At 67.0% G+C, this 57,085-nt stretch carries 53 protein-coding genes and 2 pseudogenes (1 of these 55 only partly in view); 29 read left to right on the top strand and 26 right to left on the bottom strand.

Annotated features, from left to right (window positions below; all coding sequences use genetic code 11):
• Positions 1-539: the 5' portion of a crotonase/enoyl-CoA hydratase family protein gene (locus tag BN4332_RS28575; protein WP_066902999.1), read on the bottom strand. The gene continues 223 nt to the left of window position 1, outside the view; 539 of the gene's 762 nt are visible here — the first part of the coding sequence; it begins with the start codon at positions 537-539; the stop codon falls past the left edge of the window.
• Positions 540-817: 278 nt separating this feature from the next.
• Between BN4332_RS28575 and BN4332_RS28580 the strand changes: the two genes are divergently transcribed.
• From BN4332_RS28580 to BN4332_RS28605, 6 genes are all read left to right on the top strand, one after another.
• A complete protein-coding gene (locus tag BN4332_RS28580) occupies positions 818-1,543 on the top strand; it encodes a TetR/AcrR family transcriptional regulator (RefSeq protein ID WP_066903001.1) in 726 nt (241 codons plus the stop codon).
• Between the two features lie 182 nt (positions 1,544-1,725).
• Complete coding sequence (locus tag BN4332_RS28585; protein ID WP_066903002.1) at positions 1,726-2,718, top strand: alpha/beta hydrolase; 993 nt, start codon at positions 1,726-1,728, stop codon at positions 2,716-2,718.
• Positions 2,718-3,575, top strand: a complete 858-nt coding sequence (locus BN4332_RS28590) for an SDR family NAD(P)-dependent oxidoreductase (RefSeq protein ID WP_096867177.1) — start codon at positions 2,718-2,720, stop codon at positions 3,573-3,575. Before BN4332_RS28585 ends, BN4332_RS28590 begins: the two co-directional genes overlap by 1 nt.
• Before the next feature lie 50 nt (positions 3,576-3,625).
• Positions 3,626-4,546, top strand: a complete 921-nt coding sequence (locus BN4332_RS28595) for a reductase (RefSeq protein WP_066903004.1) — start codon at positions 3,626-3,628, stop codon at positions 4,544-4,546.
• Between the two features lie 17 nt (positions 4,547-4,563).
• Positions 4,564-6,057 (top strand): flavin-containing monooxygenase, encoded by a 1,494-nt coding sequence (locus BN4332_RS28600; protein WP_066903005.1) that lies wholly within the window; start codon positions 4,564-4,566, stop codon positions 6,055-6,057.
• Between the two features lie 9 nt (positions 6,058-6,066).
• On the top strand, positions 6,067-6,891 hold the full coding sequence (locus tag BN4332_RS28605) for a MerR family transcriptional regulator (RefSeq protein WP_066903007.1): 825 nt from the start codon (positions 6,067-6,069) through the stop codon (positions 6,889-6,891).
• Here BN4332_RS28605 and BN4332_RS28610 read toward each other — a convergent pair.
• The 3 genes from BN4332_RS28610 to BN4332_RS28620 are packed head-to-tail and all read right to left on the bottom strand — an operon-like array spanning position 6,888 to position 9,775.
• Positions 6,888-8,069, bottom strand: a complete 1,182-nt coding sequence (locus BN4332_RS28610) for a thiolase family protein (RefSeq protein ID WP_066903009.1) — start codon at positions 8,067-8,069, stop codon at positions 6,888-6,890. The two genes, BN4332_RS28605 and BN4332_RS28610, sit on opposite strands and share 4 nt — an antisense overlap.
• Positions 8,070-8,121: 52 nt before the next feature.
• Positions 8,122-9,024, bottom strand: coding sequence for an enoyl-CoA hydratase/isomerase family protein (locus BN4332_RS28615; protein WP_066903011.1), 903 nt, complete (start codon positions 9,022-9,024; stop codon positions 8,122-8,124).
• A complete protein-coding gene (locus tag BN4332_RS28620; protein ID WP_066903013.1) occupies positions 9,014-9,775 on the bottom strand; it encodes a FadR/GntR family transcriptional regulator in 762 nt (253 codons plus the stop codon). Before BN4332_RS28620 ends, BN4332_RS28615 begins: the two co-directional genes overlap by 11 nt.
• A gap of 65 nt (positions 9,776-9,840) precedes the next feature.
• Between BN4332_RS28620 and BN4332_RS28625 the strand changes: the two genes are divergently transcribed.
• From BN4332_RS28625 to BN4332_RS28655, 7 genes are all read left to right on the top strand, one after another.
• Positions 9,841-10,659, top strand: a complete 819-nt coding sequence (locus BN4332_RS28625; protein WP_066903015.1) for an enoyl-CoA hydratase/isomerase family protein — start codon at positions 9,841-9,843, stop codon at positions 10,657-10,659.
• 9 nt (positions 10,660-10,668) lie between these two features.
• Positions 10,669-11,469 (top strand): enoyl-CoA hydratase/isomerase family protein, encoded by an 801-nt coding sequence (locus BN4332_RS28630; protein ID WP_066903017.1) that lies wholly within the window; start codon positions 10,669-10,671, stop codon positions 11,467-11,469.
• A gap of 7 nt (positions 11,470-11,476) precedes the next feature.
• A complete protein-coding gene (locus tag BN4332_RS28635) occupies positions 11,477-12,250 on the top strand; it encodes an enoyl-CoA hydratase/isomerase family protein (RefSeq protein ID WP_066903019.1) in 774 nt (257 codons plus the stop codon).
• Positions 12,250-13,695: a class I adenylate-forming enzyme family protein gene (locus BN4332_RS28640; RefSeq protein ID WP_066903021.1), complete on the top strand. Its 1,446-nt coding sequence runs from the start codon at positions 12,250-12,252 to the stop codon at positions 13,693-13,695. Before BN4332_RS28635 ends, BN4332_RS28640 begins: the two co-directional genes overlap by 1 nt.
• On the top strand, positions 13,688-15,145 hold the full coding sequence (locus BN4332_RS28645) for a class I adenylate-forming enzyme family protein (RefSeq protein ID WP_066903023.1): 1,458 nt from the start codon (positions 13,688-13,690) through the stop codon (positions 15,143-15,145). Before BN4332_RS28640 ends, BN4332_RS28645 begins: the two co-directional genes overlap by 8 nt.
• Complete coding sequence (locus BN4332_RS28650) at positions 15,138-16,640, top strand: class I adenylate-forming enzyme family protein (protein WP_066903025.1); 1,503 nt, start codon at positions 15,138-15,140, stop codon at positions 16,638-16,640. Before BN4332_RS28645 ends, BN4332_RS28650 begins: the two co-directional genes overlap by 8 nt.
• 61 nt (positions 16,641-16,701) lie before the next feature.
• A complete protein-coding gene (locus BN4332_RS28655; protein ID WP_066903027.1) occupies positions 16,702-17,529 on the top strand; it encodes a TIGR03619 family F420-dependent LLM class oxidoreductase in 828 nt (275 codons plus the stop codon).
• A gap of 80 nt (positions 17,530-17,609) precedes the next feature.
• On the opposite strand, the gene BN4332_RS28660 is transcribed toward BN4332_RS28655, so the two are convergent.
• The 5 genes and pseudogenes from BN4332_RS28660 to BN4332_RS28680 form a co-directional block, all read right to left on the bottom strand.
• A complete protein-coding gene (locus BN4332_RS28660) occupies positions 17,610-18,797 on the bottom strand; it encodes a CaiB/BaiF CoA transferase family protein (RefSeq protein WP_066903029.1) in 1,188 nt (395 codons plus the stop codon).
• 23 nt (positions 18,798-18,820) lie between these two features.
• Complete coding sequence (locus tag BN4332_RS28665; protein WP_066903031.1) at positions 18,821-19,489, bottom strand: GntR family transcriptional regulator; 669 nt, start codon at positions 19,487-19,489, stop codon at positions 18,821-18,823.
• A 3-nt stretch (positions 19,490-19,492) separates the two neighbouring features.
• A complete protein-coding gene (locus tag BN4332_RS28670; RefSeq protein WP_066903033.1) occupies positions 19,493-20,686 on the bottom strand; it encodes an acyl-CoA dehydrogenase family protein in 1,194 nt (397 codons plus the stop codon).
• Entirely contained in the window at positions 20,683-21,903 is a 1,221-nt protein-coding gene (locus BN4332_RS28675) for an acetyl-CoA C-acetyltransferase (RefSeq protein WP_066903035.1), read from the bottom strand. Before BN4332_RS28675 ends, BN4332_RS28670 begins: the two co-directional genes overlap by 4 nt.
• Positions 21,900-22,337 (bottom strand): annotated as a pseudogene (locus BN4332_RS28680) (SDR family oxidoreductase); the annotation flags it as partial. The gene BN4332_RS28675 and the pseudogene BN4332_RS28680, both read right to left, overlap by 4 nt.
• Between BN4332_RS28680 and BN4332_RS28685 the strand changes: the two are divergent.
• Positions 22,330-22,779, top strand: a pseudogene (locus BN4332_RS28685) (acyl-CoA dehydrogenase family protein); the annotation flags it as partial. The pseudogenes BN4332_RS28680 and BN4332_RS28685 sit on opposite strands and share 8 nt — an antisense overlap.
• A gap of 26 nt (positions 22,780-22,805) precedes the next feature.
• Positions 22,806-23,627: a mycofactocin-coupled SDR family oxidoreductase gene (locus tag BN4332_RS28690; RefSeq protein WP_066903037.1), complete on the top strand. Its 822-nt coding sequence runs from the start codon at positions 22,806-22,808 to the stop codon at positions 23,625-23,627.
• A gap of 114 nt (positions 23,628-23,741) precedes the next feature.
• Here BN4332_RS28690 and BN4332_RS28695 read toward each other — a convergent pair whose 3' ends face one another.
• The 4 genes from BN4332_RS28695 to purU all read right to left on the bottom strand — a co-directional run bounded on the left by BN4332_RS28695 (position 23,742) and on the right by purU (position 27,489).
• Positions 23,742-24,656 (bottom strand): alpha/beta hydrolase, encoded by a 915-nt coding sequence (locus BN4332_RS28695; RefSeq protein WP_066903039.1) that lies wholly within the window; start codon positions 24,654-24,656, stop codon positions 23,742-23,744.
• Positions 24,653-26,008, bottom strand: a complete 1,356-nt coding sequence (locus BN4332_RS28700; protein ID WP_066903162.1) for a flavin-containing monooxygenase — start codon at positions 26,006-26,008, stop codon at positions 24,653-24,655. The genes BN4332_RS28695 and BN4332_RS28700 overlap by 4 nt, the downstream gene beginning before the upstream one ends.
• Positions 26,009-26,123: 115 nt before the next feature.
• A complete protein-coding gene (locus tag BN4332_RS28705; protein ID WP_066903041.1) occupies positions 26,124-26,576 on the bottom strand; it encodes a MaoC family dehydratase in 453 nt (150 codons plus the stop codon).
• Positions 26,577-26,598: 22 nt separating this feature from the next.
• Positions 26,599-27,489, bottom strand: coding sequence for a formyltetrahydrofolate deformylase (gene purU, locus BN4332_RS28710; protein ID WP_066903164.1), 891 nt, complete (start codon positions 27,487-27,489; stop codon positions 26,599-26,601).
• A gap of 458 nt (positions 27,490-27,947) precedes the next feature.
• On the opposite strand from purU, the gene BN4332_RS28715 reads away from it, so the two are divergent.
• The 3 genes from BN4332_RS28715 (at position 27,948) to BN4332_RS28725 (ending at position 32,760) form a co-directional block, all read left to right on the top strand.
• Positions 27,948-28,703 (top strand): hypothetical protein, encoded by a 756-nt coding sequence (locus BN4332_RS28715; protein WP_066903043.1) that lies wholly within the window; start codon positions 27,948-27,950, stop codon positions 28,701-28,703.
• On the top strand, positions 28,700-30,880 hold the full coding sequence (locus BN4332_RS28720; protein WP_066903045.1) for an Rv1355c family protein: 2,181 nt from the start codon (positions 28,700-28,702) through the stop codon (positions 30,878-30,880). The genes BN4332_RS28715 and BN4332_RS28720 overlap by 4 nt, the downstream gene beginning before the upstream one ends.
• An 80-nt stretch (positions 30,881-30,960) precedes the next feature.
• Positions 30,961-32,760 carry a putative bifunctional diguanylate cyclase/phosphodiesterase gene (locus BN4332_RS28725; protein WP_066903166.1) on the top strand — a complete coding sequence of 600 codons (1,800 nt, stop codon included), beginning with the start codon at positions 30,961-30,963 and terminating at the stop codon, positions 32,758-32,760.
• Here the strand turns inward: BN4332_RS28725 and BN4332_RS28730 are convergent.
• Positions 32,707-33,351 carry a hypothetical protein gene (locus BN4332_RS28730; protein WP_066903047.1) on the bottom strand — a complete coding sequence of 215 codons (645 nt, stop codon included), beginning with the start codon at positions 33,349-33,351 and terminating at the stop codon, positions 32,707-32,709. The genes BN4332_RS28725 and BN4332_RS28730 overlap by 54 nt on opposite strands.
• Positions 33,352-33,833: 482 nt before the next feature.
• On the opposite strand from BN4332_RS28730, the gene BN4332_RS28735 reads away from it, so the two are divergent.
• Together BN4332_RS28735 and BN4332_RS28740 are read left to right on the top strand one after the other, a co-directional pair.
• Positions 33,834-34,541 carry a TetR family transcriptional regulator gene (locus BN4332_RS28735; protein ID WP_066903049.1) on the top strand — a complete coding sequence of 236 codons (708 nt, stop codon included), beginning with the start codon at positions 33,834-33,836 and terminating at the stop codon, positions 34,539-34,541.
• 1 nt (position 34,542) lies between these two features.
• Positions 34,543-35,196, top strand: a complete 654-nt coding sequence (locus tag BN4332_RS28740) for a ScbR family autoregulator-binding transcription factor (protein ID WP_066903053.1) — start codon at positions 34,543-34,545, stop codon at positions 35,194-35,196.
• A gap of 2 nt (positions 35,197-35,198) precedes the next feature.
• On the opposite strand, the gene BN4332_RS28745 is transcribed toward BN4332_RS28740, so the two are convergent.
• On the bottom strand, positions 35,199-35,561 hold the full coding sequence (locus tag BN4332_RS28745; RefSeq protein WP_200820469.1) for a PAS domain S-box protein: 363 nt from the start codon (positions 35,559-35,561) through the stop codon (positions 35,199-35,201).
• A gap of 200 nt (positions 35,562-35,761) precedes the next feature.
• On the opposite strand from BN4332_RS28745, the gene BN4332_RS28750 reads away from it, so the two are divergent.
• The 3 genes from BN4332_RS28750 to BN4332_RS28760 all read left to right on the top strand — a co-directional run bounded on the left by BN4332_RS28750 (position 35,762) and on the right by BN4332_RS28760 (position 39,110).
• Positions 35,762-36,994 (top strand): acyl-CoA dehydrogenase family protein, encoded by a 1,233-nt coding sequence (locus BN4332_RS28750; RefSeq protein ID WP_066903057.1) that lies wholly within the window; start codon positions 35,762-35,764, stop codon positions 36,992-36,994.
• Positions 36,995-38,137 (top strand): acyl-CoA dehydrogenase family protein, encoded by a 1,143-nt coding sequence (locus BN4332_RS28755; RefSeq protein ID WP_066903059.1) that lies wholly within the window; start codon positions 36,995-36,997, stop codon positions 38,135-38,137.
• A gap of 73 nt (positions 38,138-38,210) precedes the next feature.
• The gene (locus BN4332_RS28760) at positions 38,211-39,110 is read left to right on the top strand and encodes a DMT family transporter (protein WP_066903168.1); all 900 of its coding nucleotides are present in this window, start codon (positions 38,211-38,213) and stop codon (positions 39,108-39,110) included.
• Here the strand turns inward: BN4332_RS28760 and BN4332_RS28765 are convergent.
• Positions 39,088-40,686 carry an FAD-dependent oxidoreductase gene (locus tag BN4332_RS28765; protein WP_066903061.1) on the bottom strand — a complete coding sequence of 533 codons (1,599 nt, stop codon included), beginning with the start codon at positions 40,684-40,686 and terminating at the stop codon, positions 39,088-39,090. The genes BN4332_RS28760 and BN4332_RS28765 overlap by 23 nt on opposite strands.
• 181 nt (positions 40,687-40,867) lie before the next feature.
• On the opposite strand from BN4332_RS28765, the gene BN4332_RS28770 reads away from it, so the two are divergent.
• A complete protein-coding gene (locus BN4332_RS28770; RefSeq protein WP_066903063.1) occupies positions 40,868-41,446 on the top strand; it encodes a TetR/AcrR family transcriptional regulator in 579 nt (192 codons plus the stop codon).
• Between the two features lie 20 nt (positions 41,447-41,466).
• Here BN4332_RS28770 and BN4332_RS28775 read toward each other — a convergent pair whose 3' ends face one another.
• The 8 genes from BN4332_RS28775 to BN4332_RS28810 all read right to left on the bottom strand — a co-directional run bounded on the left by BN4332_RS28775 (position 41,467) and on the right by BN4332_RS28810 (position 49,718).
• Positions 41,467-41,889, bottom strand: a complete 423-nt coding sequence (locus tag BN4332_RS28775) for a PIN domain-containing protein (RefSeq protein WP_066903064.1) — start codon at positions 41,887-41,889, stop codon at positions 41,467-41,469.
• Positions 41,880-42,086 carry a hypothetical protein gene (locus BN4332_RS28780; protein WP_066903066.1) on the bottom strand — a complete coding sequence of 69 codons (207 nt, stop codon included), beginning with the start codon at positions 42,084-42,086 and terminating at the stop codon, positions 41,880-41,882. Before BN4332_RS28780 ends, BN4332_RS28775 begins: the two co-directional genes overlap by 10 nt.
• A 20-nt stretch (positions 42,087-42,106) precedes the next feature.
• Positions 42,107-43,093: a hypothetical protein gene (locus BN4332_RS34735; RefSeq protein WP_235654322.1), complete on the bottom strand. Its 987-nt coding sequence runs from the start codon at positions 43,091-43,093 to the stop codon at positions 42,107-42,109.
• A 108-nt stretch (positions 43,094-43,201) separates the two neighbouring features.
• The gene (atzF, locus tag BN4332_RS28790) at positions 43,202-44,863 is read right to left on the bottom strand and encodes an allophanate hydrolase (RefSeq protein WP_066903068.1); all 1,662 of its coding nucleotides are present in this window, start codon (positions 44,861-44,863) and stop codon (positions 43,202-43,204) included.
• The gene (locus tag BN4332_RS28795) at positions 44,860-46,710 is read right to left on the bottom strand and encodes a 5-oxoprolinase/urea amidolyase family protein (RefSeq protein ID WP_066903071.1); all 1,851 of its coding nucleotides are present in this window, start codon (positions 46,708-46,710) and stop codon (positions 44,860-44,862) included. The genes atzF and BN4332_RS28795 overlap by 4 nt, the downstream gene beginning before the upstream one ends.
• Positions 46,707-47,327, bottom strand: a complete 621-nt coding sequence (locus BN4332_RS28800) for an urea amidolyase associated protein UAAP2 (RefSeq protein ID WP_066903073.1) — start codon at positions 47,325-47,327, stop codon at positions 46,707-46,709. Before BN4332_RS28800 ends, BN4332_RS28795 begins: the two co-directional genes overlap by 4 nt.
• The gene (locus BN4332_RS28805) at positions 47,324-48,175 is read right to left on the bottom strand and encodes an urea amidolyase associated protein UAAP1 (protein ID WP_066903076.1); all 852 of its coding nucleotides are present in this window, start codon (positions 48,173-48,175) and stop codon (positions 47,324-47,326) included. Before BN4332_RS28805 ends, BN4332_RS28800 begins: the two co-directional genes overlap by 4 nt.
• A 1-nt stretch (position 48,176) precedes the next feature.
• Positions 48,177-49,718 carry an amino acid permease gene (locus BN4332_RS28810; RefSeq protein WP_066903077.1) on the bottom strand — a complete coding sequence of 514 codons (1,542 nt, stop codon included), beginning with the start codon at positions 49,716-49,718 and terminating at the stop codon, positions 48,177-48,179.
• Positions 49,719-49,889: 171 nt separating this feature from the next.
• On the opposite strand from BN4332_RS28810, the gene BN4332_RS28815 reads away from it, so the two are divergent.
• The 4 genes from BN4332_RS28815 to BN4332_RS28830 all read left to right on the top strand — a co-directional run bounded on the left by BN4332_RS28815 (position 49,890) and on the right by BN4332_RS28830 (position 54,479).
• On the top strand, positions 49,890-50,912 hold the full coding sequence (locus BN4332_RS28815; protein WP_074133218.1) for a putative nucleotidyltransferase substrate binding domain-containing protein: 1,023 nt from the start codon (positions 49,890-49,892) through the stop codon (positions 50,910-50,912).
• Positions 50,906-51,778, top strand: coding sequence for a Fic family protein (locus tag BN4332_RS28820; protein WP_066903080.1), 873 nt, complete (start codon positions 50,906-50,908; stop codon positions 51,776-51,778). Before BN4332_RS28815 ends, BN4332_RS28820 begins: the two co-directional genes overlap by 7 nt.
• A 151-nt stretch (positions 51,779-51,929) precedes the next feature.
• Positions 51,930-53,090, top strand: coding sequence for an LLM class flavin-dependent oxidoreductase (locus BN4332_RS28825; RefSeq protein ID WP_066903082.1), 1,161 nt, complete (start codon positions 51,930-51,932; stop codon positions 53,088-53,090).
• 12 nt (positions 53,091-53,102) lie between these two features.
• Complete coding sequence (locus BN4332_RS28830) at positions 53,103-54,479, top strand: NtaA/DmoA family FMN-dependent monooxygenase (protein ID WP_066903084.1); 1,377 nt, start codon at positions 53,103-53,105, stop codon at positions 54,477-54,479.
• Between the two features lie 4 nt (positions 54,480-54,483).
• On the opposite strand, the gene BN4332_RS28835 is transcribed toward BN4332_RS28830, so the two are convergent.
• Both BN4332_RS28835 and BN4332_RS28840 read right to left on the bottom strand, forming a co-directional pair.
• Positions 54,484-54,783 carry a hypothetical protein gene (locus BN4332_RS28835; RefSeq protein ID WP_066903086.1) on the bottom strand — a complete coding sequence of 100 codons (300 nt, stop codon included), beginning with the start codon at positions 54,781-54,783 and terminating at the stop codon, positions 54,484-54,486.
• A gap of 10 nt (positions 54,784-54,793) precedes the next feature.
• The gene (locus BN4332_RS28840) at positions 54,794-55,486 is read right to left on the bottom strand and encodes a potassium channel family protein (RefSeq protein WP_066903088.1); all 693 of its coding nucleotides are present in this window, start codon (positions 55,484-55,486) and stop codon (positions 54,794-54,796) included.
• Between the two features lie 79 nt (positions 55,487-55,565).
• On the opposite strand from BN4332_RS28840, the gene BN4332_RS28845 reads away from it, so the two are divergent.
• Positions 55,566-57,062: a potassium/proton antiporter gene (locus BN4332_RS28845; protein ID WP_066903090.1), complete on the top strand. Its 1,497-nt coding sequence runs from the start codon at positions 55,566-55,568 to the stop codon at positions 57,060-57,062.
• Positions 57,063-57,085 lie beyond the last annotated feature (23 nt).

The following is a 57,085-nucleotide window of genomic DNA, read 5'->3' on the forward strand; positions in this document are numbered from 1 at the left end:
CCGCCCGGCTCGGTCAGCTTGTTGACGAAACCCCACGCGGCGGCTTCCTCGGCGGTGAAGCTGTCACCGGTGAGGGCCAGTTCCATCGCCTTCTGGTAGGGGATGCGCTGATGCAGGCGCAGCAGGCCACCACCGCCGGCGACCAGTCCCCGCTTGACCTCGGGGATACCGAACTTGGCGACCTTGGAGGCCACGACGAGGTCGGTGGCGAGGACGAGCTCGGTGCCACCGGCCAGCGCGAACCCCTCGACCGCGGCGATCAACGGCTTGCGCGGCGGGCGCTCGGTGAAACCGGCACCCCGACCGGGAACGTAGGGCAGCTCGCCGGCAGCGAACGCCTTGAGGTCCATGCCCGCGCAGAAGTTGCCGCCCGCACCCGTCAAGACGGCCACCGACAGCTCGGGGGTGTCGTCGAGTTCGTCCATGGCATCGGCGAGCCCTCGGACCACCGCAAGGTTGAACGCGTTGCGCGCTTCCGGGCGGTTGATCGTGACGACCAGCGTTCGGCCTCGTCGCTCGGTGAGAACTTCGTCCGACATCCATACCCCTTTGCTCGCGGCCCCAGTAACCCCGAAAAGCCTACTATAGTGATTACAGTACAAGGGTGAGGGGCCCGCGTTCCCCGGCCGAGCGACGCGTGCGCACCGACCGCGCGAGGTACGCACAGAAAGGCTACCGGTAAGGTTGACAGCGACAAGGCCCCGCGACACGCCCGCATAGGCGCAGTTCAGGTGGCAGCCGGCGGTAAATTCACCTGCGATTGACCCGCGGCGCAGGGACGGCTTGAGCAGAATCGATTTCGACGGAGGTGCCCGTAGTGGCAAAGCAACCGACCGCTGAGAAGCGTCAACGGCGCGAACGCGGGTCCATCAATCCCGAGGACATCATCAAAGGCGCATTCGAACTCGCCGAGCAGGTGTCGATCGACAATCTCAGCATGCCGCTGCTCGGCAAACATCTGGGCGTCGGCGTCACGAGCATCTACTGGTACTTCCGCAAGAAGGACGATCTGCTCAACGCGATGACCGACCGCGCGCTGCGCGAGTTCGTCGTCGCCACCCCGTACGTCGAGGCCAAGGATTGGCGGGAGTCACTGGCCAACCACGCCAGGACCATGCGAAAAGCCTTCATGGGGAACCCGATTCTGTGTGATCTCATCCTCATCCGCTCGGCGTTGAGCCCGCGCGCAGCGCGGCTGGGTGTCCAGGAGATGGAGACCGCGATCGCCGGCCTGGTCGAGGCGGGGCTGTCGGTCGAGGACGCCTTCGACACCTATTCGGCGGTGTCCGTCCATGTCCGCGGCTCGGTCGTGTTGCATCGCCTCTATGAGAAGAACCGGGCCAACGACAACGCTCCGGGCGATTACGAGGAGACGATGGTCATCGATCCGGACGTCACCCCGCTGCTGGCCCAGGTCACCAGCGAAGGGCACCGGATCGGGGCGGCCGACGAGAAGAACTTCGAGTACGGCCTGGAGTGCATCCTCGACCATGCGGCCGCAAGGATCGCCCGACCGACAGCCACCAAGACGAAGCGAAAGTAGGCGCGACAACTCTGCGCCGCCGGCCCGGACCCTTTGGGGTCCGGGCCTTTTCACGTGCCGACCACCATCCGGCCGCGGTGGCGGTCGCGCATTCGCCCATGATGCGCGGACCCACTCGGCGGGTCGCTCCATTTCCTATCGTTACATTGACAAATGTAACAGTTCGTGATGACGTAATTGATGTGACCGCAGTTGCCGCACCAGACCTGCCGGCTGTGCCCATCGAGCGTTCCGTGCGCTCCGTCGTGGCGGCCGCCGCCACCCGCTGGACATTGGGCTGCCTCACCGGTGTCATCCCGATGAACCAACCGGGGGTTCGGTTCTCCCGCGGATTGATCGCCGCGATCATGGGGACTTTGGGCTCGATGCCCGACGGCACCCGGGTCATTCCGGTCAACCGTCCCGGCGTTCGTGGTGAATGGGTGCTCGGACCCGGCGCGACATTCGGGACGCGGGCCGGCTACTACATCCATGGCAGCGCCTATGTCATCTGTTCGGCACGCACGCACCGCAAATTGGTGGCGCGGTTGTCCGAGGCCACGGGTATGCCGTTCTTCTCGGTCGACTACCGCCTGGCGCCCGAACACCGGTTCCCGGCTGCCGCCGAAGACGTGGAGGCCGGATACCGCTGGTTGCAGTCCGAAGGCTACGCACCGTCTCGCATCGTGATCGCCGCGGATTCTGCAGGCGGTCATCTGGCCTGTGACATGCTGCTCTCGAACCTCGACGAGCCGATGTTCCGGCCCGCGGCGGTCGCGCTCTTCTCACCGCTCGTGGATCTCACCTTGCGCCTGGCTGAACAACAACAGGTGGTCCGACGTGATCCGGCGATGTCGGCGACGGCCGCACGCCGCCTGGTCGGGCTCTACACCGCCGGGCAGGAGCCCGACCACCCACGGCTGCGTCTCGACTTCCAGCATGCGGGTCGTCTGCCGCCCATGCTGATTCAGGCCGGCGAGTTCGAGATGCTCAGCGCGGACGCCCGGTATCTCGATGCCGAGATACGCCGGGCGGGAGGGGCGAGCGTCCTCGAAATCTGGCCGGGCATGGTGCACGTGTTCCAGGCGCTGCCACGACTGGCGCCGGAAGCCGAGCCGGCACTGCGCCGGGCGTCACGTTTCCTGTGCTCCGCACTGGCGGACGACCGGACCGATAACCAGGCGAAGGTGTGCTGATGTTCGGAATCGACCTGCTGCTCAACATGTTCCGTGGAGACCGGCGTAGCACCAACGCCAAGGCGGTGGTCACCGGCGCGGGGAGCGGAATCGGACGCTCGTTCGCCCTTGAGCTCGCCCGCAGGGGTGGCGAGGTCATCTGTGTCGACATCAATCCGGACCGGGCCGACGAGACGGTCGACCTGATCGACCACCTGCCCACCGGCAACGGCCACGCCGTGGTCTGCGATGTCTCCGATCGCAGTGCCGTCGAACTACTGGCCAAGCAGGCCAACGACGTCTTCGGCGGGCCGCCGACCCTGGTGATCAACAACGCCGGCGTCGGTGTCGGCGGCAAACCCATCGGCGCAATCGGTTTCGACGACTGGGATTGGGCGCTCGGGATCAATCTGTGGGGTGTGGTGTACGGCTGCGAGGTCTTCACCCCGATCCTGCGCGAAGCCGGCCGGGGCGGGATCATCAACGTCGCGTCGGCCGCGGGATTCGCCGCCGCACCGTCGATGGGACCGTACAACGTCTCGAAGGCGGGGGTGATGTCGTTGTCGGAGACACTGGCCGCCGAGCTCGCCGGAGCCGGCGTCGCCGTGACGGTGCTGTGCCCCACCTTCGTCAAGACCAATGTGTTTCAGGACGGCCGCATCACCCCCGGTTCGATGAACCTGAGCCAGCAGCTCGCCCGGTGGACCGGGCTGTCCCCGGACAATGTCGCCGCGCGCACCCTGGACGCGCATGACAACGGCCGGTTGTATGTGGTGCCCCAGGTCGATGCCACCGTCATCTGGCACCTGAAACGGCACTTCCCCGGCCTCTATGTCCGTGGGGCCGGACTGCTCGGCCGGGTTCTCCCCAAAGACTGAAGCCGGCCCGAAAACCAGAATTCCGACCGCATTCCGCGAAAGGACGCAACATGGCGATGGATCTCGACAACATGCTCCAGATGATCAAGGACCGGCAGTGGGCCTTGGTCGACATCGACTGGGACGCACCGGGCGCCGAGCTGATCGACCCCGAACTGCACGCCAAACTGAAACCGTTCATGACCGACCTGATGTGGATCGAGAACGTCGGCGCCCGCGGGTTCGCCGCGCTGGCCAAGAAGGCGCCGAATCCGACCCTCAAGAGCATCTACGAGCACTTCCATGCCGAAGAACAGAAGCACGCCAACGCCGAGCTCGCGCTGATGCGCAGGTGGGGCATGCTGGAGAACGACGAGATCCCGGCGCCGAACGTCAATGTCCAGCTGGTCATCAACTGGCTCGACAAGCATTCCGACGGAATGGGTCTCACCTTCCTGGGCACCGTCATCCCCATGCTCGAAGTGGCCCTGGACGGCGCACTCATCAAGTTCATCACCGACGAGGTCAAAGACCCGGTGGCACAGGAGGTGTTCAAGCGGATCAACTCCGACGAGTCTCGCCATCTGGCCGTCGACTTCGAGGTGATGGACATCCTGGGACATGCCGACATGCGCAAACTGCTCATCGAACTCGTCGGCGGCTGGATCAAACCCACCTTCCTGATCGGCGTGCTCAGCTACTTCCCGCTGCTCAACAAGATGCGCGACAACATCGTGGAGATGGGCGTGAAGGAGGACCGGCTGTACCAGGCGATGCGCCGCTTCCAAAGTGTCGGCGAGCGAAGTGAATTCGCCCGCCGACTGCCGATGTACCGGATCATCTCGTGGCAGAGCCGCAAGGTGATCGATCGGACCTCCAAGTACCACTGGCTGGCCGATTCGCTGGTCAAGATCACCGGCGCGATTCCGATGGCCATGGTGGAGAACACCCCGACCTGGTCGCAGGAACTGACCTACGAGCCCGTCGCCTGAGGGGATCGATCGACACCATGGCTTCTTCTTCCACGTCTGTTGCCATCATCGGCGCCGGATTCGCCGGCATCGGCGCGGCCATCCGGCTCCAAGCCGAGGGCATCACCGACTTCGTGATCTTCGAGCGCGATTCACGGGTCGGTGGAACCTGGCGCGACAACACGTATCCCGGCGCCGCCTGCGATATCCCGTCCCGCCTGTACTCCTACAGCTTCGCACCCAATCCGGACTGGTCGCACACCTACTCGGGCAGCGCCGAGATCCTCGAATATATCGACGGCATGGTCGAATCGTCCGGTATCGCACCGAAGATCCGGTTCGAACACAACGTCACCGCGGTCTCCTACGACGCGGTCGCCGGCGAATGGACCGTCGACCTCGAAGGCCGGGAGCCGGTACAGGCCCGAACGGTGATCGTCGCGTCCGGCCCGCTGTCCAACGCCAGTTTTCCGGACCTCCCCGGGATCGACACCTACGAAGGCCACAAGATTCACAGCGCCCGATGGGACCACGACTACGACTTCGCGGGTAAGCGGGTCGCGGTCATCGGGACCGGCGCCAGCGGCGTGCAGATCATCCCGGAACTGGTCAAGACGGCGAAGTCCGTCAAGGTCTTTCAGCGCACCCCAGGCTGGGTGCTGCCGCGCGTCAACACTGCGACGAGTGGCTGGCTCAAACGCCTGTACCGCACCCTCCCGGTGACCCAGACCCTCATGCGCAACGCGTGGTACTGGGGTCACGAGTCGGTCGCCCTCGGCGTGGTCTGGGACAGCCCGTTCACCCGGGTCGTCGAGGCGGTCAGCACGGCCAACCTCCGTTTGCAGGTGAAGGATCCGTGGTTGCGGCGTCAGCTGACGCCGGACTTCTCCGCCGGTTGCAAGCGGCTGTTGATGACGAGCGAGTACTACCCCGCCCTGCAGGCCGACAACTGCAAGCTGGTGACCTGGCCCATCGCCCGGCTGTCCCCCAACGGAATTCGCACCGTCGAGGGTATCGAGCATCAATTCGACTGCATCGTGTTCGCCACCGGATTCGACGTCTCCAAGGCAGGCACGCCATTTCCGATCACCGGTGTCGACGGCCGTGAGCTGGCCGCCGAATGGAGCCGCGGCGCCTACGCGTACCGCAGCGTTGCGGTATCCGGCTATCCCAATCTGTACTTCACCTTCGGCCCGAACTCCGGCCCCGGCCACAGCTCGGCGTTGGTGTACATGGAAGCTCAGATCAACTACATCGTCGAGACGATCTCGACCCTGCTGCGGTACGGCTGGAAATCGTTGGACGTCCGGCCGGACGCCCAGGATCGCTACAACACGGACATCCAGCGGCGGCTGAAGGCCACGACCTGGAACTCCGGTTGCCAGAGCTGGTACCTGACCGACGACGGGTTCAACGCAACCATGTATCCCGGGTTCGCCACCCAGTACGTCAACCAGCTCAAGGCCGTGAACCTGGAGGACTACAAGATCACCGTCGCGCAGACCAGCGGCGATCCCGTCCTCACCGGATAGGATTTGGTCGTGACCGAGTACCGGATTGACGACCTCGCTCGGGAGGCGGGGACAACAACCCGGAACGTGCGCGTCTACCAGGACAACGGACTGCTGCCCCGGCCCCAGCGCCGGGGCCGGGTGGCGATCTACACCGACCGGCACCTTCGCCAACTGCGCGCGATCACCCGGTTGCTCGGTGAGGGCTTCACGCTCAAGCACATCATGAAGTTCCTCACCGGTCTGCAACCCGGCGAGAACCTCGTGGACGTCCTGGACCTGTCGGATCTCGAGGAACTGGTCACCGCACCGTGGTCACATCCGGAACCACGCACCATGTCGCTCGATGAGCTCGAGGAACGACTCGGCAAGCTCGACGCATCGATGGTGCGCCGGCTCACCACCCAAGGCGTGATCGCGCCGACCGACGACGCGGACAGCTACGCGGTCACCGATGTGCGCCTCATCGACGACTTCGCCACCCTCGTCGCCCGCGGGATGCCACTCGCCCTCATTCTGAAAACGAGTGCCGCCGTGGACAAGAAGCTCGACGCCGCCGCTCGTGAGATGACGCGCGGCGGCCACAGCGAGGTGGTGCGACAGCGGGGGCCGGGATGGCTGCCGAGCAACGACGCCGAACTCGCCTGGGCGGCAGACCTGGTCAACACCATGCGGCGGGCGGCCAGGCGACTTGCCCACGCCAGCCTGGACCGGGCGTTCGACGAAGCTGTCCGCGCCGAGCTGCAGGAATACCAGGCAGCGGGCAAAACCGAGGCCGGCCCGGCAGCCGAACGTGAGCCCGATGGGGAGACCACAGCCGATGGCCCCCACCGCGGCTCTCGCCGAACCGGCTAGACCTCGATGACGACCGCGCCGCCCTGTCCACCGCCGGCGCACATCGCGGCGACCCCGATACCACCGCCGCGACGCCGCAGTTCGTAGACCAGCGTGGTGACCATGCGGGCACCGGACGCGGCGATCGGATGGCCGAGGCTGCAGCCGCTGCCGGAGAAGTTCACCGACTCCTCGTCGATCTCGTACTTGCGCACCGCGGCGATCGGCACCGAGGCGAATGCCTCGTTGATCTCCCACAGCGCCACATCGGACGGCTTGAGCCCGGCGCGGTCCAGGACCTTGCCGATGACCTCGACGCCGCCCAGACCCGTGTCGCGGGCCGGAACGCCGACAGCGGCCCACGCCTTCACGGTGGCGAGCACGTCGAGGTTCTCGGCGGAGGCATAGTCGTCGGCGACCAACGCGACAGCAGCGGCCGCGTCGTTGGTGCCACTGCTGTTGCCCGCGGTGATGGAGAACCCGTCGATCTCGGGATGCAGAACCTTGAGTTCGGCGAGCTTCTCGGCCGTGGTGCCGCGGCGCGGATGCTCGTCGATACTGAACTCGGTGACCGACCCGTCGGGCTGGTTGACCTTCAGCGGCACGATCTCGTCGAGGAACTTGCCCGCGTCGATGGCGGCGACGGCCCGCTGGTGCGACCGTGCGGCCCAGGCGTCCATCTCTTCGCGGGTGATGCCGGCCGCCTGCGCGGTGTTCCAGCCGACGGTGATCGACATGTCGCGCATCGGAGCGTCCGGGGTCTCGACGTGGGTAGGCGTCATCCACGGCTCGATGAACTCGATCTCGGGGCCGAACCCGGGCACCCGCCATTTCATCAGCGGAGAGGAGGACAGCGACTGCACCCCGCCGGCCACCAGCACGCGCTCCATCCCGGAACCGATCTGGGCCGACGCATTGCCGATGGCGGTCAGGCTGCCGGCACAGTGCCGGTTGACGGACTGGCCGGGCACCGACTCCCAGCCGAGGGCGTCCGCGGCATACCGGGCGATATCGCCACCGCCGTAGTTGGATTCGGCGAAGATCAGGTCGTCGATGGCCTCCGGTGCGATGCCGGCACGCCGGACGACCTCGGGCAGGACCGTGGTGATCAGGGTTTCCGGCGGGGTGTTGACCAGCGTGCCCTTGAAGGACCGGCCGATCGCCGTACGGGCGGCGCCCACGATGACGGGAGTTGCCATAGTTCCACCTTTACGATATCGAATACTTCTGTAAACGTACCAGGAGACCGGATCAGTGTGGTTCCTGGACGTGGAAATGCTCGTCACGCAGCCGGAATGCCTCTTTGGTGCCGTGCTGGGCCCGGGCCTTGACGAAGTTGAACTCACCGGGCGAGAACTGCAGGTTGGTGCCGTAGGCATGAAAGAGGTAGCTGGCCACCTCTTCCCCCTGATATGCCTGGCTCTGCTCGACGAGCCGGAACGCCTCCTTGGCGATGACGACGCCATCGGCGGGCATCTTCGCCGCCTTGGTCGCCCAGTAGCGCGCCCGCGCCGTTACCTGATCGGCATCACAGGTGTCGGTGAAGATACCGAGGTGCTCGACGGAGCCGGCCTCGATGATGTCGCCGGTGAGCAGCATCCGCCGCGCCAGCACCGGGCCGAGGCGGTGAAAGAACATGTGCAGGCTGCCCAGCGCCGGGCCGAGGAACCTGGTGGCGGGCATGCCGATCTTGGTGTCGCGGGCGATCACCGAGATGTCGGTCATCAACGCCATCTCGAAGCCACCGCCCAGCGCGTAGCCGTTGATCTCCCCCACCGTAACCTTCGGGAAGCCCATGAAGTTGTGATAGAAGCCAAAAGACTTGCGGTCCACCGTGAGTCGGCGACGTTGACTGGGGCGTGACTTCTTCTGGCCGGAAGGACCCCTCGCTCCAGCCTTCTGCTCTTCGCGCAAGCGCTCATCGCCGTACCACCCGTAGGCGTTGTTCATGTCCGCGCCCGTGCTGAACACACCCTCGGCGCCACGCAGCAGCACCACGGTGAGGTCGTCGTCGTCGGCCACGATATCGAGGTAGCGGGCGATCTCGTCACGCATCTCCGCGTCGTAAGAATTGCGCTGTTTCGGATTGTTCAGCGTGATGGTGGCGATGCGGTTGTCCGCGTCGACCTCATAGCGCACCCGGTCATCGGTCATGCGAAATCAACCTCGCTTCAATGGTTTTGTCGGCCCCGGCCGCCAGGGTGGTGTGCCGGGCCGCGGTCAGATGATCGGCGGCGAGCCTGGTGGCCCGCGCCGAGTCACCGTCGGCGATGGCGTCGAGCAGTCGCTGGTGGTCGCGCAGTGCGGCCCGCATCGTCTTCTGGTTCACGTCGTCGCCCCACACGCCTGATTCGTGCGCCGACCAGATCAGCTCCAACGAGCCGATCAAGAGAATCATCGGCTCGTTGCCGCACCGCGCCACCAGCACCTCGTGGAACCGGCGGGCGTTGGGAACGTACCGCGAGGCATCGTCGAACTGCGCTGTCTGGGTGTCGATCTCGGCCTGCAGATGGGGGACCACTTCGGTGGCCCGGTCGGCGCGGGCGGCACACATACCCGCGCAGATCGGTTCGAGGTGCAACAGTGCTCCGCTGACGTCGGCCGGGGTGGCCGCCCGGGTCTGCAGCACCATGCTGATCGTGTGGGCGGTGCGTTCCGGCGACGGCAGGCGCACGACGGCCCCGCCGATGTTGCCGCGCCGCACAGAGATCAGCCCGTCGGTCTCCAACAGGTGAATGGCCTCACGCAATGCCGGTGGGCTGACCCCGAATTCCTGGAAGAGGCTCTCCTGGGTGGGCAGGACGTCGCCGGCACGCAGCCGCCCGGACAGGATGTCATCGCGTAGCTGGGCCGCGACGATCTCGGCAACACGGGGTTGCCGGATGCGCCGTGCGCGACCTTCCATCGATGGCCTTTCCTTGCTAACTTGTACAAGATAGTAACCGCATCGCCTACTGTATGGGCAACTGTATGGCTCAGGAAAGGCTGGCTGGGGTGAGTGACGGTTCGGTGACCACGTTCCGCACGGACTCCGTCCTGCGCATCACCCTCGACCGTCCCAGGCGACGTAACTCGTTGAGCCATAACATGATCGACGATCTGGTCGCCGCGCTCTCCGCAGCCGCGTACGACGACTCCCTGCGGGCGATCGCCATCACCGGCGCAGGCGCCGACTTCTGCACCGGGGCTGACTGGGTCGCCACCAACGACGCCGGTGCGCGGCCACGCACCGGCGACCTGGTCCGCCGCATTCCGCACACCGCGCACCGGGTCATCGAGCTGGTCGCCACCATCCAGCTTCCGGTGGTGTGCGTAGTCCGAGGCTGGGCGGTCGGATTGGGCTGCAACCTGGCGCTGGCCGCCGACTTCACGATCGCCGACGCCGGCGCGACGTTCTGGGAGCCGTTCATGAGCCGTGGGTTCACCCCGGACTCGGGGGCCACCTGGCTGCTCCCGCGGCTGGCCGGGGTGGCCCGGGCCAAGCGCATGCTGCTGCTCGGTGAGAAGGTCAGCGGTGCCGACGCCGCCGACTGGGGGTTGATCCACGACGCCGTCCCGGCCGACCAGATCGACGCGGCCGAGGCCGACCTGTTGGCCCGCCTGGCCGCCGGCCCCACCGTCGCGATCGGGCTGGCCAAACAGGCCATCGCCTACGGCCAGCACGCCACGCTGACCCAGTCCATGAACCAGGAACTGTCCAATCTGGAACTCTCCTGCCGCACTGCCGATTTCAAAGAGGGACTGGCGGCGTTCCGCGACCGCCGCGACCCTGACTTCCGGGGCCGATGAAAGGTATCCATGTACGACACCATCAAATACGAGGTTGACGGGCACAAGGCGACCATCACGCTCAATCGCCCGGATGCACTCAACGCGCTGTCACCGCACATGATCACCGAGTTGCGATCTGCCTATGCCGAGGCCGAGAACGACGACAGCGTCTGGCTGATGATCGTCACAGCCACCGGCCGGGCATTCTGCACCGGCGCCGATGTCAAGGAGATCCCCGGCGATGGCAAGGTCGTCAACGAACGGCCTTACCTGTCCACCTACGAACAATGGGAGGCTCCTCAGGAAGGCACCCCGCCGTTCCGCACCATGGCCAAGCCGGTGGTGGTGGCGATCAACGGAATCTGCTGCGGCGCCGGGCTGGACTGGGTGACCACCGGTGACATCGTGATCGCCTCCGACAAGGCCACGTTCTTCGACCCCCACGTGAGCATCGGCCTGGTAGCCGCCCGCGAGATGGTGCGCCTGGCCCGTGCACTACCCCGGTCGGTGGCGCTGCGGATGGCATTGATGGGCAAGCACGAGCGCATGACCGTCGAACGCGCCTACGAACTCGGCCTGATCACCGAGATCGTCCAGCACGACAAGCTGCTCGAGCGCGCGCACGAGATCGCCGACACGGTGTGCCTCAATGCCCCACTGGCGGTCCGGGGAACCCGGCTGGCGATTCACAAGACCCTCGACCTCCCGCTGCACGAGGGCGAGATCCTGGCCGAGACGTTCCGCGAGCGAGTGGTCCGCACCGAGGATGCGCTCGAGGGGCCACGGGCGTTCGTCGAGAAGCGCCCGCCCAACTGGCAGGCGCGGTAATCGCATCATGGAGACATTGATCCTCGACTTCGACCACGAGTCCCGCGTCGCCACCGTCACCCTGAACCGTCCCGACGCGCTGAACTCCTTCAACCGCGCCATGTGCCATGAAATGCGCGATACCTGGCACGCGGTCAAAGCCGACGAGGGCATCAACGCCGTGGTGCTGCGCGCCGCGGGCGACCGTGCCTTCAGCGCCGGGCTCGATGTGAAGTCCAGCTACGGGCAGCCCGAAATCGTCTGGAACCACGAAGATCCCGGCGAGCTGCTCAGCCCCAAATGGCAGAAGATGTGGAAGCCGGTGGTGTGCGCGGTGCAGGGCATGTGTACCGCGGGGGCGCTGTACTTCGTCAACGAGTCCGACGTGGTGATCTGCTCCGACGACGCCACCTTCTTCGACTCTCACGTCAGCGCCGGGCTGGTGTCGGCGCTGGAGCCGATCGGCCTGATGCGCCGCATCGGACTCGGCGACACCCTGCGGATGGCGTTGATGGGTAACGACGAGCGGGTGGGCGCGGAGACCGCGCTGCGCATCGGGCTGGTCACCGAGGTGGTGGCCCGTGACCAGCTGTGGGACCGCGCGCACGCCATCGCCACCGCCATCGCGGCCAAACCACCGACCGCCACGCAGGGCACGGTGAAGGCGATCTGGGAGTCGCTCGACAAGCCGTACCGCGCAGCGATGGATCACGGACTCATTTACACCCGGCTGGGCAACCCGATCGCCACGGCCGAACTCGCCGCACGTCCCCTGCCCAGAACGACGCCGCGGATCCGCTGATGGCCCACCCGCTTTCACGCCGCATCACCGACGTTTTCGACCTGGACCCGGCCGCGAACGCCATTCAATACGACGGTCGGTGGCACACCTGGGGCCAGGTCGCGGCGCTGGCCCGGCGCATCGGCGCGGTGTCCGCCGACACCCGCGTCGGCATCATGCTGCGCAACCAACCCGTCCACGTGGCGGCGCTGCTGGGCGTGCTCGGTGCCGGCGGTACCGTCGTCGTGATCAACCCGTCCCGCGGTGACGAGCGCACCCGCGCTGACATCGCCGCCCTCGAGCTGCCGGTGATCATCGGCCTGGCCGACGACATCGCCGCCCTGGCCGACCCCTCCCCCTCGACGACAACCGTGACGATCAGCGACATCGACACCGCGCCCGTGGTGACCGCCGCCGCTCGACCGGCCCGGGACACCGGACGGCCCGGGGTGGCGGTGTGGATGCTGACCAGCGGCACCACCGGACCGCCCAAACGGGTCGACCTCACCTACGACATGCTGGCCCGCAGCGTGATCGGGCCCGACCCCGAGAAATCCCCGGCGCCAACCGAACTGCGCCGCGGCGTGGCCATCGTCAACTCCCCGCTGGTGCACGTCGGCGGCGTGTACCGGGTGCTGCTGTGCCTTGCCGAGGCGCGGCCGTTCGTCCTGCTGCCCAGGTTCGACCTGCAGCGCTGGGCCGCCGCGGTGCGTGAGCACCAACCGCGCGCGGTATCACTGGTCCCGGCCGCGCTGCGCATGGTTCTGCATTCCGACCTCACCCGCGACGACCTGGCCGGCATCCGCGCGGTCACCTCCGGCACCGCCCCGCTGTCGGCCGACGACGCCGATGCGTTCACCGAGAAGTTCGGCATCCCGGTCCTCACCTCGTACGCCGCCACCGAGTTCGGCGGCGGCGTGGCGGGCTGGACCCTGGCCGACCACGACAAGTACTGGAAAGACAAGCGCGGCAGCGTGGGTCGGGCCAATCCGGGAGCCCGGCTGCGGGTCGTCGACGGGGACGGCACTCCCCTGCCTCCGGACCAGCAGGGCCTGCTCGAGGTCAAACCGGCGCAGTTCGACGCCGAGGCCGACTGGATACGCACCACCGACCTGGCCCGCATCGATGCCGACGGCTTCCTCTGGATCGTCGGTCGCGCCGATCAGGCGATCAACCGCGGGGGTTTCAAGGTGATGCCCGACGATGTCCGCACGGCGCTGGAGAGCCACCCCGCGGTACGCGGCGCGGCCGTGATCGGCATGCCGGATGACCGGCTCGGTGAAACTCCGGTGGCAATGGTCGAGTTGCGCGCCTCGGCACCGGTCGCCGAGCTCGCCGACCACCTGCGCGGACGGCTGGCCCGGTATGAGATCCCCACCACGATCGCGATCGTGGACGCCATCCCACGTACCCCGTCGGGCAAGGCGGATCTGGGGGCCGTTCGCGAGTACTTCTCCCGTGTCTGACACCCTCCCCGCCCTGCTACGGGCGGGTATCGACCACCCGCTGCTGATCTGTGACGACGAGCGGATCAGCTACGCCGAGGCCGAGTTCCGCTCCGCACGACTGGCCGGGGAACTCGTGACACTCGGTGCCGGGAAGGGCACGCACGTCGGGCTGCTCTATCCCAACGGCGCCGATTTCGTGGTGGCCATGCTGGCAGCGGCCAGAATCGGGGCCGTCGTGGTGCCGTTCTCGACGTTCCTCACCACCGCCGAGTTGCGGAGCCAGCTGCTCGACGCCGATGTCGAAATCATGCTGTCGGCCAAAGGCTTTCGCAACCACGACTATGCGGTACGGCTGTCAGAGGTCGTCAACGACGCGCCGTGCCTGCGTCACGTACTGCTCGAACCGTCCGGACCGACCGAGCCGGACCGGGAGCCGGTGACGGCTCTGCAGGCCGACGTCGACGCATCCGACGTGTTGGCCATCATCTACACCTCCGGGTCCACCGGTGCGCCCAAGGGCGTGGTGCACACCCACGGCGCGTTGCTGGCACATCAACGCAACCTGAACGCGATTCGCGGGCTCACCGCGACCGACCGGCTGTTCTGCAATTCACCGTTCTTCTGGGTCGGCGGGTTCGCGTTCGGGCTGCTGGCGACGATGGCCGCCGGAGCCACGCTGATCTGTTCGAACTCGACCGACGCCGAGGCCACCCTCGACCTGATCGAGGCCGAGAAGCCCACCATCACAAACGGTTTCCTCGCCGGAATCGCGCACCTCACTCGCCACCCGAGCCTGCCCGGCCGGAAGTTCACGGCGCGGCGCGGCAACCTCTACCCGATCATGGCGCCCGACTGCCGGCCCGCCGACCCGGAGCTGCGGCACAACATGCTGGGCATGACCGAAACCGGCAGCGTGGTGTTGATCGATACGGACGAGCACGATCAGCCCGAGCACCGGCGCGGCAGCTACGGCAGGCCCGCATCCGGATTCGAGACGAAGGTGCTGACCTCCGGCGAATTGTGCGTTCGCGGACCGTATGTCATGCAGGGCTACTACGGGCGCAACCGCGAGGACTGCTTCGACGCCGACGGCTGGTTTCACACCGGCGATCTGGTCCGCGTCGACGACGACGGATACTTCTACTTTCTGGGCCGGGCCGGCGCGATGATCAAGACCGCCGGCGCCAACGTCACTCCCGGCGAGGTCGAGCAGACGCTGGCGGCACTGGGTTATTCGGCCCATGTGCTCGGGCTGCCCGACGCCGAGCGGGGACAGGTGGTGGCCGCCGTGGTGGTCACCGACGATCCGGCCGGTTTCGACGAAGAAGCCGTACGCCGTGCCCTGCGACTGCGATTGTCGGCCTACAAAGTGCCACACCGGTTTACGACTGTGGCCCGGGAGGACGTACCCGTTCGGTCGAGTGGGAAGGTCGACACCACCGCACTGGCAGGACTGTTCGATGCCTGACGCCGCGCTCACCGTCGACACGGTGGTGCGCGACCGGGCCGCGACGCTCGCGTCGAAACCGATGGTGATCGACCCCGATGTCCGGATGTCCTACGCCGAACTCGAATCCGGCACGGCCACCCTGGCCGCCGGGCTCATCGCCGCGGGCGTCACCAAGGGCTCGCGGGTCGGCCTCATCATGCCCAACGGGGTGGACTGGGTGCGGATTGCCATCGCACTGATGCGGATCGGCGCGGTGCTGGTGCCGTTGAGCACGCTTTTGCGCCGCGCCGAGCTGGAGGACCAGCTGCGGATGGCCTCGGTGCAGTTCCTCGTTGCGGTCGAGGAGTTTCGCGGTCGTCGCTACCCCGTGGCACGCGACCGTCTCCCCGCGCTGCGCACCGTGTGGTCCACCGACGAAGTCCTGGCCTTCGCCGGACCGCGTGGTATGGCCGACGCGCTGTCTGCCCGGGTGCGCGAAAGCGACCCGATGGTGGTCATGTTCACCTCGGGAAGCAGCGGAGCGCCCAAGGGTACTGTCCATTCTCATCGAAATGGCCTGGGGGCGGTGCGTTCTGGACTGGATGCGCGCTGTATCTCCGCCAGCACCCGGCTCTATCTGCCCATGCCGTTCTTCTGGGTGGGCGGCTTCGGCGCCGGCATCCTCTCGGCACTGCTCGCCGGGGCCACCCTGGTCACCGAGCCGATCCCCCGACCCGATTCGACACTCGAGTTGCTCGAGCGCGAGCAGGTCACGCTGTTCCGAGGCTGGCCCGAGCAGGCCGAGTCACTGGCCCGGCACGCCGGCACCGCGAATCTCAGCGCCTTGCGGCCCGGAAGCCTCGAGGCGCTCCTGCCCGGCCACATGCGGTCGCGACCCGGAGCACGTGCGTCGCTGTTGGGGATGACCGAATCCTTCGGGCCGTACTGCGGATTCCGCGCGGACACCGACATGCCCGAATCGGTGTGGGGCAGCTGCGGTAAGCCGTTCGACGGCATGGACGTACGCATCGTCGACACCGAAACCGGCGCGCCAGTGCCCCCTGGCCAAACCGGGGCGATCCAGATCCGTGGCCCGCACGTGATGCGGGGCATCTGCCGGCGCAGCCGAGAGGACGTCTTCACCGCCGACGGCTACTACCCGACCGGCGACCTCGGCTATCTCGACGCCGACGGATACCTGTTCTACCGCGGCAGATCCGACGACATGTTCAAGGTCCGTGGCGCGACGGTCTATCCGAGTGAAGTGGCCCGAGCACTGCGATCCGTTTCCGGCGTCCGCGCCGCCTATGTGGTCAATGTCCCTGACGGCCAGTGTAATCGGGTCGGCGCGGTAGTGGTGGGTGACGGGCTGTCGGTCGAGGCGCTGCGCACCGACACTCATTCGGCCATCAGCTCGTTCAAAGTGCCAACACTGTGGCTCATCCTCTGCGAGGACGCCGTCCCGCGCGGGCCCACCGGGAAAGTCGACACCGACGCGGTGCGGGACCTGTTGAGGCGAACCGAGTCGCAATGAATAACCTGGCCGTCGTCGCCCCCCTCAGCTTTGCGAAGATCCACGCCAAGGAGGCAACAACGTGAAGCTCGGACTATCCACCCCCATCGTCATGCAGCACCCCGGAGAGTTCTCACCGTGGGAGGCCGACGCCGGTCCCGACGAGCTGGCGCTGATCGCCGAGGCCGCAGATGGATTGGGGTTTCACCACCTGACCTGCGCCGAGCACACCGGCATACCGGCCTCGGCCGCCGCGGTGCGCGGGACGGTGTACTGGGATCCGCTGGCCACCTTGTCCTTCCTGGCAGCCCGCACCCGACGCATCAGACTGGCTACCGCCGTGGTGGTGCTCCCCTATCACCACCCGGTGGCGCTGGCGAAGAGCTACGGCACCCTCGACCGGCTCAGCGGCGGGCGGGTGATCCTCGGTGTCGGCGTCGGATCTCTGACCGAGGAGTTCGAGCTGCTCGGTGTGCAGTTCGACGACCGCGGGACCGCGGCCGACCGGGACATCGCCCGGCTGCGGGCCGCGTGGGGTCAGCCGGTGGTCGACGGCTTCGCCATCGAACCGCACGCCACCACCACCGACCTTTCGGTCTGGGTGGGCGGGCGCACCAAGCGCTCGCTGCGTCGCGCTGTCGAATTGGGCACCGGCTGGATGCCTTTCGGCCTCTCGGCCGACACGATCGCCGAGTTTCTCGCGCCGCATGACCTGCCCGCGGGTTTCGACGTCGTCCTGTCCCCTGGTGTGTCGCTGGACCCGTTGGGCGAACCGGACGTCGCACGCGGGCGTCTGAGCCGGTTACGCGACGTCGGAGCCACCATCGCCAACTGCTCGGTGCAGGCCCGCAATGCCGAACACTTCTGCGAGCAGCTCGCGGCGCTGCAGGCGATCGGCGATTCGTTGTAGTGGGGCAATGTTTGAGATTGCGTACAGGGTCGTGAATCCACGAACTTCACGACCCTGTACGCAATCTCAACGGTTCACAATCACACGATGCCGTTGATCCGCAATTCGGCGATCTGCGCCGGGTCGTAGCCGATCTCGCCGAGCACCTCGTCGGTGTGCTCGCCCAACAGTGGAGCCCGCCGGCGGATCGTTCCCGGCGTCGCCGACATCCGGAACGGCGTCTCGATGATCGGCACGTCGCGCGACGCGCCGGGGAACGGCACCCGCCGGAGATACCCCATGGCCTGCACATGCGGATCGTCGAGGACGTCCTGCGTGGAATGCAGCGGCGCGGCGGGCATTTTCACCTTCTCCAAGAGTTCCAGCACCTCGGCCTTGGTCTTGTCGGCACACCATGCGGACATGATGTCGTTGAGGATGTCGCCGTTGGCCCAACGGATATCGTCGTTGGCGAAACGCGGATCGTCGAACAACTCCTCGCGACCGACCAGTCGGCACCACCGTTTGAACATCGGCTGGCCCGCCACCTGCAACAGCACCCACTGATCGTCGGCGGTGCGATACAGATCGCACGGCGCCACCGAAGCACCCTGGTTGCCCATACGCGGCTTGTCCACCTGAAGCAACTCGCGCTCGATGAGAAAGGCGTTCGACAGCATAAGCGCGGTCGGCAACAGCGCACCCTCGACGTGCTGACCCTGGCCGGTACGGTCGCGGTGATACAGCGCCATCATCACCCCGATCGCCAACGTCAAGGCCGTCCCGAAGTCCGCGTACGGCACCACGGTTCGGATCGGCTGATCCGGCAGCCCCTGCCGGTACACGGCCCCCGACATCACCTGTCCGGCGCCGTCGAACCCGATCTTTTCGCTGTACGGCCCGCCCTCGCCGTACGCCGTGGCGCTGGCCAGGATGATGTCGGGCTTGATCTCCTTCAGCGTCTCGTAGTCCAGCCCGCTGGCCCGCATCCCGGCCGCGGGCATGTTGGCGATCACGATGTCGGCCTGCGCCACCAGCCGGCGGGTGATCTCGGCACCTTCGGCTGTGGTGGAGTCCAGCGTCAGCGAACGCTTGTTGCGGTTGCACTGCAGGAAGGTCCCGCCTTCACCACCTTCGGTGACGGCCTGCACCCAACGGTCCTCCCCGCCTTCACGTTTCTCCACCCGCAGCACATCGGCACCCATGTCGGCCAGGATCGCGCTGCACCACGGTGCGGCGATGAACCGGCCGTAGTCGAGTACCCGGACCCCGTCGAGAACCCCCGCCATGCGCCCACCCTTCTCCAACTTCGCTACTCCAGGACGCCCATGCGGTGGAGGTGTTCGGTCAGCGGCTTGGACGCCGCGCACAGGTGCTCGGCCATGGCGTCGCGGGCCGCATCCCCATCGCGCGCCTTCAGTGCGGCCAGGATCCGGCGGTGGTCGTGGGTGGACTGCTCGGGCCAGCCTTCGACAGTCGGATACACCGATTCCAGTGCGTACCGGGTGATCTGGGACATCAGCTGGGCGAGCTTCGGCGACTCGGCCGACCTGTTGACGCCGCGGTGGAACGCGTGGTTGAGCCGGACCGCCGCATCATGATCGTCGCGCGCATAGGCGTCTTCCAGCTCACGCTGGATCCGGTCGAGTTCGTCGAGTTGAGCGTCGCTGATCTGGCCGGCGGCCCGTGCCGCCAGCTGGCCGCCGATATGGGCCTGCACGCCGGCCACGTCGTCGATGTCACGGCGGGTGACCGGCAATACCAGAAACCCACGCCGGGGCTGCTGGGTCAACAGACCTTCGGCCCGCAAGCCGAACAACGCCTCCCGCACCGGCGTGACGCTGATACCCAGTTCATCCGCGAGCTGCTCGAGCCGAATGTAGTTCCCGGCCGGATAGCTGCCATCGAAGATCCTGCGCCGGATCAGCCGCGCCACATCCTCGGCGAGCTGTGGCCGCGAGGCGAAATCGGGTATGGACACGGCTCAGACCTGGTAGTCGGAGAGCAGCCGCTTGCTGATGATGTTCTTCTGGATCTCGCTGGTGCCCTCACCGATCAGCAGGAAGGGAGCGTCGCGCATGAGCCGCTCGATCTCATACTCCTTGGAGTAGCCGTACCCGCCGTGGATCCGGAAGCTCTGCTGGGTGACCTCCGAACAGAATTCGCTGGCCAGGTACTTGGCCATGCCGGCGGCGACATCGTTGCGCTCGCCGGAGTCCTTGAGCCGGGCGGCGTTGACCATCATCAGGTGAGCGGCCTCGACTTTGGTTGCCATCTCGGCCAATTGGAACGCCACGGCCTGGTGTTCGGCGATCGGCTTGCCGAAGGTCTCACGCTGCTGGGCGTAACGGACCGCGAGTTCGAACGCGCGGATTCCGACACCGCAGGCCCGGGCCGAGACGTTGACGCGCCCGACCTCGACGCCGTCCATCATCTGAAAGAAGCCCTGGCCGGTGACGCCACCGAGCACGTCGTCAGCACTGGCGCGGTAGCCGTCGAAGATCAGCTCGGTGGTGTCGATGCCCTTGTAGCCGAGCTTGTCGAGTTTGCCCGGAATCGTCAGGCCGGGAACCACTTCGCCGAAGCCGGTGGGCTTTTCGACCAGGAAAGCGGTCAGGTTGCGATGCGGTTTGTCGGCACCTTCGTCGGTGCGTACCAGCGCGGCCACCAGGGTGGAGCTGCCACCGTTGGTCAGCCACATCTTCTGACCGTTGATCACGTAGTCGCCGTCGGGCTGTTTGACCGCCCGGGTACGGATGGCCGCCACATCCGAACCGAGTTCCGGTTCGGACATCGAGAACGCACCACGGGTCTCGCCGGTAGCCATGCGGGGCAGGAACTTCTGCTTCTGAGCGTCGGTTCCGTGCTGCCGGATCATGTACGCCACGATGAAATGGGTGTTGATCACCCCCGACACACTCATCCAGCCACGGGCCAGTTCCTCGACGCACAGTGCGTAGGTGAGCAGCGACTCGCCGAGCCCGCCGTACTCCTCGGGGATCATCAGCCCGAACAGGCCCATGTCCTTCATCTGGTCGACGATGGCCTGCGGATAGGTATCGGAGTGCTCCAGCTCCTGGGCGGTCGGGATGACCTCCTTGTCGACGAATTGCCGTACCGTCGCGACGATCTCGGTCTGGAACTCGGTGAGGCCCAGCGTCTGGGCGAGTCTGGTCACGATGCCACCCTTTCGAAGATGGCGGCCAGCCCCTGGCCTCCGCCGATGCACATGGTCTCCAGCCCGTAGCGGGCCTGACACCGATCCAGTTCGCGGGCCAGCGTGGCGAGCATCCGCCCGCCGGTCGCCCCGACCGGATGCCCCAGCGAGATCCCGGAGCCCCGGACGTTGGTGCGCTCGAAGTCGGCCTCGCCGAACTTCCACTCCTTCATCACGGCCAGGGCCTGGGCGGCGAAGGCCTCGTTGAGTTCGATCAGATCGATATCGCTCAGCTGCAGATCAGCCTTGGCCAAGGCCACCTCGGTGGCCGGCACCGGGCCGATGCCCATGACCTTGGGTGCGACGCCCGCCGAACCCCACGACACCATGCGCACCAGTGGCCGCAAGCCGAGCTCGGCCGCCTTCTCCGGGGTGGTGACAATGCACATCGATGCCGCGTCGTTCTGACCGCTGGAGTTTCCCGCCGTCACGGTGGCGTCCGGGTCCTGCTTGAGCAGAACGGGTTTCAGCGTGGCCAGGGCTTCGACCGTGGTATCGGCGCGGGGGTGCTCATCGGTGTCGATGACCGTCTCGCCTTTGCGAGAGCGGACGGTGACGGGAATGATCTCCTCGGCCAGCACGCCGGACTGTTGGGCCGCCACCGCGTTGCGGTGCGAGCGCACCGCGAGCTCGTCCTGCTCGGTGCGGCTGATGCCGTATTCGCGGCGCAGGTTCTCGGCCGTCTCCAGCATTCCGCCCGGCACCGGATAGAACTGCCCACCGGCCGTGGTGCGGCCGCGCGCCAGCCCGTCGTGAATCTGGACACCGGTACGCGCTCCGCCCCAGCGCATATCGGTCGAATAGAACGCGACGTTGCTCATGCTCTCGGCGCCGCCGGCCACCACGAGATCGTTGTCGCCGCTGCGCACCTGCAGGCAGGCCTGGATCACGGCCTGCAGCCCGGAGCCGCATCGCCGGTCGACCTGCATGCCGGGCACCGTCACCGGCAACCCGGCATCGAGCGCCACCACGCGGCCGATGGCCGGGGCCTCACTGTTGGGATAGCAGTGGCCCAGAATCACGTCCTGCACCTGCTCTGGTGCCACACTGGTTCGCTCCAGCAGTCCCTTGAGTGCGGCGACACCGAGTTCGACGGCGGTCAAGGACGCGAACATCCCGCCGTAGCGGCCGATCGGGGTGCGAACCGGTTCGCAGATGACCGCGTCGCGGGTCGTCATACGTGCCGACCGCCCGTCACCTCGAGCACGGTGCCGGTCATGTACGACGACAGGTCGCTGGCCAAAAACAGCGCGACCTTGGCGACCTCGTCCGGTTCACCGGCGCGACCCATCGGGATTTCGGCCAGCTTCTGATCCCAGATCCGTTGCGGCATGGCCTCGGTCATCGCCGAGCGGATCAGCCCGGGCTGGATGGCATTGACCCGCACACCCAGATGCGCGAGTTCCTTGGCCGAGGCCTTGGTCATGCCGACGATGCCGGCCTTGGCCGCCGAATAATTGGTCTGGCCGACCAGTCCGACCTTGCCCGAGATCGAGGACATGTTCACGATCGCGCCGCGCTTGTTCTCGCGCATGATCGCCGCGGCCGATTTGGTGCCGTTCCACGTGCCCTTGAGGTGTACCGCGATGACCTGGTCGAACTGCTCCTCGGTNGCCCGCGGCCGGGTGCACATCGCCGCCCTGGCCGTCGGATCCGCCCAACGCGCGCTCGACGAATCCGTCGCCTACGCCGCCGCGGCCACCCAGGGCGGCCAGCCGATCGGCAGCTTTCAGCTGGTGCAGGCGATGCTCGCCGATCAGCAGACCGGAGTGATGGCCGGCCGGGCATTGGTGCGCGATGCCGCCGCCAAGTGGGTATCGGGTGAGGACCGTCGTATCGCCCCCTCGGCGGCCAAGCTGTTCTGCACCGAAATGGCAGGCGACGTGGCCGATCTCGCGGTGCAGATCCACGGCGGCACCGGCTACATGCGCGAGGTCCCGGTCGAGCGCATCTATCGGGAAGTCCGGCTGCTGCGTCTCTACGAGGGCACCAGCGAGATCCAGCGACTCATCATCGGCGGTGGGCTGGTCAAAGCCGCCCAACGCCAACTCTGAATTCCCCCAACACTCAAGGAGATTCCATGTCCGAGCGGCTCGCCGGAAAGGTCGCCTTCATCACCGGAGCTGCCCGTGGTCAGGGCCGCGCGCATGCAGTCCGGATGGCCAACGAGGGTGCCGACATCATCGCCGTCGACATCGCCGGCCCACTGCCGCCCAGCGTGCCCTACGACTCGGCCACTCCCGACGATCTGGCCGAGACCGTCCGCCTGGTGGAGGCCACTGGCAAGCGCATCCTCGCCACCGCCGCCGACACCCGCGACCACGACGCGCTGAAGACCATCGTCGGCAAGGGCGTCGCCGAGTTCGGCCGGCTCGACGTCATCGTCGCCAACGCGGGCATCACGGTGCCCGAACCGTGGAACGAGACCACCCCCGAATCCTTCCGCGACGTCATGGACATCAACGTCACCGGCACCTGGAACACCGTAATGGCTGGCGCCCAGCACATCATCGACGGTGGCCGCGGCGGGTCGATCATCCTGATCAGCTCGGCGGCCGGGATCAAGATGCAGCCGTTCATGGTGCACTACACGGCAAGCAAGCATGCCGTGGCCGGGATGGCCCGAGCCTTCGCGGCCGAATTGGGCAAGCACAAGATCCGGGTCAACAGCCTGCATCCGGGTGCGGTCAACACCCCGATGGGTACCGGAGACATGCTGGCCGCGCTCAACCGGGCCAACGACACCAACCCCGGTCTGATGCAGATGGTGACACCGTTCCTGCCGGACTACATCGCCGAGCCCGAGGACATCGCCGATGCCGCAATCTGGCTGGCCAGCGACGAGTCTCGGTACGTCACCGCCAGCCGGGTGGCCGTCGACTTGGGTTCCACCCAGTTCTAGGGCGACATGCCCAGCCCGATGAGCACGGACTTCGCCGATTCGCTTGCCGCCGGGTTGACTGCTTACGGTGACCGTGCGCCCGGGTGACGTCGCGGCGCTGTACACGGGGTAGGTCTAGGTCAACGCCGGGCGCAACGTCCGGGTCAGGAACTTCAGCTGATCGTCGGCGGCCGTGTCGAACCAGTCGTGGCCCGGCCAGACGTCGAAGTGGTCGCAGGGGTAGTGGTGCACCTGTGCCCGAGCCTGCACGGCCGTCTTCATCACCGAATTGGCCGGCACGAACCGGTCGAAGTCGGCAATCTGGATCAGCACAGGGCATTTCAGCGCCTTGGCCGCGGCGCCCGTGCGGATCTGCACCAGTTCCATCCCGATGGCCGAATCGACCTCGTTACGCCAGGTCGGCCCGGCGATCGCCCGATAGCTGTCGTAGGCACCGTCGAGGGCCAGAGCTCCGGCCTCCCCCGGCCGAGCCGCCAGCGGCATCAACGTCGGGCGACCGCCCGCCGCCACCGCCACGCGGCTCTTCACGCCCGCCAGTGTCCATCGCAACGCGGAGGCCACATCGCGGTGGGCCACCGCGGCACGGCTGGCGGCCAGCCCGCTGGTCAACGGGGTCATGCCGATCACGGCGGCCACCTCCGGGCACTGGGCGGCCACTCGCAGCACATGGCTGCCCGAGAACGAGGAGCCCCACAACACGGCCCGCGAACCATCGACACCTGGCAGCCGCTGAGCCGCGGCCAGAGCCGCACCATAGTCGGCCATCTGCCGCTCGACCGAAACACTTTGCCGCGGTTGCCCATCGGAGGACCCGAAGCCGCGGTAATCGAACGCCACCACATCGAGTCCGGCCGCGCTGAATCGTTCGGCGAACGGGGCCAGCCCGGAATCCTTGGTGCCGCCGAACCCGTGGGCCATCACCACCACCGGCCGTCCGGCCGGACCCGCGAAGGTGTCGCCGTCGGCGGGGAAATGCCAAGCGCTGCAGCGCTCACCACACGAGTAGAAGGCGATTTCGGTGTAGGTCACGCGGGAGCTCCCGCAGTCACGCGGGCGTGGTGTGCCGTGGCCCGCCGCGCACCCGCAGGAAGTTCGCGGGTCCGGATGTCGTGCTCGTAGAGGAAGTAATCCACCTGCTGTGTGTGGCGGGGCCGGTCGGTGCAATGTCCGGCGTGCAACTGCTGATCGGCGTCGATCGCACGTTCCATCTGTTCCACCGGCGGCAGGGCGTACCGCCCGACCGCGTAGGCCGCCAACAGCCTGGACTGGCATTCCACGAACGGGAACAGGGTCGGGATCGCCTGCGCGAAACCCATGAACGCCACATCGTCCATCCCGGGCTTGAACATCCGCTTGTAGAGCCGGATGTGGTTGCCGGGAGCACTGATCACGTCCGAGTCGAAGAACGGGAACGTGATGTTGTAGCCCGTCGCGTAGACGATCACGTCGAAATCGTCGTGGGTGCCGTCCTCGAAGTACACGGTCGTGCCGTCGAGCCGGGACACGTTGGGTTTCGGGTGAACATCGCCTGACCCGAGGCGCAGCGGCAGTTCGACCGACTGCGTCGGATGGGCTTCGAACAGCTTGTGGTTCGGGGCGGGCAGGCCGTACTTCGTCGGATCGGTGCCGAGCACGGGCGCGAGCATCTGGGCCATCTTGCGCTGCCAGGACAGCGGCAGGTACGGATTGGTCCGGAAGAGCTTGTCACCCGGTTGTCCGGCAATGTATTTCGGCACGATCCAGGCGCTCGACCGGGTGGACAACGTCACCTGGTTCTGCAGCGACCTCGACGACAGCTCGACGGTGATGTCGGCAGCGCTGTTCCCGATGCCCACCACCAGGATCCGCTTGCCGGTCAGCTCGAGCGGCTCCTGCGGATCGATGTAGTGGTGGGAATGGATCGTTTCTCCGGTGAACGTCCCGGGAAATTCCGGCAGCCGCGGATCCCAGTGGTGACCGTTGGCGACGACCAGCAGGTCGAATTCGCGCCGGGCGCCCGCCTGATCCTCGATGACCCAACCGCCTCCGTCCCGACGGGCGGCATGCACGACACCGTTGGTGAACTCGATGTGGTCCAGTAGCCCGAAGGCGCTCGCATAGGCGTCCAGGTAGGACTTGACCTCGGAGTGGTGCGGGAACGACGGGTAGTGCTCCGGAATCGGAAAGTCCTTGAACGACAACCGATGCTTGCTGGTGTCGATGTGCAGCGACCGGTATGCGCTGCTGTGCCCGTTCGGGTTGCCGAAGGCCCAGTTTCCACCGATGCGGTCCGACGTCTCGAACGTCGTGTATGGCACCCGGTAGTCCTTGAGCATCTTCCCGGCGGTGAGCCCACTGATACCGGCGCCGATGATCGCCGTCCGCGGCGGTGAATGCTGCAGCACAGTGCTCCGTTCACGTTGTGATGCAGAACACTAACAGCGGGGTTTGACGGGCGTCAACGAACTCTGACAAGTGTCAGAGTCGCGCGCGACCCGGTAAATTCTCGGCGGAAACTCAGCCGATGAAGCGGATGATCGACTCGGCGACCGCTGCGGGCTTGTCCGAACCCTCGATCTCGACGGTCACGGTCATGGTCGCCTGCACCGCGCCGCTGAGCGAAGCGACCTCGGCGATCGCTGCCCGCGCCCGCACCTTCGACCCGACTCGCACCGGGGTGATGAACCGAACCTTGTTGTAGCCGTAGTTGATCGCCATCGCGATGTTGTCGACGCGATACAGCTGATGGGTGAAATGCGGCAGCAGCGACAAGGTCAACAGGCCGTGCGCGATGGTGCCACCGAAGGGACCGCCGGCAGCCTTGTCCGGGTCGACGTGAATCCACTGATGGTCATCGGTTGCGTCGGCGAACAGATTCACCCGCTCCTGGGTGATCTCCATCCACTCGGTCGGACCCAGCTCGCTGCCCGCTGCCGCCACGAACTCGTCAAGACCGTTGAAGACTTTCACGCTCACTCCTCTCGAACCGTGGTCAGAAGACTACGGTCTGATTCCCGAACCGGATCACGCGGTCCTCACAGTGCCACAGCACCGCACGCGACAACACCAGCCGCTCGACGTCCGCACCCAGGCGCACCAGATCACTCACCGAATGGCGGTGGTCCACCCGAACCACGTCCTGCTCGATGATCGGCCCCTCGTCGAGGTCGCCGGTCACGTAATGCGCTGTCGCACCGACCAACTTGACGCCGCGTTCCTTGGCCCGGCGATACGGCGCCGCGCCGATGAACGCCGGGAGGAACGAGTGATGGATGTTGATCAGCGGACAGCCCACCGCGTCGAGGAACTCGGTGGTCAGAATCTGCATGTACCGCGCCAGCACCACCAGATCGACGTTCCCGCGCAATAACTCGAGCAACCGTTGTTCGGCTTCGGGGCGATTGTCCGGGGTCGCCGGAACGTACAGGTACGGCACCCCGAACGCCCGCACCTGCTCGGCCAGGTCGGGATGGTTCGAGATCACCATGACCACCGACATGTCGAGTTCGCCGCGCCGGTTGCGCCACAACAGATCCAGCAGACAGTGGTCCTCGCGGGAGGCCATCAGTGCCACCCGCTTGGGTTTGGCTGCCTCCGTCAGCCGGAAGTCCATCTCGAACGGCTCGGCCACCCGCCTGTGGAAATCACGTTCGAGTTCGTCACGAGCCGCGGCCAGGCCGGGCAGGTGGAAGATCGTGCGCTGGATGAACGTACCGCCGGATTGCTCGGTGGAGTGCTGATCGAGCGACACGATGTTGGCTCCGGCGCCGGTGAGGAAGCCACTGATGGCGGCGACCAGCCCGGGCCGGTCAGCGCAGCGCAGCAATAACCGACCGATGTCCTGGGTCGGTAGGGCGGTTGCTTTCGGGTACTCCTGTGTCATCACCACCAGAATCTCACCTGCGCTCCGCGACGGTGACACAACCCGCCTGCCCATCACCGACCCGAAAGGGGCGGGGCGGCGCAACGTCGATCGCCATTCACCCCGGCGTGCTATCTCCGAGGACTGGCTGAGCGCCGTGACAGCAAAAGCTCGCACAGCCGCGACGGACCGACGGTTTCCACGTTGACGTCAATTCGAAATTTTTGCCAGGTACCGGTTCAACGCGCATATTCGGGCATAAATGGCCAATCTCCTATTTGCCAAAATTGCATGTACCCGTGAGTAAATCCATGGCCGGCGCGCAGAATTCATCGCACCACTGGACAAGATTTCTCGGCTCGCTGGAATTTCACGACGACGCGGCGCAATACTCATCACACGTATTCGCACGACCGTTCTCCACAACAAAACCAGCCGTCCTGTCGGAAGGCACGGCTGACCGACGAAATGGATTGCAGATGACCGCTCCCCAACTCGATGACGCCGGCCGCACCTCCGTGACATTGGACGAAAGCCCGACCTGGTGGGACCCCGACAGCGAGTGCACGATCGTGGTGGCCCGACCGGGCACGGAGCGCGAACTGTGGACCGAATACGTCCGCGGGGCGCAGGCGAACTACCGCAAACACGGCGTGGAACAAGCGCTGGACCCGAAAGCCCTACGGACAGGCGGCGATACCGCACTATTCTGCGTCGGGATCAACGGTGCGGGCCAAGTTGTCGGCGGACTGCGCGCAAAGGGACCGTACCTCAGCGCCGAAGAAAGCCACGCAATCGTCGAATGGCAAGGGCAGCCCGGGCTCGACTCAGTACGAAAAATGATTGCCGACCGCGTGCCGTTCGGAGTGGTCGAGATGAAGACGGCCTGGGTATGCGACGACCCCGAACAGAGCCGCGCACTCACCGATACGCTGGCACGTATGCCGTTGCACGCCATGACACTCTTGGACATTCAGTTTGCCATGGCCACCGCGGCGGCTTACGTCTTGAAACGGTGGCTGTCCTCGGGCGGGGTACTGGCGTCGAAAATCCCCGCGACGCCGTACCCGGACGAGCGATACCAGACGAAGATGATGTGGTGGGATAGCCGGACGTTCGCCAGCCACGCCGATGCGGGTCAGCTGGCGCGGTACTTCACCGAGGCACAGCGAATCGGCCCACACCCGAACGCTCAGGGCTTCGACGCCCTTGTGAGCTCGACGGCCGGGCGATGATCAACGAGAACACACGACAAATCAATCCCACCGACATCGAGAATTCCGAATTGAACGAACTCAACGACCCTGATCAACATCAGCCGATCTTCGTCGAATCCGAATCCACGCTCGACCGATTGCGTCAGGACCCGCGCATCGCGGTCGTCGATCAATGCCGCCAACAACAGCGGGCACTGCTCGAACTCGTGCCCGCGGTCGACGCCGAATTGCTCGACGAGCCCGCCCGGTGGGTCTACTACCCGTGGCGCCGATCGCTGGTCCATCTCCTTGGCCCCGTCGCGTTCAACCGGCTGCGCCTCGACCGCAACCGCAATCTGATCAGCGCCGAGGAACAGCGCCGGCTGTCGCGCCTGCGAATCGGCGTCGTCGGACTCAGCGTCGGGCATGCCATCGCTCACAACCTCGCGGTGGAGGGACTGTGCGGCGAGATCCGCCTCACCGATTTCGACGAACTCGAGTTGGCCAACCTCAACCGGGTGCCGGGCACCGTGTTCGACCTCGGATTGAACAAGGCCGTGGTGGCGGCCCGCAGGATCGCCGAGATCGACCCGTACCTCAGGGTTCGCATCGATCGACTCGGGGCGGTGCAGGAGTCCATCGACCAGTTTCTGACCGGCCTCGATGTCGTGGTCGAGGAATGCGACTCGCTGGACGCGAAAGTCCTTGTCCGCGAGGCGGCCCGGGCCCGCCGGCTGCCGGTGCTGATGACCACCGGTGACCGCGGGCTCCTGGACGTCGAACGGTTCGACCTGGAACCCGCACGCCCGATCCTGCACGGCCTGCTCGGCGACATCGCGGCTCCTGACCTGGCCGGGCTGAGCAGCAAGGACAAGGTGCCGCACGTGCTGCGGATCCTTGACGCGCCCCAGCTGTCGGCCCGGATGGCGGCGTCGCTGGTGGAGGTCGGCAAGACGCTGACCACCTGGCCACAACTGGCTGCCGAGGTCGTGCTGGGCGCCACCGTCGTCGCCAACGCCGTGCGACGCATCGGTCTTGGCGAGCCGATGCCGTCCGGGCGGGTGCGCGTCGACGTCGCCGACGCACTCGACCGCATCGGCGACCCTCTGGCCAACCCCGCCACACCGGCGCCGGCCATCACCGCGCCGGCAGGCACCGCCGCACCGGCCGGCCTGGCCGACATCCTGGCCGACGCGGCGTCCCGCGCACCCTCGGGTGGCAACATCCAGCCATGGCACATCGAGGCCACCGACAACCGGATCAGCCTGCGCCTGGCCACGAAGTACACCACGGCAATGGACGTCGGATACCGCGGCAGCGCAGTGGCGCTGGGCGCGGCGGCGTTCAACGCGCGGGTGGCCGCCGCGGCGCACGGGCTGACCGGGCAGGTGCATTGGTCACGCGGAGACGAGGGCACTCCCCTGTTCGGGATCGCGGAGTTCTCCCCGGGCGACGCACCCGAGCTGGCCGAGCTCTACGAACCCATGCTGGCCCGGGAGACCAACCGGTTGCGTGGTACGTCGGCGCCGATTGACGCCGACGTGCTCGACGGCCTGCGCAGCGCAGCCCGCGAGCAGGGTGGCGAACTGTCGATCCTCCATGACCGGGCCCAGATCGAAACCGCCGCAGGCATACTCGCCGAAGCCGATCGCATCCGCTATCTGACGCCGACCCTGCATCGGGAGATGATGTCGGAACTGCGCTGGCCCGGAGACCCGGATCCCGATGCAGGCATCGATGTCACGACGCTGGGCCTGGATCCGGCCGACTTGGTCGTGCTCGACATCTTGCGCCGGCCCGAGGTGATGGCGAAGCTGGCGGATTGGAACGCGGGGGCGGCGCTCGGTGAGGACACCTACGAACGCGTCACGTCCAGCTCGGCGCTCGCGGTCGTCTCGGTTCGGGGTCGCCGGCTGACCGACTATGCGCTGGGCGGATCGGCGGTCGAGGCCGTCTGGGTCGGCGCCCAGCGCCACGGGCTCGCGGTCCAGCCCGTCTCGCCGGCCTTCCTCTATGCGCACGACGACAACGACCGGCAGGGGCTCTCCCCCGGCCACGCCGATGCGCTGCGTGACCTGCAGTACGATTTCCGCAGGCTGACCGGCACCGAGCGCGACGAGTCACAAGCACTGGTGCTCAGGTTGTCCTATGCACCGCGTCCGACCATACGGAGTCGACGCCGGGCCCGAGCGGGTTCGACGCCACAGTACGGCTGAGGCAGGTGCTGAGGTATAGGCGGAGGTATCTGGTGCCAGGCAGCCTCGAACTGCTCGTCACATCGGTCGCCACGCAACTCATGGCGGTCGACGCCGCGACCTCGGTCGCGGTGAGCCAAGAGGTGCTGGCAGAGCTGGTCTCGTTCTTCGACGTCGACGTGAGCTTCCTACGTCACAACGACCACAAGGCACACGCGACGCGCCTGGTAGCCGAGTGGCCCCCGCGCCCCCCGGACAGCCATACCGACCCCATCGCGGTCATCCATTTCGCCGATGCCGACCCGGTGTTCGCGATGGCCGAGCATCTCAAGGAACCGGCGGTGTTCCGTCCGGAACCGGCCACCGACGATTACCAGCGCACCATCGAGGCCGGGCGCCACATCCCGACCACCTCGATGGCGTGTGTGCCCTTGTTGTCCGGCGACGTCACCACCGGGGTCCTGGGGTTCGTCAAGTTCGGCGACCGCGAGTGGTTACCCGCGGAACTCAACGCGCTCAAGGCGATTGCCTCGTTGTTCGCCCAGGTGCAGGCGCGCATCGAGGCCGAGGACCGGTTGCGGTACCTGGCGGATCACGACCATCTCACCGGGCTGCACAACCGCAGGGCTCTGATGGCGCACCTGAAGGCCCGCCTGGCCCCCGGTCAGCCCGGCCCGGTCGTCGTGATGTTCTTCGACCTGGACCGGTTGAAGGCCATCAACGACTATCTGGGCCACACGGCCGGAGATGCGTTCATCAGCATCCTGGCCCAGCGGTTGCAGCGCGGCGACGACCAGCCGAAGTTGATCGCGCGGCTCGGCGGCGACGAGTTCGTCGTGGTGCCCGCGGCCTCCATGACGGCCGAGGAGGCGACCTCACTCGCCTACCGGCTTCAGTCGGTGTTGCGCGAGCGGGTGACGATCGATGGCGAGATGCTCACCCGCACGGTCAGTATCGGTCTGGCCGAGGGCATCCCAGGCCGCGACTCCACCTCAGATCTGCTCAACCGCGCCGATCATGCCGTGCTGACCGCGAAGAACTCCGGAGGCAATCGCGTCGCGGTGTTCTCCGATGCGATGGCGATGGAGATCGATTTCCGCAACGACATCGAGTTGCACCTGCAGAGCGTGATCGAGAGCGGCGCACTGGTGCTGCACTACCTTCCCGAGATCGACATGCGCACCGGGGAGGTGCTGGCCGCCGAGGCGTTGGTCCGCTGGCAGCATCCGACCCGCGGTCTGCTCTCCCCCGACTCCTTCATCGGCGTGGCCGAATCCATCAACCTGGCCGGGGAACTGGGCCGCTGGGTGCTGCGGAACGCGTGCGCCGAGTTCGCCCGGTGGCGGTCCAACGGCGTCGGCCGCAACATCGTGCTGCGGATCAACGTCTCTCCCGTTCAGCTGGTGACCGACGGATTCGTCGCATCGGTGGCGAGCATCATGCAGGAATTCCGCCTGCCCCGCGGATCGGTGTGTCTGGAGATCACCGAGAGCATCGTGGTGCAGGACATCGAGACCACCCGCACGACGCTCACCGGTCTGCACAAGGTGGGCGTCCAGGTGGCCATCGACGACTTCGGCACCGGCTACAGCGCGCTGTCGCTGCTGAAGTCGCTGCCGGTGGACACCCTCAAGATCGACCGCAGTTTCGTCGCCGGCCTCGGAGCGGACCCGGGCGACCTGCCGATCGTGCGCGCGGTGATCGCCCTCGCCGGGGCGTTCGGCCTACAACTGGTGGCCGAAGGCGTGGAGACCGAACGGGCGGCGCTGACGCTGCTGCGCCACGGCTGCTACCGGGCCCAGGGCTTCCTGCTGTCCAAGCCGATCCTCGGCCACGAGATGGCCGCGCTACTGGCCAAGGGACGGGTACCGGTGCATTTCTCGGCTTCGCCGCGCATGTGAACGACCCGATTCGCGCCCCGAGTCCTGCACCCGAGCCGGACGGCAGTAGTCCGATCGCGCGCCGCCGTCGTCCGGGGCCAGCAGTTCCACCCGGCCGAATCGGCTGGCGCTGTAGCCCACCAGGCCCACCTGCAACGGCTTTCCCGGCTCGAGGAGCCGGCCGGCCGAACCGGCATCGTGGGCTTCGGTCGATATGGCCACACCGTGGCGGGAGCGCAGGGCCAGTGGGCCGTCGGCCGTCGCGAGCACGATTCCGAGTACCTCGCCCTCCTCGAACACGATGCGCTGCAAGGTGCTGTTCTCCGACGTCGGGATCCGGCGCTCGCGCACCTGCGTCGACAACCAGTCGCCGAGCAGCGATGCCGCGTCGGTGGCCGCGGCAGGCTCGAGCAGGCCGAGCACCTTGACCTGTATCTCCTCGCCCGTGCCGGTCTTCATGGGGCTCGTGCCACGGTCGGCCAACCGCGTGTAGAGCACACCGTATGGCGACGCCAGGCATTGCTGCGCCCATTCCTGCAGCCGAGCACCGTAGAACGGCGCGATCCGTCCGCGCCCGGAAACCGGAGTCCATTCACTGACCGGCCGGACCATCAGGNCCGGGCGATGTGCACGTCGAGCCCCGCGTCGGCGGCGGCGACGGCCGCGGCCAACGCCCCGAAGCCCGAGCCACAGCAAACGACGTCGACTTCGTCATCCCACATCGGCTAGCGACGCTCCAAGGAGGTCTGCCGGTGAGACGTCAAATCTGAATCCAATTGGGAGCAAACAGAAAAGAGGGTCACCATGGCCCGCACCGGGATTCGAGGGGGATTGCCGGTGCAGGCCATGGCAACGCTTTCAGGATAGCCCTTGGCTACCGCCGACCGCCAACGGGTGGCGCTCGCCACAGGGGCCGCAGCCGTGGCGGAGGCCACAACCGGGCACGCAACCCGCGACGAACCAAGAGTTATCACGCTAAGCACGATACATACCTTTAGAATGTTATGCACGTACGGTGAAGACTTTGAGTCTGCTGAGAGTGGCGGCGAGATCAGGACAGCCCGCCCGGCGACCAGAGTCAGGAAGGCTCCGCGGTGACTGACCAGCTCGACCGGCGAGCAGAGCTGACCCGCCTCCAGATCCTGCAGGCGGCGGCGCGCCAGTTCTCCCACACGCCCTACAGCCTGGTCAGCCTCGATGACATCCTGGCCGATGCCGCCGTCACCAAAGGCGCGTTGTACTTCCACTTCCGGTCCAAGCACGCGCTGGCCATCTCGATCGTCGAGCACCGCACCGAGCTGGGCCACAAGGCGGTCGAGGAAGTCCTGGCCCGCAACCTGTCCGGAGCCGAAACGCTGATCGACCTCTCCTGCCTGGTGGCAGCCGAAGACATCGCCGATCCGATGGCCCGGGCCTGCCTGAACCTGATCGAGTCCATCGGCCGCACCGACGACCTCGGCCCGCGGGCGCTCGCCGAGTGGGTGCAGGGTTTCGCCGGCATCGCCAAACGTGCCATCGGTGAGGGCGATTTCACCGCCGAGACCGACCCCGAGTCGGTCGCCCGGTTGCTGGTGTCGATCTATCTGGGCGTGCGCCAGACCAGCGATCTCGACGACCCCCGCCGGTTCCTCACCGATCTCGAGCACAGTTGGCGGCTGGCGCTGCCCGGATTCGTCGAACCCGAGCGGCTCGGGTACCTCAAGCAGTACATCCGGCGCCGCACCGCGGTGGGCGTCAAGAAACTGGTACCGCTGCACCCACACCGGCCCGATCGCGCGAACCCCGTTGCGGGGCGGGACTGACATGGCTCGGCAGGCACGATCCGAACTGACCCGGCAGAAGATCATCACCGCCGCCGTGGACCTGTTCGACGAACAGGGTTATCCGGCAACCGGACTCGGAGACATCATCGCGCGGGCCGAGATGACCAAGGGCGCGCTCTACTATCACTTCGACTCCAAGGAATCACTGGCCGAGGCGATCATCGACGAGGGCGGCAGTGCCATGCTGGCGACCTTCCGCGCGATCGCCGAGTCGTCATCACCGGCACTGGAGAACACCATTCACGGGCTGTTCGTGGTGGCCGACTTCACCCGCGCCGACAAGGTCGCACAGATCGGCATGCAACTGCTGCGGACATTCAGCGGCATCAACACGGCCGCCACCCGGGTCTACACGAGCTGGCTCGACGAGCTCACGGCACAGTTGGTTCAGGCGGCCGACGAGGGCGATCTGCGGGACACCCTGGATGCCGCGGCGACCGCCGAGGTGATCCTCGGCTCCATGCTGGGCGCCGAGACGCTCTCGCGGGCCACCGCCACCGGTAGTGACCTACGCGCCCGCGTGGCCCGAACCTGGGATCTGCTGTTGCCCGCGATCGTCGATGGTGAATCGTTGGGCTACTTCCGCGAGTTCCTCTCCCGCGAGTCGTTACGACGGTCTCAAGCCGCCGGGTAGATCTAGAGCTCGTCGGCCCACAGCTGCTCGGTGAGGTCCTGGAACGTCGCCAGCGCCACCGGGTCGTCGCCGCGCAACAGCGCCGACTTGCTCATCCGGGCCCGCACGATCGAACCGTCGTGGTGGACCAGCTCGACCAGCATGCCGGCATGGGCCCGCATCACCGACACCGCGGACTCAGCGGCCGGCACCGAGTGAAACACCTCAGCAAACGGCATGTTCTTCACCTCGTCGGTGCCGCGACCGACCATCTCGCCGAAGGCGGTGTTGGCGAAGAGGATGGTGCCGTCTTCGGAGATCGCCAACACGGGCACCGGGAATCGCTCCAGCACCACCAGCGCAGGAATGTTCTGCAGCAGGGCCATCGGAGACTGGGAATCCTGACCGCTCTGGCGTCGCTCCACGGTGTCGATTATCGCCCGCGACCACGGCCCGGTACCACTTCCGTGCAGCAACCTCGGATACCGACACGTGCCGGTCGGCCGCCCGGCTACGGCGGGGGTGGCCTGCATCACTTGACTAACTAGGTTTACTCTGTGGAGCACACCAGAGACAAGGGGCAGGCATGGACCTGAAGTGGTCGACCAGCGACCAGGAATTCCGCGACGAGGTTCGCGACTTTCTCGCCGAGAATCTGACTCCCGAGCTCCGTCGCGCCGGACGCCTCATGACCAGCGTCTACGCCGATCACGACGCCAGCATGGCCTGGCAGAAGATCCTCCACGAGCGGGGCTGGGCCGCCCCGGCCTGGCCGGTGGAACACGGCGGGTGCAACTGGAGCCTCACCCAGCACTACATCTTCAGTCGGGAATCGACCCTGGCCGGCGCCCCGTCGCTGTCCCCCATGGGAATCCGCATGGTGGCGCACGCGATCATCAAGTTCGGCACGCAGGCGCAGAAGGACTACTTCCTGCCCGGGATCCTGACCGGCGAGGTGTTCTTCTGCCAGGGCTACTCCGAACCCGAGGCGGGTTCGGACCTGGCCGCGCTGTCCATGGCCGCCGTCTCCGATGGAGACGACCTGGTGTGCACCGGCAGCAAGATCTGGACCACCCACGCCCAGGAAGCCAACTGGATGTTCGCGCTGGTGCGCACCACCCGCGGCGCCAAGAAGCAGCAGGGCATCACGTTCGTGCTGATCGACATGACCTCCCCCGGCATCGAGATCCGCCCCCTGGTCATGACATCCGGCGAAGAGGTGCAGAATCAGGTGTTCTTCGACGAGGTCCGGGTTCCGAAGTCCAACGTGATCGGCGCGATCGATGACGGCTGGACCGTGGCCAAGTATCTGCTGGAATTCGAGCGCGGCGGCGGCGCCAACGCGCCCGCACTGCAGGTGCTGGGTGATGAAATCGCGACGGTAGCCTCCGAGATGCCCGGCCCCAGCGGTGGCCGGCTGATCGACGACCCGGCCTTCAGTCGCAGGCTCGCCGACGCTCGTATCCGCACCGACGTCCTGGAAATCCTGGAGTACCAGGTGCTGGCCGCGGTGGCCGAGGGCGGGCATCCGGGCACGGCGTCGTCGATGCTGAAGATCCTGAGCACCGAACTGAGCCAGACGCTGACCGAACTGTCCATGGAGGCCGCCGGCCCGCTCGGACGGGCCTATCAGCCACACGCCACCTGCCCCGGCGGTCCGGTGGCCGAGTACCAGCCGCCCGCCGACGGCTATCACAGCGGCGAACCGTGGCAGGCGGTCGCCCCGCTGCGCTACTTCAACGACCGAGCCGGCTCGATCTACGCCGGTAGTAACGAAATTCAGCGAAACATCCTCGCCAAGGCAGAACTGGGGCTCTAGATGGACTTCAACCTGACCAACGAACAGGAACTGCTGCGCGACGGGCTGACCAAGTTCCTGGCCAGCCGCTACGATCTGGCCACCAGCCGGGCCGCGGCCAAGACCGGTCCCGGCTGGCAGCCCGAGATCTGGCGCGGTTTCGCCGAGGAGCTGGGCATCCTGGGCGCCACCCTGCCCGAGGAGGCCGGCGGCATCGGCGGCGGTCCGGTCGAGAGCATGGTCATCGCCGAGGCGTTGGGCCATGCCCTGGTGATCGAGCCGTTCATCGACACGGTGGTGGTGGCCGGTGGGCTGTTGCACCGGTCCGGCAACGCGGAAGCTGCTGCGTTGCTGGAGGATATCGTCGCCGGCTCGGCCGTCGTCGCACTGGCCGCGACCGAACCGACCTCCGGGGACAACTGGCGCGATGTGTCCACCACCGCACGCCGCGACGGCGACGACTGGGTGTTGAACGGATCGAAGGCGATGGCCGTCAGCGCGCCCCTGGCCACCCATCTGCTGGTGACCGCACGTACCTCGGGGGAACGTGCCGACGCCGACGGCATCTCCCTGTTTCTTGTCGATATCGCCTCGATGACAACGAGATTCACCGCGCACCACTACCGCACGGTGGATGATCGCAGGGCGTCCGATCTGACGTTCGCCGATGTCCGGTTGCCGGCCGGCGCCTTGTTGGGCGGCGAGGGCCAGGCCTGGCCGTTGCTGGCACTGGCTCGCGACGAGGGCGCCGCGGCGGTGTGCGCCGAGGCCGTCGGGGGGATGCGCAAGGTGCTGGCCGACACGGTCGAATACTGCAAGCAACGCCAGCAGTTCGGCCAGCCCATCGGCAGCTTCCAGGCCCTGCAGCACCGGATGGTCGACATGCACATGGAAGTCGAACAGGCCGCTGCCGCCGTCTACCTCGCCGTGCTGAATCTCGACGCCGAACCCGCGCAGCGTGCCAAGGCGGTATCGGCAGCCAAGGCCACCATCGGGCGCGCCGCCCGATTCGTCGGGCAGAACGCCGTGCAGTTGCACGGCGGCATGGGCATGACCGAGGAACTCGCGATCGGCCACTACTTCAAGAGGCTGACCGCGGTGCAGTACGAGTTCGGCTCCACCGACCACCACGTCGGACGTTACGCGGAGTTGACCCGGGGCTAGGGCTGGCAGAGGAGGCCGCATCAAGCCTTGAACGAGAGGCGCAGCGCCGGCATCACCACCTAGTGTGGACCGGGTGAGTGTGCGGGGCTGGCTGCTGCTGGGTGCGATGAGCATCATCTGGGGCATCCCGTACCTGCTGATCAAGATCGCGGTCGAGGGCGTATCGGTGCCGGTGTTGGTGCTGGCCCGCACCGCCGTCGGCGCCGCCGTGCTGTTGCCGCTGGTGATGTCGCGCGCCGCCTGGGCGCCTGTGCTTGCGCATTGGCGCCCGGTGCTGGCATTCGCGTTCTTCGAGATCATCGCGGCGTGGTACCTGCTCTCGGATGCAGAACGGCACCTCAGCAGCTCGCTGACCGGCCTGCTGATCGCCACCTCGCCGATCATCGCCGCGGTTCTGGACCGCTTGACCGGTGGAGAACGCCTGAGCGCCAAGCGAATTACCGGTCTCGCAATCGGGCTCGCGGGGGTGGCAGTGCTCGCCGGGCCCGGCCTGGCCGGCGGGCACACCTGGCCGGTCACCGAAGTGCTGCTGGTGGCAACGTGTTACGCGATCGCTCCGCTGATCGCCGCGCGCTACCTGGGTGACGTGCCCACCCTTCCGCTGACTGCCGCGTGCCTGACGATCGCGGCGCTCATCTACACCGCGCCCGCAGCGCTGACCTGGCCCGACCAGATGCCGTCACGGCGTGTGCTCATCGCGCTGGCAGCGCTGGCGGTGATCTGCACTGCACTGGCGTTCGTGGTGTTCTTCGCGCTGATCCGGGAGGTCGGCGGCGCCCGGGCGCTGGTCTTCACCTACGTCAACCCGGCGGTCGCCCTGGCCGCCGGCGTCATCGTGCTCGGCGAACCGCTGACGGTGTACAACGTCGCCGGGCTCGCACTGATCCTGGCCGGATCGATCCTGGCGACCCGCACCACCCGCGACCCCGACCCCCAGATCGAGTCCGAGGTCAGCCCCGCAAGCCCGCGCTGAGCATCTCCTCGATCGACACGAACTTCACCCGAGGCCGCGCAGTTTGCGCACCCCGATCCCGCTCGGCGGCGTCGATCGCGCGCCAGCCCTGCCAGCCGACGGGCTCGCCACCCCGGGCGGCCAACAGCGCGTCGAGCGACTCGCGGCCGGCGATGTCACGGGCTAGCAGACCCGCACCGAAATCCGCCCACAGCTGCGCGACCGTCTCCTCGGCGCACAGCCGGTTCGTGCCGATCACCCCGCGCGGTCCCCGTTTGATCCAGCCGGTCACGTACGTGCCGGGCACCGGTGCACCGTCGACGACGCGGCCGCACTCGTTCGGCACCGTCCCGGAGTCCTCGTCATACGGCAGCCCCGCGACCGGCAGCCCGCGGTAGCCGATCGACCGCAGGATCAACGAGGTTTCGATCACCTCGGCACCCCGGGCGCTGCTGACTTCCAGTCCTTCGGCACGCTCGGTACCGAGGATGGCGACGGGAGCGGCGCCGAAGCGGAACACCACACGCTTGTTGCCGGGCGTCGGGCTGCGCTCGGCGTACTCGCGCGCGATGGCGAGTTTGAACGAGGTTTCGACGTCGTCGTGCGCGTCGTCGTCGGGTAGGTCAGCCGGGTCCACGACGACATCGACGCCGTCGAGATGCCCGAGGGCGAGGAACTCCCCCGCCGAGAACGCCGCGTGAGCGATACCGCGCCGGGCCAGGATCACCACCTCCCGGATTGCGCTGTCGGCCAAGGCATCCAGGGTGTGCTGGGCGACGTCGGTGGCGGCGAGCGTGGCCCGGTCCATCAACAACACCCGGGCGACATCGAGCGCCACGTTGCCGTTGCCGACGATGACCGCACGCTCGCCCGACAGATCGAACTGGTGGCCGGCGTGATCGGGATGCCCGTTGTACCAGCCGACGAACTCCGCCGCGGCGTGATGGCCTACCAGGTCTTCGCCGGGGATGCCGAGTTGTCGGCTGATGGCCGCGCCCACCGCGTAGATCACCGCATGATGATGGGCCAGCAACTCGCCGTGGTTGATGGTGCGGCCGACCTCGACGTTGAAATGGCCGGCGAACCGCGGGTTGGTGAACACCCGCTCGAAGATGCCGACGACGGATTTGGTGTGTTGGTGGTCGGGTGCCACCCCCGCGCGTATCAGTCCGAACGGTGTGGGCAGTCGCTCGAACAGATTGACCTCGACACCGTCTACGTCGATCAGTTCGGCGGCGGCGTAGCAGGCGGCCGGTCCGGATCCGATGATGGCCACCCGCAGCGATCCCGCGTCGACCCGGGCACGGGCAGCCGGTGCGGGTGGGCTCACCGGTTCGAGGGGATGCCGCTCGAAGTAGGCGGCATTGAGGTCCTTGAAGCGCCGCAGTTCGGCCGGTAGGTCCTCTTCGTAGTGGATTGCACCGACCGGGCACTCCTCGAAACAGGCGCCACAGTCGATGCACGATTCCGGGTCGATGTAGAGCATCTCGGCCGAGGCGGAATCGAGGCCGCTCTCGGCAGGGCGAATGCAGTCCACCGGGCATACCGGAACGCAGCTGGCGTCCTTGCAGCAGTTCTGCGTGATCACGTAAGCCATCGGCCCTCCTTCACTCAGCGCAGAGCGTACTGGACACCTGTCCGGTTTAGCGACTCGAACTCGGCGCCAAACGATCAACCAGCAGTCGATACCTGCCTCTAGTACAGCTAGAAAAATAAGGCAATACAGGCAGTTTCATCGATTCCTTGCCAATGCCAACCGTCGGCTATACCTTGGACACATGTCCAGGCCAGTGGTGGCAACGGTCACGCGCCTACCCGACGCCCACTGTCAGCGCCTCCGCACACACCGGCGCGTCTTCGGTGCCGCGACTCAGCTCCTCGATGCCGACACCGACATCTCGGTGCCGGCCCTGGCCGCCCGCGCCAAGCTGGCCCCCGCGACGCTCTACGCACATTTCCCGTCGATCGAGGTGGTGTTCGCCGAGCTGTACCTGGACCGGGTCATGCAGCTGCCGCTGGACATCGATCCCGAGGGCGATGCCACCAGTCAGGTGAGCGAACAGCTTGCCGCCATCACCCTCGTGATGGCCGATGAGCCGCGGCTGGCGCGCGCCTGCACCCACGCGCTGGTGAGCACCGACGACGTGGTGGTCGCCGACGTGCGCCTACGGATCGCCGCCGAGGTCAAACGCCGGATCGCCGCGGCCTTGGGCGGCGGCGCCTGGCCGGAGGTACTCGCCACCTTGGAGTCGGTATTCTGGGGTGCCCTGCTGCAGGCGCAATCGGGTTCGATGAGCTACCGGCAGATGGCCCGCCAGCTCGAGACCATGGTGTCGCTGATCGTCCCCGGGGGGTGATCCGTCAATCAGCCTGCCGCTCAATACCCTCCAGGGTCGGCCACCCACACCTGCTCGAAATCCAGTACCGAGGCTGCGATTTCGAAGTCAGCGTCGTAGTGCACCACCGTCAACCGGTGACGACTTGCGATCACCGACGTCAACAGGTCGGAAATGCCCACCGCCCGATGCCGGCCAGATTGCGCTAACCGGAACTGCGCGTCGAAGGCCGACTGCCAGTGTTCATCATCCGTCGGAAGATATTCGTACGCATCGCGACGGTCCGCGCGCAACTGCGCATACTCGTCCGCCGACCGGGCACTGAAGAGCGCCTCGGCGTCGAGTACCGCACACGTGGCCACCAGGCCTGCTTCGATCAACGGGCGCAGTCGTTCCGCGACGGTCGGCTGTGCCATCCGGGCGGCTGCGCTGGTGTCAATGAGAAACCGTGCCGTCAGCGCCATACCTCGTCCCTGTCGCGCTTCTCCGCCAGCGATGCCAATCCGCCCGAGGACAGCCAATCCGCCTGCCGCACGCGGGCCGATCGCGTTGCTGCAAACCGCAATGCCGATCGGACCGTGTCTGCAATCCCAGTGGTTTCGAGTTCACGCTGCGCAGCGGCGAGCAAATCGTCATCGATGTCGATCAGGCGTTTCGTCATAGAGGCCTCCCGTATATACATCAGGCACTTTGAGTATATAGCCCGACGAGGGAGCAGGCCTCTTCGAACCGCGCCCATTCCGCGGTGCTCGGCCGTGACGGAGAACCCATGACCGCGTCAGCGCCGACCTTCAGGCCAGGCGCAAGTGGCGAAACAAGGCTCGCGATGCGCAGAATCGCACCGGCCGGAGAGTCCTCGAAACTCTGGTTGACACGCTTGTATATCCAATCTCGGCCGGCCACCACCCCAGCACGAAGATCCAGCGCGGGCACCCGCAGCTTGCCACCACACACCGCAACGTGCTCCTCGTAGCGGTCGTCCCAACATTCCGTCTGCCAACCCGGCCACAGCCCGGGAAGGCGGTCGAAGAGGTCCTGCGGCTCATCGGTGTACCAGACTCCGACGCGTTGTCGTTCGACATCGATGTGCACACCGCCCACCGGAATCTGGCCAAGCTTGAGGCGGGTCAAACCCTTGCCCGGCAAGAGCTCCAACATCGCTGGGCCGTGCCGTGCGGAACTGACGCCCCACCACAATGGCCACAGGCGCACCTGTCGAGAACTATCGGCCACCGACACCACATGGCACAGGCCGCCCCGACCGCGAGCGAGTTTCAGGTTCGGAGGGTGCAGGTCTCGACCTGCTCGCGGATCGGCTCCGACATAAGCCGCAAGCTCCGCGGTCCCGCCGTAAGCCCACCCGACGGCATGGTCAGGCCACATCTTCGCCAAGACCTCCATCATCGCGCGGCGGATAGGCATGTCGCACATCAATTCGTCACCGAAGAACAGCAACCGGCGGCCGTCGACATCGAGGACCGCTCCGCCGTCGGCCCACAGCGGGCAGGTCCAATCAGTGGGCTCGCAAGCTCGCAATCCCCTGATATATCGCAGCGCGAAATCCGGCCCGAACGCCAGAGAGTCGAGCATGCGGCAACCCGCCCAATGGTCGTAGTGCAACTGCCACTTACCGTTTTCGACGATCACAAAGTTGGCCCGGTTACCCATGTCGCATTCCTTGTTCGCAGGGATGATTGCGACAACGGTCTCGCTACCCACCGACAGACAGCCAGCTGATCGACGAGTTATCCCCAACGCGGAATTCATCCCCAGAACTCACGCCATCGCGGCCAACCAACCCCGGTACTCAGTGATGTCACGTCCATGCGTGGGAGCGACGTGATCGCAGCCGAATCCGGTGATCCACCGGCCGTCGTCGAGTTCCACCTTGCCGAGGAGCATCGGGGCGGGTAGCTCGGCGAGGAACTCGCCGAGGGCGGCCGGGGACAACAGCCACCGCTCGCCGACAATCGGTGCCCCGCCCTCGTCGACGCGGGTCAGGCCCGGCTTGGGCGGCACCGTGTCGAGTGCGTACAGGCGGTAGTACGGTGCGGTGGTGATGGGCCCCGCCCAGCGCGCGCCCCGACTGGTGAGCTGGTGTTCCAGCGGCTGCCCGCGCAGGTGGGCGCCGAACACCGCGAGTTCGGTCAGCGGTGCACCGCCGGATTCCGGCCAGGTGGCCGTCGACGGGGCGTCGAGGAATCGCGCGGCCAGATCGGCGACGACGCCGTCGTGGAAACCCGGTGCCAGCAGGGTGATCCCGAACCGGGCGCCGTCGGACACGACCCCCGCGGGAATCGCGATGGCGCACATGTCGAACAGATTGCAGAAGTTGGTGTACCGGCCCATCCGGGCGTTCACCCCGACGGGGTCGGCGGCCACCTCGTCGATGCGGGGATGCTCGGGAGCGGTTGGCACCATGAGTGCGTGACAGCCCGCAAGCAGAGCGAGTGCTCGACGCCGCAACTCGTCGACTCGCCTGCGGTCGCGCAGGAGGTCCGCGGCCGAATGTTTCCCCGCCGCGGTGATGATTGCCGCCACCGTCGGATCCAACCCGGTGTCCGCGCCCGCGGCATCGACGAACTCCCCTACCGCATCCCACCTTTCGGCGACCAGTGCACCGTTGTAGAGCAGATCGGCGGCGGCGAAGAAATCGTCCATCGGGATCGGGACGACCTCGAACCCCGCTTCCCGCGCCTGAGACACGGCGGAGCCGAACGCGGCCTGCCACTCGTCGTCGAGCCCCGATAACACGTCGGGAATCGCGATGCGGGGGGTCACCGGGGCCGCGAAGGACACGTCGGCCGGCCACTGCCGTTGCGGGGCACCGGCACTCATGATGGCCATGGCCGATTGTGCGGTGGCCAGATCCGCCGCGAAGATCGTCACGCAGTCATAACTGGCACACGCCGGGACTACGCCCTGGGTGGAGACGACGCCGACGGTGGGTTTGATCCCGACGATGCCCTGCAGCCCGGCCGGCACCCGTCCCGAGCCCGCGGTGTCGGTGCCGATCGCGATGTCGGCGAAGCCGAGGGCGACGGCCACCGCCGATCCAGAACTCGAACCGCCGGAGATGTAGTCAGGTCGACGGGAATCGCGCACAGCCCCATAGGGACTACGCGTACCCACCAGCCCGGTCGCGAACTGATCGAGATTGGTCTTGCCGATGACGACAACACCGGCGGCCTTGAGAGCGGCGACCGCCGGTGCGTCGGCATCGGGAATATAACTGAAGTTTGGGCATCCCGCAGTGGTTGGTAATCCGGCGACGTCGACGTTGTCCTTGACCGCGAGCACCAACCCGGCCAGCGGGCCGCCGGCGGCGAGCGCCGCACGGTGGTCCGTTTCCACCTCGGCCTGCGAGCGCAGGTAGATGAACACTTCGTCACGGCCACTGCCTTCGATGTTCCGATAGATCTCGGCAATCCGGGTCATGCAGACTCCTTTCGTGCGAATTCTCCTGCCGCTGCCCACCGCTCACGCTCCTCGGTACGCGCCGTCTCCATCGCCGCGCGGGTGGCGGCGATGTCAGCGGCGTTGGCGGTCAGGAAGTGCTCGTGCTCGGCCAGAGAGAATGTCCCGTCGGTGATCTCGACCCGGCCCCGTCCGGCGGCCATGTCGGCGCGGAGGTCCAGTAACTCCTCCGCGGAGACCGCGTACCACTGGATCCGGTCGAAAAACCTTAACAGCCAGGGGTGTTCGGGGTCGAACCCCTGGGCGACCAACGGATGGCGGTGATTCCAGATCTGTGTCGTACGCCCGACGAACTGGTATCCGCCGGGACCCTCCATGCCGTAGATGCACAGATACGCCCCGCCGATGCCGACGGCGTTCTCCGGGGTCCAGGTGCGGGCCGGGTTGTATTTCGTGGTGACCAGGCGATGCCGCGGATCCAACGGCGTGGCGACGGGAGCCCCCAGGTACACATCACCGAGGCCGAGCACCAGATATTCGGCGTCATAGACGATTCGGTGCACATCGTCGACCGATTCCAGCCCGTTCATCCGGCGGATGAACTCGATGTTCCACGGGCACCACGGTGCGTCGGCACGCACGCCGTGCATGTAGCGTTCGATCGCCTCGCGGGTGGACGGATCGTCCCAACTCAGCGGCAGCCGCACCGTGCGACTCGGCACCACCAAATCCTGTGCGGCGGGCAGCGACGCCTCGATCTCGGCGAGCAGCGGAACCAGGGTGGACTGCGGCAGCCGGGCCGGATCCACCTTGACCTGCAGCGAACGGATCCCGGGCGTGAGATCGATCAGGCCGTCCGGGCGATGCTCTTCCAGGGCGTGGTGCAGTGCGTGGGCGCGGGCCCGCAACGCCAGGTCCAGCCGCATCTCGCCGTACTCGACNACCGGGACGAACCGGATCGTCGCGCCGGGTGCGAGTTGGCCGAGCTTCCAGCGCTCGGCGGCGACGACGGTGACCGGGCAGACGAAGCCACCGAGGCTCGGCCCGTCGGGGCCGAGCAGAATCGGGGTGTCCCCGGTGAAATCGAGCGATCCCACCGAATACGCGTTGTCGTGGATGTTCGACGGGTGCAGGCCGGCTTCCCCGCCGTCGGGGCGGGCCCATTCCGGTTTCGGTCCGATCAGCCGGACACCGGTGCGGTCGGAGTTGAAGTGCACCTCGTAGTCATGATTGAGCAGGGTGTCGATGTCGTTGCGGGTGAAGAACTCCGGCGCCGAGTGCGGGCCCACGGTCACCCCGATGTTCCAGTGGCCGACGATCGCCGGTTGCTCCTCGAACAGGATTCGACGGCGGGTACCGGTCGGGGCGTCGTTGATCTCCAGCTTGTCCCCCACCGCGAGCACCCGCCCCTCGTGGCCGCCAAACCGGCCCAACGTGAAAGTGGCGGCACTGCCCAGATATTCGTCGGCCTGCAGCCCCCCGGACATCGCGAGGTAGATCCGCAAGCCGGGACCCTCGACCATGCCGACGTCCAGCACCTGCCCGGCAGCGACCAGCACCGGCACCCATTGCGCGACCCGTCGTCCATCGACCGTGACCGGCGCGGGCGCACCGGTCACGCATACCCAGGTGTCGGTGTCGAAACGCAGCGCCGGTCCACCCATGGTGGCCTCCAACCCGGGCGCGCCCTCGGGATTGCCCACGGCGATGTTGGCCAACCGGAAGGACACGTCGTCCATCGGTCCCGACGGTGGCACCCCGATCTGCCAGTACCCGGCGCGTCCCGGCCAATCCTGAACGGTGGTGGCCATTCCCGGCCGGATGATCTCCATGGTGCGCACGCGAGGAGCAGAAAGGAACTCCCTCATGGGCGGGTCACGATCATCCGCACGGCCGTGGGATCGAAACCATTGCACGGGTTGTTGATCTGTGGGCAGTTCGACACCAGTACCAGGGTGTCGATCTCGGCCCGCATCGAGACGGACTTGCCCGGGGCCGACAGGCCATCGACAATGCCGAGCGAACCGTCCGGATCCACCGGCACGTTCATGAAGAAGTTGATGTTGCTGACGATGTCGGCTTTGGCCAGCCCCCACCGGGCACCTTCGCCGACGAAGTTCTCGACGCAGGCGTGCTGGTGTTTGGTGTGGTGTCCGTAGCGCAGGGTGTTGGATTCCTGCGAGCACGCGCCGCCGAGGGTGTCGTGGTTGCCGACCTCGTCGTCGACGATGGTCAGCATCGGTGCACCGTCGCTGTCGCGCAGCACCGATCCGGTGGTGAGGAAGATGTTGCCTTGTGCCGCAATGGTGGCCGGGGCGCTGTAGCGCACGGTGTGGTCGGCCGCCCCGTAGAACAACGTGTCGACGGCCTGGTTGCCGTGCAGGTCGACGATCGTCAGCACGTCGCCGGCACGCACGATCTTCGACCAGGGTGCACGTGGCGCGACGATCTCATCGACGACGGTGTGGGCGGCGGTGACAGTCATCGGGCACTCCAGACGTCTTCGGAATTCAGGTAGGCGCGTTGGTATTCGGGGTCACGGTCGCCGAGGGTGGCGCCGATCTCGGCCAGGTCGGTGGGCGCCGACCAGGCCAGTAGCTCCAGGGAGCCGACGCGGAACTGCGGGTTCGGATCGAGCGGGTGGGCGGTGTTGGCGATCGCCACGATCAGCGGCAGATGCGTGATCAGTTCGACGACGCTGCCCGCGCCGGCCGATCCGGTGGACACCAGCGCGCCGTCGGCCTCGACCCGGACACCGTGAAAGAACGACACGCTGGGCGCCACGTCACGGCGGGTCAGCCCGTTCTTGAGCGCCGCCAGCGCGAGCAGCTCGCGTCCGGCGGGGCTGGGCGACTCCACCTCGCCCGCACCGTATTTGGCCGTGTTACCGGACAGGGTCGTGGTTCCGCACAGGGCGTCGTGGTGAGCCGAGGTGTCGGAGACCACGGTGGCCAATACCCGCCCCTGGTCGCTGAGCAGCGGGTGCCCGGTCGTGAGGTAAGCCTGCCACGGCACTTTCACGGTGTCGGCAACGTTGAGCCGCTCCCACGGGGCATCGGCTCGCCACAGCAGCAGGTGCGCACAGGCGGTGCCGTCCAGGTCGCGCAGCCGCAACCGGGTGCCGCGGGCCAGCACCTTGCTGGTGTAGCGGCCACCGGGAACCGTTTCGGCCCAGGTCAATTGCTCGGGTGCGATACCTTCGGGCGGTGTCGGCCAGCGGGACGCCGGCACGACGGGCATCGAATCGGTGATCGCCCCGGCCTGGGCGCGGGCGTGGTCGCGGGCACCTGCGGTCGTCGCGGTGGTCGCCGGTGCGGGCGTCGCAATGTTCATCTCAGGCTCCGATCGTGACGGGGTTGGGGTGGGTCTTGCCGCGGGGGAAGCACACCGCGCCCAGGAGGACGGCGACGGCGATACTCAGCGGGCCGGCCCATTGCAGGATCGGCAATTCCCCGGTGGGGTTGAAGATCTCGGCGCGAGGCCACCCCAGGTTGACGATCATCACCGCGCCGTAGAGCACGGCCAGGACGTTCACCGCGATGCCGAACTTGCCGAGCGAGAACAGCGGCAGCCCTTCGGCGTCCACCTGATTACGTTGCGTCGGCCAGCCTTTGAGCCGCCGGTACAGCAGCGGCGCGGTCACCAGCAGGTAAGCCAGGTAGATCAAGATGATGCAGACGCTGGCCAGGGTCGCGAAGATCGCCGAGTTGCCGACGTTGACCAACAACACCCCGATGCACAGTAGGCCGATGAGCACCGACGGCCAGATCGGCGTGCCGGTGTGGGTGTTGACCCGGGACAGGATCGATGAGGTCGGCAGTCGCCCGTCGCGGGCCATCGAGAACATCAGCCGCGAGGCGGCGGTCTGAATTGCCAAGGTGCAGATCATGATCGCGATGCAGACGTCGATCAGCAGCACGGTTCCCCACGGCGAGGACAGCACGGTGTCGAGCACGTACGGCAGCCCCTCGGTGGCCAGGCGACCATCGGTCAAGCTCGGGGCGGCCATGAGGGCGCCCAGGATCATCAGCCCGCCGCCGAGTGCGGAGACCGACAGGGCCAGGCGGATGGTGCGGGGTGCGACGCGGCGAGGATTGCGCGTCTCCTCGGCGAGTTCGCCCGCCGAGCCGAATCCGACCATGACGTAGGCGGCCATCAGGCCCGACATGATCCACGCCCAGATGTAGCCGGGCTGGCCGCCGGCGTGACCGGTGTCGAACACCACCTGGGGTCCGCGCTGCGCGTGGGTGAAGAACACTCCGATTACCGCGATGACGCCGACGATCTCGCAGACCACCCCGGCGCTGTTGACGCGTGACATCCATTTGACGCCAAGGCAGTTGATCGTCGTGGTGAGCACCAGCAGCACCGTGCCCAGCAGGACCGCGTTGGCCGCGCCGCTCGGCGAGGTCAGGGCGGGGTCCTCCCCGATGATCTGAAACCCGGACCAGATCGACGGCAACACCACCTGCAGCGCGATCGCCGCGGCCGAGGCGGTGACGATCTGGGCCAGGATCATGAACCAGCCGCCGAACCAGCCGACCACCTCGCCGCCCATCCGTCGCGACCATTGATAGATCGCGCCCGAGATCGGGTAGCGCGCGGCCAGTTCGGCGAAGCACAGCGCGACCAGGAACTGGCCGAGGAACACCGCGGGCCAGGTCCAGAAGAAGGCCGGGCCGCCGAAGCCGAACCCGAGGCCGAACAACTGGAAGATCGTGGTCAGGATCGACACGAAGGAGAAGCCCGCGGCGAACGATTCGAACTTGCCGAGCCGACGGTGCAACTGCTGGTCATAACCGAACTCGGCCAGGTCGTCATGATCGCCGAAACGGCCGGCCACATCTGGCTGTGGCTCGGTAGCGCTGCTGGTCATAGGCGTTTCTCTCAGGCTCGGGGGCGATGCCGCCAGCTCCTTAACTGTCGCTTGATAGATAAGCGCGCGGGCGTGTCCGAGCTGTCACCCGCGTGTTTCGTTCATGTAGCGAGCGGTAAGCATTGCGTTGCCGAATCCTCACGGCGCCGGTGTGCTGCCAGAATCGCCGTCATGGCTGTGGCTCTGCTGGACGCTGCCCGCCGGCGCATCGCGTCGGCGGACAGCGAGCACTCCTTGGTAACCGCGGCCGGTGAAGCGCACGAAGCGGTGCGCGCGGTCATCGAAGCGCGGCCCGGGGCCGCGTCGGTCGCCGCGGCGTGGTCGGCCGTGGCCTGCACCGCACTGACAACGGCGACGCGCCTGGTGACCACCGGCGTCAGTCACTGGTACGCCTCGGGCAGCGTGGGCCGCGGCGACGCGCTACCGGGTTCGGACCTGGAAACCCTGGTGGTCCGCGGCCCGGGCGTCACACCGGAATCGGCCCTGTCCGAGGCCGTCGACGTCCACGACCTACTGGCCCAATGCGGATTTCCCGCCGACGACAACGGCGCGGTCGCCTCCCGCGTGCGGTTCAGCCGCACCGCCCAGGACTGGGCGATCGGCATCGGCCGGTGGGCCTGCGACCCGGAGGCCGACCGGGGCGTGGTGATGATCGGGCTGCTGGCCGACGCCGTCCCGGTCAGCGCCGCCCTCGACGGCGGCGCCGACCTGCGTGAGCAGGCCGGGATCGCGGCCCGGGCTCATCCGGCGGCGCTGTCCGCGATGTTGCAGGACGCCACCTACGCGCGGGCCTACGTGCCGTCCCGGCTGCGGGCGCTGGCCGGCGGCGACAGCCGCGTCGACATCAAGCACGCCGCCGTCGACCCCGTCGTCCGGATCGCCCGCTGGGCCGCGCTCAGCTGCGGTTCCGATGCACTGCTCACCGCCGAGCGGATCGGCGCGGCGGCCGGTACGCGCTACCTCGACCCCGAGGATGCCCGCGCCCTCGCCAAATGCCATGCGATCGGATCCAGCATCCGGTGGCGGATGCGGGCCGCGCACTGGCCCCTCGCCGGCGCCGTCGATGACCGCGTCGAACTGTCGGCGCTCTCGCCACAGGACCGCACCGCCCTGCGCAGCATCGGCCGCGAGCTCACCGGGGTTCGGCGCAAACTCGACTACCTGGCGTCGACCTCGACGTTCTCCACATGGTGAGCAAGCTCGACGAAGCCGAGCGTCATGCCCTGGCCCAGACCATCGCCGCCGAACGTCTCGAGGGCTGGCAGCCCACACCGGACGCGATCGCCGCCCTGGCCGGTCTGATCACCGGCACCGAGACCTACGGTGAGTACCTNCCGGACGCGATCGCCGCCCTGGCCGGTCTGATCACCGGCACCGAGACCTACGGTGAGTACCTCGGGCGCCATCTCCCCGCCCCCGCCCCACCGCCACGCCGGCGGGTGTTCGCGCGGCGCCGGCCATATCTCCTTCCGGGAACCTCGGTGCTGCGCAACAACTTCGGTGTGCTCGATGCCGCGGTGCTCGCACAGCTGGAGTTCGTGGCGACCGCGGGCCGCATCCTGCAAGTACATCTGCGCGCCCAGGACACCGACCTGGACGTGCGGTCGCTACACCAACACGTGTTCGGCGATGTGTACGCCTGGGCGGGCGAGCCACGCATCGTCGAACTGCGCAAAGGTGACAGTGCATTCGGATCCAGCGCGCGCATCCCCCGCGCATTGGAGGCGCTCGACGCCGAGATCAGCCTGATCGCCCGCGAGGGCACCGAGATCGACGACGGCACGCTGGCCTATCGGCTGGCTCGAATCTATGCCGACTACAACCAGATACACCCGTTCCGCGAAGGCAATGGACGCACCGGGACCCTGCTGCTGCATCTACTCGCCGGCCGGGCCGGTCGCCGGCTACACCTCGACGATCTGTCCCGCTCCGAATGGATCGGCGCCTCCCGAGACTCGATGCCGTTCCGCCGGGATGGGCGCGCCGACCCGCGTCCGTTCGTCGCCGTGCTGCGTGGGCGGCTGCGAGACCGCGACAGCCGTCGGGCACCGGCTTCCTGACTGCCTCCCGAACCGGGGTTTCGCATCATCGTGCGTCGATCACTTCGAGCAGGTCAGACTGGGTTGATCGGACATACCGGCTCCCGCGCGGGATTACCCGGGTGTGTGCTCGCGTTGCCGCCAGTGACTGCGACCGAAAGTGAGAACCGTCATGGGTACCCCGCTGCACCTCGCCGTCGCACTCGACGGCACCGGATGGCACCCGGCATCCTGGCGCGAGCCGCCGGCCCGCCCCACCGAGACACTCACGCCCGGTTACTGGACCGACCTGGTCACCGAGGCCGAACGCGGCCTGCTGGATTTCGTCACGATCGAAGACGGACTCACCCTGCAGTCCGATCATCCGTTCCGTCCTGACCACCGCACCGATCAGCTTCGCGGGCGGCTCGACGCGGTGCTCATCGCCTCCCGTGTTGCGCCCCGCACCCGTCACATCGGCCTGGTGCCCACCGTCATCACCACCCACACCGAGCCGTTTCATGCGTCGAAGGCCATCGCCACGCTCGACTACGTGAGCACCGGGCGGGCCGGGGTCCGGGTCCAGGTGTCCTCCCGTCGGGATGCGGCAGCCCACTTCGGGCGTCTTCACCTGCCCGAGGACCGTGCGACACTCACCACCGAATTATTCGGCGAGGCCGCGGATTACGTCGAAGTACTGCGCCGCCTGTGGGACAGCTGGGAGGACGACGCCGAGATCCGCGACGTGGCCACGGGACGGTTCATCGACCGGAACAAATTGCACTACATCGATTTCGATGGCACGAAGTTCTCCGTCAAGGGCCCCTCGATCACCCCACGACCACCGCAGGGCCAACCGGTCGTGGCCGCGCTCGGCCACGTCGACCCCGCATACCAACTCATCGCCGGCAGCACCGATGTGGGCTTCGTGACCCCGCACAGTGCCGAGGAGGTCACCGCGTTGGTCGACGCCATCGCCGCGCTGCGCCCCACTGACGTCCCGCCGGTGCGGGTGTTCGCCGACCTGGTGATCTTCCTCGACGAAACCCCTGACCTGGCGCGGGCACGCCACGGCCGCCTCGACGAACTGGCCGGTGCCGAATACCGCAGCGACGCCGAGATTTTCGCGGGCACGCCGGCCCAGCTGGCAGACCTGCTGCAGGCCTGGCACACCGCCGGAGCGACCGGATTTCGGCTGCGCCCTGCGTCGCTTCCCCATGACCTCCGACAGATCAGCGACGTGCTCGTCCCCGAACTGCAGCGGCGCGGCCTGTTCCGCAAGGCCTACGAATCCTCCACCCTGCGCGGACTGCTCGGCCTGAACCGGCCCGCCAACCGCTACACGACCGTCTGACAGGACCCGCCCATGAGCAAGCCCGTCAAGCAGATTCATCTGGCCGCGCATTTCCCCGGCGTCAACAACACCACGGTGTGGAGCGATCCGGCATCCGGCAGCCACATCGAATTCGACTCGTTCGTCCGGTTCGCGCAGACCGCCGAACGCGGCAAGTTCGACTTCATGTTCCTGGCCGAGGGGCTCCGGCTGCGCGAACAGGGCGGCCAGATCTACGACCTCGACGTGGTGGGGCGCCCGGACACCTTCACCGTGCTCGCCGCCCTCGCCGCAGTCACCGATCGGCTCGGGCTCACCGGCACCATCAACTCGACGTTCAACGAACCGTACGAGGTGGCACGCCAATTCGCCTCGCTCGATCACCTCTCCGAAGGCCGGGCCGCCTGGAACGTCGTCACCTCATGGGATGCCTTCACCGGGGAGAATTTTCGGCGCGGCGGCTTCCTGCCCGAGAACCAGCGCTATGAGCGGGCCGAGAGCTTTCTGGCCGCCGCTCACGCCTTGTTCGACTCTTGGGGCGGTGACGAGATCGTCGCCGACAAGGACACCGGCGAGTTCCTGTCCGATCCGGCGGCGGGCGAATTCAGCTACCGCAACGACCATTTCGACATCGCTGGTCGGTTCAACGTCCCGCGCAGCCCGCAGGGACGCCCGGTGATCTTCCAGGCCGGCGACTCCGACCGCGGGCGGGAGTTCGCCGCGGCCGCCGCTGATGCCATCTTCTCGCGGTACGGCACGCTGGACGACGGCCAGAAGTTCTATGCCGACGTCAAGGGTCGCCTGGCCAAGTACGGCCGACGCCATGATCAGCTGCTGATCCTGCCCGCCGCCACCTTCGTTCTCGGCGACACCGACAAGGAGGCTGCCGACCTGGCCCACGAGGTGCGCCTGGCCCAGGTATCCCCCGCCACCGCGATCAAGTTCCTCGAACAGCTGTGGAACCGCGACCTCAGCGATCACGACCCGGACGGGCCGCTGCCCACGGTCGACCCGGTGGTGGGTGAGAACACCATCGCCAAGGGGCGGGCCAGCGTGCGGATCCACCGCGACCCGATCGCGGTCGCCAACGAGTGGCGTGCCAAGGCCGAAGCCGAGAACCTGACCACCCGTGAACTCATCATCGAGGTGACGGGACGGCAGAACTTCGTCGGCTCGGCGGCAACCATCGCCGAGTCCATCGACCATCTCGTGCAATCCGATGCCAGTGACGGGTTCATCCTGGTGCCCCACGTCACCCCTGGTGGGCTCGACCCGTTCGTCGACCAGGTTGTTCCGCTGCTGCAGGAGCGCGGTGTGTTCCGCACCGACTATCGGGGCACGACGCTGCGGAACCATCTGGGCCTGGAGCCACCTCGGCCGCGTCAGGAACGCACGGCCGCAACGGGTTAGAGGCCTACTCGGGCGCGTCGGGTGCGCTGCGGTCTTTGTACTCCCAGCTCGCCCCCGCGGTCAGCGTTCCGGGATCCAGCTCGGTGCGTCCGGCGTCGCGCACATGTACCGTCTGCGCCAGGATCTCGTCGGGCTTGCCGCCGATCACGATCACCGGATGCTCGTATTCGATGCCGTACAGCTTGAGGGCGGCGTGCACGGCGTGCGCCGCGGCCTTGCCACGCGACATCTTGGCGTTCGAGTTGACCCTGATCACCAGCCGGCGTTCCGGCGCGTCGGTTTCCTCGGCGTCTTCGGCATCCATGCGGACGAGCCTAGGGCTCCTCCGAAACCACCTCACGGAGGAACTCACCTCCATGGATCGCGGCCAGCAGTGAATTCTCGGAGGTGCGGTTGGCCGTGAACAGCAGCTCGTCGCCTGCCTCCAGTACGTCATCGGGCTTGGGCAACCGGACCTTGTCGCCGCGCACGACGGTGACCAATGCGGTGTCGGCGGGCAGGTCCAGTCGGTCCACCCGCTGTCCGACCACCGGGTTGTCTTGCGGCAGCGTGAGTTTGGTCAGCTCGACCCGACCGCCGCGCAGCATCATCAGCCGCACCAGGTGTCCGACGTCGATGGCGCCCTCGACGCCGGCCACCAAGGCACCGGGCGTCGACACCGCGACATCGATCCCCCAGTCCTGCCCGAACAGCCACTGGTTGCGGATGTCGTTGATCCGGGCCACCACCCGCGGCACGCCGAACTCCGACTTGGCCAGCAGGCCGACCACCAGATTGGACTTGTCGTCGCCGGTCGCCGCGATCAGCACGTCGCTGGTTTCGATTCCGGCTTCCTCCATGGCCGACAGCTCGCAGGCGTCGGCCAGCAACCAATCGGCCCCGGGCACCGTGTGCGGCTCGTAACGTCGATCCAGCCGCTCAATCAGCAACACTTTGTGGCCGTTGTCGAGCAACTCGCGGGCTACCGAGCGGCCCACATTGCCCGCGCCGGCGACCACGACTCGCATCTTCCGTCCACTCACTCCGACATTTTCGCCTATCCGCACGGCCCACTCACGGCCCTTCGCCCTGATTAACTGATTCACGATGAGCCTGAACCAGCTGTACCTCACCTTGCTCACCGGTGGCGTCGTGCTGCTGGCCAGCATCGTCGGCACGCGGGTGGCGACCCGGATCGGGTTCCCCAGCCTGCTGTTTTTCCTGGCGGTGGGCATGGTGCTGGGTGTCGACGGAATCGGGCTGGACTTCGACAACGTCGAACTGGCCCGCAACGTGTGCACCACGGCCCTGGCGATCGTGCTCGTCGAAGGCGGCCTGACCACGCGATTCTCCGATATCCGAGGGGTGCTCGCCCCGGCAGGCGTACTGGCCACGGTCGGCGTATTGATCAGCACCGCCATCACCGCCGTCGGCGCCCATCTGCTGCTCGGCATGGACTGGCAGCTCTCGCTACTGCTCGGGGCGATCGTCTCCTCTACCGACGCGGCGGCGGTGTTCTCGGTACTGCGGATCCTGCCGCTGCCGCGGCGGCTGGCCGGCCTGCTGGAGGCCGAATCCGGTTTCAACGACGCGCCCGCGGTCATCCTCGTGCTCACGTTCAGCGTGGTGCCCTTCGTGTTCCACCCCGAGGGCGCGATCACCGACCTCGTCTACGAGTTGGTGACCGGCGCCCTGCTGGGCTTGGGCGTGGGTTTCGCCGGCGCGTTCGCCCTGCGCCGGATCGCCCTGCCCGCCTCGGGCCTGTACCCGATCGCCACCTTCGGGCTGGGTTTCATCGCGTTCGCCGCCGCGGGCAGTGCCCACGCCAGCGGATTCATTGCCGCCTACCTGTCCGCGGTGGTCCTCGCCAACTCCGGTCTGCCGCACAAGTCCGCCACCCGGTCGTTCGCCGAGGGGGTGGGCTGGCTGGCCCAGATCGGGCTGTTCGTACTCCTCGGGTTGTTGGTGAACCCACACGATCTGGCCGGCGACATCGTCCCGGCGATCGTCATCGGGCTGGTGCTGCTGCTGATCGCCAGGCCGGTGTCGGTGGTGCTGTCACTGGCCGGATTCCGGATCTCGTTGCGCGAACAGCTCTTCCTGTCGTGGGCCGGGCTGCGCGGTGCCGTGCCGATCGTGCTGGCCACGTTTCCGATCGTCGCCGGGGTGCCCGACAGCTACCGGTTGCTCAACATCGTGTTCGTTCTCGTGGTGATCTTCACCCTGGTGCAGGCACCCAGCATCCGCTTGGTGGCCAACGCCCTCGGCCTGATCACCCGTGACATCACCCGCGAGATCCAGGTCGAGGCCGCCCCGCTGGACGTGCTCGACGCCGAGCTGCTGACCATGACCGTGCAGCCGCATTCTCGGCTGCACAACGTGACGATCCTGGAACTGCGACTGCCCGACCCGGCGGTGATCACGCTGATCATCCGCAAAGGCCGCACATTCGTCCCGCTGCCGGAGACCCGCATCGCCGTCGGCGACGAACTGCTGATCGTCACCACCAGCAAGACGCGGACCGCCACCGAGGCCCGGCTACGCGCGGTGAGCCGGCGCGGCAAACTCGCCTACTGGTTCGACGAGTACGGGGTCGAGGACTGACTGCTGCTGTGCGCAGGGTGTCA

It is taken from the genome of Mycolicibacterium houstonense (genome assembly GCF_900078665.2).
Lineage (GTDB): Bacteria > Actinomycetota > Actinomycetes > Mycobacteriales > Mycobacteriaceae > Mycobacterium > Mycobacterium houstonense.

Bases quoted from the DNA above. Each gene is read 5' to 3' on its own strand.
- BN4332_RS28590 (WP_096867177.1), top strand. From the start codon at position 2,718: ATGTTCGGAATCGACCTGCTGCTCAACATGTTCCGTGGAGACCGGCGT.
- BN4332_RS28595 (WP_066903004.1), top strand. From the start codon at position 3,626: ATGGCGATGGATCTCGACAACATGCTCCAGATGATCAAGGACCGGCAG.
- BN4332_RS28600 (WP_066903005.1), top strand. From the start codon at position 4,564: ATGGCTTCTTCTTCCACGTCTGTTGCCATCATCGGCGCCGGATTCGCC.
- BN4332_RS28610 (WP_066903009.1), bottom strand. From the start codon at position 8,069: ATGGCAACTCCCGTCATCGTGGGCGCCGCCCGTACGGCGATCGGCCGG.
- BN4332_RS28615 (WP_066903011.1), bottom strand. From the start codon at position 9,024: ATGACCGATGACCGGGTGCGCTATGAGGTCGACGCGGACAACCGCATC.
- BN4332_RS28620 (WP_066903013.1), bottom strand. From the start codon at position 9,775: ATGGAAGGTCGCGCACGGCGCATCCGGCAACCCCGTGTTGCCGAGATC.
- BN4332_RS28625 (WP_066903015.1), top strand. From the start codon at position 9,841: ATGGCTCAGGAAAGGCTGGCTGGGGTGAGTGACGGTTCGGTGACCACG.
- BN4332_RS28630 (WP_066903017.1), top strand. From the start codon at position 10,669: ATGTACGACACCATCAAATACGAGGTTGACGGGCACAAGGCGACCATC.
- BN4332_RS28635 (WP_066903019.1), top strand. From the start codon at position 11,477: ATGGAGACATTGATCCTCGACTTCGACCACGAGTCCCGCGTCGCCACC.
- BN4332_RS28640 (WP_066903021.1), top strand. From the start codon at position 12,250: ATGGCCCACCCGCTTTCACGCCGCATCACCGACGTTTTCGACCTGGAC.
- BN4332_RS28650 (WP_066903025.1), top strand. From the start codon at position 15,138: ATGCCTGACGCCGCGCTCACCGTCGACACGGTGGTGCGCGACCGGGCC.
- BN4332_RS28660 (WP_066903029.1), bottom strand. From the start codon at position 18,797: ATGGCGGGGGTTCTCGACGGGGTCCGGGTACTCGACTACGGCCGGTTC.
- BN4332_RS28675 (WP_066903035.1), bottom strand. From the start codon at position 21,903: ATGACGACCCGCGACGCGGTCATCTGCGAACCGGTTCGCACCCCGATC.
- BN4332_RS28690 (WP_066903037.1), top strand. From the start codon at position 22,806: ATGTCCGAGCGGCTCGCCGGAAAGGTCGCCTTCATCACCGGAGCTGCC.
- purU (WP_066903164.1), bottom strand. From the start codon at position 27,489: ATGACACAGGAGTACCCGAAAGCAACCGCCCTACCGACCCAGGACATC.
- BN4332_RS28715 (WP_066903043.1), top strand. From the start codon at position 27,948: ATGACCGCTCCCCAACTCGATGACGCCGGCCGCACCTCCGTGACATTG.
- BN4332_RS28720 (WP_066903045.1), top strand. From the start codon at position 28,700: ATGATCAACGAGAACACACGACAAATCAATCCCACCGACATCGAGAAT.
- BN4332_RS28725 (WP_066903166.1), top strand. From the start codon at position 30,961: ATGGCGGTCGACGCCGCGACCTCGGTCGCGGTGAGCCAAGAGGTGCTG.
- BN4332_RS28730 (WP_066903047.1), bottom strand. From the start codon at position 33,351: ATGGTCCGGCCGGTCAGTGAATGGACTCCGGTTTCCGGGCGCGGACGG.
- BN4332_RS28740 (WP_066903053.1), top strand. From the start codon at position 34,543: ATGGCTCGGCAGGCACGATCCGAACTGACCCGGCAGAAGATCATCACC.
- BN4332_RS28745 (WP_200820469.1), bottom strand. From the start codon at position 35,561: ATGGCCCTGCTGCAGAACATTCCTGCGCTGGTGGTGCTGGAGCGATTC.
- BN4332_RS28750 (WP_066903057.1), top strand. From the start codon at position 35,762: ATGGACCTGAAGTGGTCGACCAGCGACCAGGAATTCCGCGACGAGGTT.
- BN4332_RS28755 (WP_066903059.1), top strand. From the start codon at position 36,995: ATGGACTTCAACCTGACCAACGAACAGGAACTGCTGCGCGACGGGCTG.
- BN4332_RS28765 (WP_066903061.1), bottom strand. From the start codon at position 40,686: ATGGCTTACGTGATCACGCAGAACTGCTGCAAGGACGCCAGCTGCGTT.
- BN4332_RS28770 (WP_066903063.1), top strand. From the start codon at position 40,868: ATGTCCAGGCCAGTGGTGGCAACGGTCACGCGCCTACCCGACGCCCAC.
- BN4332_RS28775 (WP_066903064.1), bottom strand. From the start codon at position 41,889: ATGGCGCTGACGGCACGGTTTCTCATTGACACCAGCGCAGCCGCCCGG.
- BN4332_RS28780 (WP_066903066.1), bottom strand. From the start codon at position 42,086: ATGACGAAACGCCTGATCGACATCGATGACGATTTGCTCGCCGCTGCG.
- BN4332_RS34735 (WP_235654322.1), bottom strand. From the start codon at position 43,093: ATGGGTAACCGGGCCAACTTTGTGATCGTCGAAAACGGTAAGTGGCAG.
- atzF (WP_066903068.1), bottom strand. From the start codon at position 44,863: ATGACCCGGATTGCCGAGATCTATCGGAACATCGAAGGCAGTGGCCGT.
- BN4332_RS28800 (WP_066903073.1), bottom strand. From the start codon at position 47,327: ATGACTGTCACCGCCGCCCACACCGTCGTCGATGAGATCGTCGCGCCA.
- BN4332_RS28805 (WP_066903076.1), bottom strand. From the start codon at position 48,175: ATGAACATTGCGACGCCCGCACCGGCGACCACCGCGACGACCGCAGGT.
- BN4332_RS28810 (WP_066903077.1), bottom strand. From the start codon at position 49,718: ATGACCAGCAGCGCTACCGAGCCACAGCCAGATGTGGCCGGCCGTTTC.
- BN4332_RS28815 (WP_074133218.1), top strand. From the start codon at position 49,890: ATGGCTGTGGCTCTGCTGGACGCTGCCCGCCGGCGCATCGCGTCGGCG.
- BN4332_RS28825 (WP_066903082.1), top strand. From the start codon at position 51,930: ATGGGTACCCCGCTGCACCTCGCCGTCGCACTCGACGGCACCGGATGG.
- BN4332_RS28830 (WP_066903084.1), top strand. From the start codon at position 53,103: ATGAGCAAGCCCGTCAAGCAGATTCATCTGGCCGCGCATTTCCCCGGC.
- BN4332_RS28835 (WP_066903086.1), bottom strand. From the start codon at position 54,783: ATGGATGCCGAAGACGCCGAGGAAACCGACGCGCCGGAACGCCGGCTG.
- BN4332_RS28840 (WP_066903088.1), bottom strand. From the start codon at position 55,486: ATGCGAGTCGTGGTCGCCGGCGCGGGCAATGTGGGCCGCTCGGTAGCC.
- BN4332_RS28845 (WP_066903090.1), top strand. From the start codon at position 55,566: ATGAGCCTGAACCAGCTGTACCTCACCTTGCTCACCGGTGGCGTCGTG.